The sequence below is a fragment of the Microbacterium sp. CFSPD4_SD4 genome (assembly GCF_057364585.1).
The window spans coordinates 504,277-559,487 of record NZ_JBNFOC010000001.1 but is presented as its reverse complement, the minus strand read 5'-3'; the positions used below and the strand labels follow the sequence as shown (position 1 = coordinate 559,487).

Below are 55,211 nucleotides of genomic sequence, written 5' to 3'. Positions count from 1 at the left end.
CGGTCACGTCGACTTCACGTATGAGGTGTCCCGGTCGCTGGCCGCGTGCGAGGGTGCCATCCTCCTCGTCGACGCCGCGCAGGGCATCGAGGCCCAGACGCTGGCCAACCTCTACCTCGCGCTGGAGAACGACCTCCACATCATCCCTGTCCTCAACAAGATCGACCTCCCCGCCGCAGACCCCGAGAAGTACGCGAAGGAGCTCGCCTCGCTCATCGGCGGCAAGCCGGAGGACGTGCTGCGCGTGTCCGGGAAGACGGGAATGGGGGTCGAGGATCTGCTCGACCGGATCGTCGAGGAGATCCCGGCTCCGGTGGGGGATGCGGACGCACCCGCGCGGGCCATGATCTTCGACTCCGTGTATGACGCCTACCGCGGCGTCGTCACCTACGTGCGGATGGTCGACGGCAGCCTCTCGCCCCGCGAGCGCATCCAGATGATGTCCACCGGCGCGAACCACGAGGCCCTCGAGGTCGGGGTGTCGAGCCCGGAGCCCACCCCGACCAAGGGTCTCGGCGTCGGCGAGGTGGGCTACCTCATCACCGGCGTGAAGGACGTGCGGCAGTCGAAGGTCGGCGACACGATCACGAACGCGCGCAAGCCCGCGGCGGAGGCGCTTCCCGGCTACACGGACCCGAAGCCGATGGTGTTCTCGGGCATCTACCCGATCGACGGCAGCGACTACGCGGAACTGCGCGAGGCGCTGGACAAGCTCAAGCTCTCCGACGCCTCGCTGCAGTACGAGCCGGAGACCTCCGTGGCGCTCGGCTTCGGGTTCCGCTGCGGCTTCCTCGGCCTGCTGCACCTGGAGATCGTGACCGAGCGCCTCTCGCGCGAGTTCGGCCTCGACCTCATCACCACCGCCCCGAGCGTGATCTACGAGGTCGTGACGAGCGACACCGGCGAGACGGTGACCGTGACGAACCCGAGCGAGTACCCGGACGGACGTATCGGCTCGGTGTCGGAGCCGATGGTGAAGGCGGCGATCCTGCTGCCCAAGGACTACGTCGGCACCGTCATGGAGCTGTGCCAGTCGCGGCGCGGCACGCTGCTGGGCATGGAGTACTTCTCCGAGGAGCGCGTCGAGCTGCGCTACAACATGCCCCTCGGCGAGATCGTGTTCGACTTCTTCGACCAGCTCAAATCCAAGACGCAGGGCTACGCCTCCCTGGACTACGAGCCGTCGGGGCAGCAGGAGGCCGACCTGGTCAAGGTCGACATCCTCCTGCAGGGCGAGAAGGTCGACGCGTTCAGCTCGATCGTGCACCGGGACAACGCCTACGCCTACGGCACGATGATGGCGGAGCGGCTGCGCAAGCTCATCCCTCGCCAGCAGTTCGAGGTGCCGATCCAGGCCGCGATCGGTGCGCGCATCATCGCCCGGGAGACGATCCGCGCGATCCGCAAGGACGTGCTCGCCAAGTGCTACGGCGGTGACATCACCCGCAAGCGCAAGCTCCTCGAGAAGCAGAAGGAGGGCAAGAAGCGCATGAAGATGGTGGGCCGCGTCGAGGTGCCGCAGGAGGCGTTCATCGCCGCGCTCTCCGGCGACGTCGAGACCAAGGACAAGAAGTAGCCCGCTGGGTCGCTGAGCCTGTCGGTCCGCGTTGGGTCGCTGAGCTTGTCGAAGCGCGTCAGCCGTCGTTGGGTCGCTGAGCCTGTCGAAGCGCGTCAGTCCGCGTTGGGTCGCTGAGCTTGTCGAAGCGCACCATACGACCTCGACAACGACGGAAGGTCCTCCCACCGACTCTCGATCAACGCAATCTTCTTCCGACGACTCCATCCCTGGATCTGCTTCTCCCGGAAGAAGGCCGCGTCGACGGTGTCGAAGTGCTCCGCGTAGACCAGCGCCGCAGGCCTGCGTCTCCGGGTGAAGTTCGCGGCGAACGCGTCGTCGTGGTTGTGCTCCCAGACGCGGGCTTCGAGGTCGCCGTTCGTGCTGCCGGTGTAGAAGCTGCCGTCACGGCATTCGAGGATGTAGGTCCATGGCATCGGGCCATCCTGGCCGAGGGGTGTGTGGGTTTCCCGGGGCGTGGGGGATCCCTTCGACAAGCTCAGGGACCCAGCGTTGTGGAGGAGCCCTTCGATAGGCTCAGGGCCCCAGCATCAGGGGCCCAGCCCTCCCGGGGATGTGACGGCGTGCGGCGCGGGGGGTGTTCGCTCAGGGAACCCGAAGTAGGCTGGATCTCATGCGGCGCGGGACTTTCCGAGACGACACGGTGGACTATGCGGCCGTGGGTGCGACCCACGCCCCCGATCTGATGCAGTACCCGCCGGAGCGCAGCATCCCGGCGGAGGAATCCTGGCGGATCGGCAGCGGCGAGGAGCGTTTCCAGACGGCCGGCGAAGCCCTGCTGTCGTGGACGGCGCAGCGTGCGGCCGGGCTGTCTGTGGAAGACGTCCGCCCTGCTCCCGGCCCCGCCTATGCGGGCGTGAGCTTCGACGCCGAGGGCAATCCGATCGCGCCGAGCAAGCGGGATGTGGAGCCGCGCTACGACGCCGAGGGGATGCCCTTCGTGGGCGCGGGCATGACGCTCCACCTCCGCGGTCGCGTCGGCGGCATGCGCGCCGACTCCGAGCTCCGTGTGATCTCGGTCACCGAGGAGACCCGGCGGATCGGTTTCGTGCTGGGCACGGTCGGGGGCTCCGTTGTGAGCGGCGAGGAGTCGTTCGACGTGGACTGGCGCGAGGACAACGACGAGGTCTGGTTCACGGTCCGGGCTTTCGACGCCCCGAACACGCTGCTCTATCGGCTCGTCCCGGCCCTGATGAAGCGCCGCCGTCGCGAGCTGTTCGCGCGCTACCTCCGCGCGATCTCCCCGCTCTACGCGACTCCGGTGTGATGGCGGGACCACTTCCGCTCGGGGATCCGGCGCCCGCGGACGGGCGACTCCCCGCCGACCTCCCGATCTCCGCCGAGACGCCGTTCTCCGCCTACCTGCACATCCCGTTCTGCCGCGTGCGCTGCGGCTACTGCGACTTCAACACGTACACGTCCGGTGAGCTCCGCGGGGCGAAGCAGGAGGACTACGCGTCCACCCTCATCGGCGAGATCGCCCTCGCGCGTACGGTGCTGGACGACGCCGGAGCGCTGCGCCCGATGGACACGGTGTTCTTCGGCGGCGGCACGCCCACGCTGCTTCCCGCGGGGGACCTCGCCCGCATGCTGGGAGCGGCCACCGCGGCGTTCGGTCTCGCACCGGGCGCGGAGGTCACCGTCGAGGCCAACCCCGATACCGTGACCCCGGAGGTCGCGCGCATCCTCGCCGAGGCGGGGGTCACGAGGCTGTCCATCGGCATGCAGTCCGCCGTCCCGCACGTCCTCGCCGCGCTCGACCGGACGCACCGCCCCGAGAACGTCCGCACCGCCGTCGCCGCGGCGAAGGAGGCAGGACTCGCGGTCAGCGTCGACCTCATCTACGGCGCACCGGGGGAGAGCCTCACCGACTGGGAGGCCTCGCTCGACGCCGCCCTCGCCCTGGAGTCCGACCACGTCTCCGCGTATGCCCTCATCATCGAGGACGGCACGAAGCTCGCGCGACAGATCCGTCGCGGTGAGGTGCCGACCCCGGACGACGACCTGCAGGCGGACATGTACGAGCTGGCGGACGAGCGCCTCGCCGCCGCCGGGTTCGAGTGGTACGAGGTCAGCAACTGGGCCCGCAGCGAAGGGCAGCGGTCGCGGCACAACCTCGCGTACTGGCGGGGGAGCGACTGGTGGGGCTTCGGTCCCGGCGCCCACAGCCACGTCGCCGGACTCCGGTGGTGGAACGTCAAGCACCCGGCGGCCTACGCGCAGCGGCTGGCCGCCTCGTCCTCGCCGGCGGCCGGGCGCGAACGTCCGGACCCGGAGGCGCAGACCCTGGAGCGCATCCTCCTCCTCAGCCGCATCCGTGAGGGGATCGCGGTGACCGACGTCCCGGAGCAGAACAGGGACCGCATCGCCGGCCTCATCGCCGACGGTCTCATCGATGCGCCGGCGGCGATCCGCGGGCGCGTGCAGCTCACGCTCCGCGGCCGCCTCCTCGCCGACGCCGTCGTGCGCGAACTGACGGATTGAGCGGCTCCACCGGCGCTGCCCCGCCTTCGGAGATCTCCCGGTCGCAGGAGGTAGGATTGGCACTCAGGGCAGCAGAGTGCCAGCATCCGGTCGGCGGGAAGGGTAAGCCATGGTCACAGAGCGAGGGCTGCAGGTCCTCCGCGCGATCGTGCAGGACTACGTCGAGACGCACGAGCCCGTGGGCAGCCGTTCCATCGTCGACCGGCACTCGTTCGGGGTCTCGGCCGCGACCATCCGCAACGACATGGCGCAGCTGGAGGACGAGGAGCTGATCACGGCTCCGCACACGTCGTCCGGGCGCGTCCCCACGGACAAGGGCTACCGGGTGTTCGTCAATCACCTCGCCCAGCTCCGTCCTCTCTCCACCGCTCAGCGTTCCGCCATCGAGTCGTTCCTCGCCGACCCGGCCGACCTCGACGACCTGATGGTCCGGACCGTCCGCGTCCTCACGCAGCTCACCGGCCAGGTCGCGCTGGCGCAGTATCCGTCGTTCGCGCGGGCGCACGTGACCCACGTGGAGCTCGTGACGCTGGCCCCGAACCGGCTCCTCACGGTCCTGGTGACGGACGCCGGTGGGGTGTCGCAGCGGATCACCGCTCTGCCGGACGCGATCGACGAGGCCGACCTCGCCGTGCTGCGCGCGCGGCTGTCCGCCCTCATCACGGGGCAGGCGATCGCGGCGGCCTCCGACCGGCTGCAGGCGCTGCTCGCCACGGAGGAGACGCCGCAGGATCGCGTGCTCCGCACCCTCGCCGGCGTCGTGATCGACGAACTCGGCGGCTTCCGGCAGGAGCGGCTCGTGATGGCCGGAGCGGCGACCCTGGCGCGGCGCGAACAGGACTTCCGCGGCAGCATCCACCCCCTCCTCGAGGCCATCGAGGAGCAGGTCACGCTGCTGCGGCTGATGAGCGAGATGGTGCCGGACGAGCACGGCCTCGCGGCGAGCATCGGCACCGAGAACGCCTCCTTCGGGCTCGGCGAGGCGTCGATCGTCGCCAGCAACTACGCGGCGCCTTCGGGGACCGCGCGGGTCGGCGTCATGGGCCCGACCCGGATGGACTATCCGAGCAACCTCGCGGCAGCGCGGGCGGTCGCCCGCTACCTGTCACGCATGCTCGACGACGACGAGGCCGGCCGCTGACGCGGCCCCACGGAAATCACACGCAGAAAGGCGATTGTGGCGGACCACTACGAGGTTCTCGGGGTGTCCCGGGACGCTTCCACCGACGAGATCAAGAAGGCGTATCGGCGCCTGGCACGGCAGCTCCACCCGGACGTGAATCCGGGGGAGGAGGCTGCGGAGAAGTTCAAGCTCGTCACGCACGCCTACGACGTGCTCAGCGACGAGGAGTCGCGCCGCCGGTACGACATGGGCGGCGGTGACGGCGCGAACAACTTCGGAGGCTTCGGAGGCTTCGGCGACATCTTCGAGACGTTCTTCGGCGCGTCGCAGGGTGGCGGACGCGGCGCCCGTCCGCGATCGCGGCGAGAGCGCGGTCAGGACGCGCTCGTCCGGGTCACCCTCGATCTCGGCGATGTGGTCTTCGGTGCGCACCGCGACATCGAGGTCGACACGGCCGTGCTCTGCGAGACCTGTCAGGGCTCGTGCTGCCAGGAGGGCACGTCGCCCGTCACCTGCGACATCTGCGGCGGCACGGGGCACGTGCAGCGTCAGGTGCGGAGCCTTCTCGGCAACGTCGTCACCTCCCAGCCGTGCGGCACCTGCGAGGGCTACGGCACGACCATCCCGTACCCCTGCGGCACCTGTGGCGGGCAGGGACGCGTCCGCTCGCGCCGCACGGTGTCCCTCGACATCCCGGCGGGCGTCGAGACCGGACTGCGGCTGCAGCTCCCCGGCTCCGGCGAGGTCGGCCGCGCAGGCGGCCCGAACGGCGACCTCTACGTGGAGGTCACGGTCAACCCGCACCCCGCCTTCAGCCGTGACGGCGACGACCTGCTCGCCACGCTCGAGGTGTCCATGACCGACGCCATCCTCGGCACCGAGACCTCGATCGAGGGACTCGACGGGGAGGTCGACCTGGAGATCCGCGCCGGCGTGCAGTCCGGTGACGTGCTGACCATCAAGGGCCGAGGCATCACGCCGCTGCGCGGCACCCAGCGCGGCGACCTCCGCGTCGGCGTGCAGGTGGTCACCCCCACCAAGCTCGACTCCGCGCAGCGCAAGCTCATCGAGGACTTCGCCAAGAAGAACAAGGCGCCGGGCCCGCAGCTCGCGCAGTTCCAGCAGGGCCTGTTCTCCAAGCTGCGCGACCGGTTCCGCGCCCACTGATCGTGGCGCTGCACTTCCTCGTCGAATCCGCGGGTGATGCCGCGGTGGGCGGCCTCGTCTCCCTGACCGGGGCCGAGGCGAAGCATGCGGCCGTCGTCCGGCGGCTGCGCGTCGGCGAGGCCGTCACGGTCGGTGACGGTCGGGGCATCTGGCTGACGGGCGTGGCCGAAGCGGTGTCGCCGTCGCGCGTCGATGTCCGGATCACCGCGCGCGTCGAGCACGAGCCGGCGAGCCCGCGCCTCGTGCTCGTGCAGGCGCTCGCGAAGGGCGACCGCGACGAGCTCGCCGTTCAAGCCGCGTGCGAACTGGGCGTCGACGAGGTCGTGCCGTGGCAGGCGGGCCGCAGCGTGTCGCGCTGGGAGGGGCCGAAGGCGGTGAAGGGACGTGAGCGGTGGGCGACGATCGTCCGCGAGGCCGCGAAGCAGGCGCACCGTGCCTGGGTACCCGAGGTGGCCGCCCCGGAAACGACCGCACAGCTCGCGACCCGCGCGGCGACGCAGCGCGTGCTCCTGCTCGACCCGACCGCGACCGCGCGGCTCTCCGCCCTGGTGCCGGATGACCGTGACCTGGTGCTCGTGGTGGGTCCGGAGGGCGGGATCGCTCCGGAGGAGCTCGAGAAGCTCACCGCCGCGGGCGCCGAACGCGTGCTGCTCGGCGACACCGTGCTGCGCACGTCCACGGCGGGCCCCGCGGCCATCGCCGTGCTGTCCGCGGCCCTCGGGCGCTGGTGACCGGCCGCGCCTCGCGTCCCCCCAGTAAGCTGAGAGCATGAGCGAACCCTCGATCTTCACGCGCATCCTCACCGGGGACATCCCCGGGGAGATCCTGCTCGACACGGGCCGCGTCTTCGCGATCCGCGACATCGATCCGCAGGCGCCGCTCCATGTGCTCGTCATCCCCAAGACCGAGGAGTACCGCGACGTGACCGAGCTCGCGGCCGGGGATCCCGCGCTGCTGGCCGAGATGGTCGCCGCCGCCAAGCGCATCGCGGAGGAACACGCCAACGGCGAGTACCGCCTCATCTTCAACAACGGCGCGAGCGTCGCGCAGTCCGTCTTCCACGTGCACGCCCATGTGCTCGGCAACCTCGAGGAGAACAAGCTCGTTGGCTTCTGACGATCAGGAAAACGTCACCGAACGGCTCTACGCCGACGGCGTCGCGATGGTGCAGCTGCTCGGTCCGCAGGACCGGCTGCTGCGGATGCTCGAGCGCGAGCACCGCGACGTGCAGGTGCTCGTCCGCGGCAACGAGATCACGCTCACGGGCGCGCGCGAGGCCGTCGCCAAGGCTAAGACCCTCGTCGACGAGCTCCTCACGATGACCAAGGCCGGGCACGATCTCGCCCCGAGCGACGTGTCCAGCTCGGCGCGCATGCTGCGTCAGGACGGCGGCCCGCGGCCCAGCGAGGTGCTGGGCGAGGCGATCCTCTCCACGCGGGGCAAGGTGATCCGGCCGAAGACCCTCGGTCAGAAGGAGTACGTCGACGCGATCGAGGAGAACACGATCGTGTTCGGCATCGGTCCGGCCGGAACGGGCAAGACCTACCTGGCGATGGCGAAGGCCGTCCAGGCGCTGCAGCGCAAGGAGGTCACCCGCATCATCCTCACCCGTCCGGCGGTCGAGGCGGGGGAGCGCCTCGGGTTCCTCCCCGGCACGCTCACCGACAAGATCGATCCGTACCTGCGGCCGCTCTACGACGCGCTCAACGAGATGATGGATCCGGAGATCGTGCCGCGCCTGATGGCGACGGGCACCATCGAGGTCGCGCCCCTCGCGTACATGCGCGGACGCACCCTCAACGACTCCTTCGTCGTGCTCGACGAGGCGCAGAACACCACGCCCGAGCAGATGAAGATGTTCCTCACGCGTCTCGGGTTCGGCACGAAGATGGTCGTCACCGGCGACATCACCCAGGTCGACCTTCCGCAGGGCGCCTCCGGCCTCCGCCTGGTCACCCGGGTGCTCGACGGCATCGACGACATCCACTTCTCCCGTCTCACCAGCGACGACGTGGTCCGGCACTCCCTGGTGGGGCGCATCGTCGACGCCTACAGCGAGTACGACGAGCGGCGCGTGGCGCAGCGGGCCGAGCGCGAGCAGGCGCACGAGTTCGCCAACCGCGCCGAGCGCCGCGGCGCCCAGCGACCCGGACCACGCGACCGCATGCCGAAACGAGGGCTCTCATGATCGAGATCAACAACGAGTCGGCCATCGATGTCGACGAGACCGTGCTGCAGCGGCTGACGGACTTCAACCTCGCGCAGCTCCACGTCAGCGCGGACGCCGAGGTGGCCATCGTGCTCGTCGACGAGGGCGCCATGGAGGCGCTGCACGTGCAGTGGATGGACGAGCCGGGGCCGACCGACGTCCTGAGCTTCCCGATGGACGAGCTCCGGCCCGGCACCGAGGACCGTCCGACGCCTCCCGGGCTGCTCGGCGACATCGTCCTCTGCCCGCAGGTCGCGGAGACGCAGGCGCAGGCCGCCGGCCACACCCTCATGGACGAGCTCATCCTGCTCACGACGCACGGACTGCTGCACCTGCTCGGGTTCGACCACGCCGAGCCGGATGAGGAGCGGGAGATGTTCGGGCTGCAGAAGCAGCTCATCCAGGGCTTCGCCGCGTCCGAGCGCCGTCGGCGATGACGGAGCTGCTGCTGCTCGTCGCCGCGGTGCTGCTGGTGGCGTTCGGCGGCCTCATGGCCGCGATCGACGCGGCATACGGCGTGACCTCGCGCGCTGGGCTGGAGGACATGGCCACCGAGGGACGCCGTGCGAAGGCCCTCGGGCGCATCGCCGCCGACCTCGACGCGCACGTCAACGCCGTCGCCTTCATCCGTGTCCTCGCGGAGGTGACGGCCGCCGTGCTCGTCACCGTGGCGTTCACGATCGTCTTCGAGAACATCTGGTGGGCGATGCTCGCCGCCGCCATCCTGATGACCGGCATCACCTTCGTCCTCGTCGGGGCGAGTCCGCGGACGTTCGGTCACCAGCACGCCGAGAGCATGATCCGCGGGAGCGCGGCCATCGTGCGCGGACTCCGGATCATCCTCGGTCCCATCGCCCAGGGGCTCGTCGTCCTCGGCAACCGTGTCACGCCGGGGACCGGACGCAGTTCGTTCTCCAGCGAGGACCAGCTGCTGAGCATGGTCGACGAGGCCGCGTCCAACGACCTCATCGAGGAGGACGACCGCGACCTCATCCACTCGGTGTTCGACTTCACCGACCAGTTCGTCCGGGCGGTGATGGTGCCGCGCACCGAGATGGTCACCGTGGGTGCGGAGGCGACGACTGACGAGGCCATGTCGCTCTTCCTTCATCGCGGGGTGTCCCGCATGCCCGTCGTCGACGATGAGGCCGACGACGTCGTCGGGGTGCTGTACCTCAAGGACCTCGTGCAGTTCGCGTACCGGGACGACAGCGCCTGGCGCGCGGCCTCCATCCGTCCGATCGCCCGGCCGGCCACGTTCGTCCCCGAGTCGATGCGCGCGGAGACGCTGCTGCAGCAGATGAAGCGCGACGCCGTGCACGTCTGCCTCGTGATCGACGAGCATGGCGGGATCTCCGGCCTGGTGACGCTGGAGGACCTCATCGAGGAGCTCGTGGGGGAGATCTCGGACGAGTACGATCAGGTGTCCGCCGAGTTCGTCGACCTGGGCGACGGCCGCTATCGCGTGAGCTCCCGGCTCTCGCTGGAGGACGTGGGCGATCTGTTCGGTCTGGAGCTCGAGGACGAGGACGTCGACTCCATCGGCGGCCTGCTCGGCAAGACGCTCGGCCAGGTCCCGCAGCCCGGTGCGACGGCGACCGTCCACGGGCTCGTGCTCACCGGAGGCGCGTCGCGCGGCCGGGGGCGCGGGATCGCGACGGTGTTCGTGGAAAGGGCAGCAGAGCCCGAAGAAGTGCAGGATGAAGGAGAGCGGCGCGATGACTGAAGACACCCGGAGCGGGTTCGTGACCTTCGTCGGGCGGCCGAACGTGGGCAAGTCCACGCTCACCAACGCCCTGGTCGGCGAGAAGATCGCCATCACCAGCGAGAAGCCGCAGACCACGCGCCGCGCGATCCGCGGCATCCTCAACCGTCCGGACGGGCAGCTCGTCATCGTCGACACCCCCGGTATCCACAAGCCGCGCACACTCCTCGGCGAGCGGCTGAACGATCTTGTCGAGCAGGTCCTGGGCGACGTCGACGTGATCGGCTTCTGCGTGCCCGCCACCGAGAAGGTCGGTCCCGGCGACCGCCGGATCGCCGCCTCGCTGGACGGCTACCCGCGGGCGCAGAAGATCGCCATCGTCACGAAGACCGATGCTGCCGGGCGCGATGAGATCACCGAACGACTCATGGAGGTGGACTCCCTCCGCGAGGACTGGGCGGCGGTGATCCCGCTGTCGGCGCTGACGCGGGATCAGCTCGAGGTACTGGCGGACGAGATCCTGCAGCTCATGCCGGAGGGGCCCGCGCTCTACCCCGAGGGCGTCACCACCGACGAGTCCGCCGAGGACCGGATCGCGGAGATCATCCGCGAGGCCGCCCTCGACGGCGTGCGCGACGAGCTCCCGCACTCGATCGCCGTCGTCGTCGATGACATCGCCCCGCGCGAGGACAGCGACCTCACCGACGTGCATGCCTCCATCGTCGTGGAGCGGGACAGCCAGAAGGCGATCATCATCGGCCACAAGGGCAAGCGCCTCCGCGACGTGGGAGCGCGCGCCCGCGCCGGCATCGAGGAACTGCTCGGGACCCGCGTCTTCCTCGGGCTCCATGTCAAGGTCGCGAAGGAGTGGCAGCGCGATCCGAAGCAGCTCGGGCGGCTCGGGTTCTGACATGCCGGGCAGCAGGACGTCGGAGGCGGCGGGCCGACCGCCGACCCCACCGACATGATCGGCCGCGGCGAAGACCCGAGCTCGCTGCGGAACGAGGTCTTCACACGAGTGTTCGACGAGCACTGGGCGACGGTGCGCCACCACATCGAGGGCGTCGTCCCCGATGACGACGAGGTCAGTGAGATCGTGTCGGAGGTGTTCCTCGTCGCGTGGTCACGACTGCGCCCGACCCGTCCCCCCGGGAAGGTCTGGCTGCTCCGACAGACGGACCGCCACCTTCGTGCCCGCGCTCGGCGTTCTCCCACCGCGCACGGTGCGATCGATGCCGTGCACGCGGGGCTCTCCGGCGACCCGGAGACCCTCGGCGGGTTCGGCCGCAGCGAAGTCCTCCGAGCTTTGGGTGTCCTCACTCCCGGGCAACGGCGTATCATCATGCTCACGTACTGGGATGGACTCGCGGTGGGGGAGATTGCGGAGCTGCTGCGCGCTTCGGAGTCCCGGGTGCGGAAGACGCTGGCGCGGGCCGAGGAACGGCTGCGCGCCACGCTGGGACTGGAGGAGACGGGGAGTGCGTGATGCCTGAGAATGCCCTGCTCGAGCGCGTGCTCGTCGAGGCCGATCCCGCGCGCACGCCGCGCGACGCCGAGCCGGACGCGCGCGCGATCGCCGCGCGCGACCGCATCATCCGGTCCGCTCCCGCGCCGCAGCGCCGCCGGCGGACCCGGACGATCGGCTGGGCCGCAGGGCTGACCGCCGCCGCCGCGGCGGTCGCCATCGCCTTCGCGGCCCTCACTCCGCCGCAGTCCGCCGTCGCGGGTACTCCGTCGCCGCTGGTCTTCGAGAGCACCGGCTCTCTGAGCGACATCGTGGCCGACGCGGAGACCGAGCTGACGGTGTTCGCGCCGCCCGCCGACCCGGAGCGCTCGGTGCGGACCGCGTCCTGGTCGTTCAACGCGGAGATGGACACGGGGCGCACCGAGGTCATGCCGCAGTTCTCGACGTTCACCTGGCGGGAAGACCTCTCCGGGGAAGCCCTCGCCATCAACGGCGTCCCCTACGATCCCGAGGACGCGGTCGCGAACGGCGACTCCGAGATCGTGAGCAGCGGCGAGGTGGCCTCGCGCGTGACCTTCGCCCCCGGCGAGTTCGAGACCCCGGTCGTCGCCGCGCCGGGGGAGTCCGCCGCCGACGTGCGGGCGCTCCTGGAGGCGTTCGGCATGCCGGACGACCCGACGGCCTTCGAGGTGGTGACCGCCCTCACCTCGGTCTTCGGTCAGTGGACGCTCACCAACGCGCAGCACGCCGAGGTGTTGACGCTCATCGAGGCCTCCGGAGGAGCGCAGGCGCTCGGCGAGTCCACCGACCGCCTCGGGCGTCCTGTCGCCGGTATCCGCGTGCTGTCCGCGGACGGCATCGTGAGCGACGACCTTCTGGTGTCCCTCGACACCGGCCGCATCGTCGGCATCGAGCGAACCGTCCTGAAGGACGACGGCGTCTTCCCGGCCGGTGCGGTCGTGGACTACCGGATGTGGGACATCCCTGAGGAGGTCGTGCAATGAAGCACTCGCGCCCGCTGACCGCGGTTCTCGTGGCCCTGGCTCTCGTCGTGACCGGCGGCCCCGCCGTCGCGGCAGCCGAGGAGCCCGTCGATCCCCAGCTCTCCCAGTTGCTCGAAGAGGTTCCCGGCGGTGTGGTGACCGACGGCGGCAGCGCCGTCTGGCCGAAACTCGACATGGAGTATCGACCGGCCCCGGCGTCGTCGCGGGTCGCGGCGCGCTCCGTCGGCTCCTGCGCGACCGGGCGGATCTGCGCGTACAACGCCTCCAACCTCGGCGGTGGCATGCTGAGCTGGGGGAGCTGCACCACCATCACCATCCCGTCGTCGTTCGCCACACGTTCCGCGGCGAACGCGCGGACCTCGGGGTACATGCAGGTGCGTAACGGGGCCTCGGTGCTCGCGACCGTCAACGCCAATGCCTGGGGCAACGTCTCGGGTTCCGCGACCAACATCCGCTGCTTCCTCTGAGAGCCGGGGCGGGCCGGTACAGGAGACGATGAGGGGCGAGGGCATGGCGAAGCACTGGGTGGCGACGACGGCCGGGCCTCCCGATTCGTGGGCTTTCGAGGAGTACGTGCCCGCGCCGCCGCGCCGGGGCGAGGTCACGATCCGGGTGCGCGCCGCCGGGGTGAATCCGGCCGACGCGAAGCATGTGGCGGCCGCTCGGCCGGGGCTCGAGTTCCCGGTCGCCATCGGGTACGAGGTCTCGGGTGAGCTCGTGGCGATCGGCCCCGGGACCCGCATCGGCTCGGGCGACGCCGGGGTCGGCGACGAGGTCGTGGCCTTCCGCGTCCGGGGCGGGTACGCGACGGAGCTCACGGTGCCGGCTGCCACGGTCTTCGCGAAGCCGACGACGCTCGCGCACCCCGAGGCGGCGAACCTCCTGCTCGTCGGCACGACCGCTGCCGAGATGCTCGCCGTCACCGGGGCGGCCCCCGGGGAGACGATCTTGCTGCACGGAGCGTCCGGTGCGGTGGGTGTCAGCGTGCTGCAGCAAGCCCGGCTGCGGGACGTCCGGGTCATCGGCACGGCGAGCCCGGAGCGTTTCGACGAGGTGCGGCGGTTCGGCGGCATCCCCGTGGCCTACGGTGCCGGGCTCGCGGAACGGGTGCGCGCGCTGGCGGACGGTCCGGTCGCCGCGGCTCTCGATGCGGTGGGGACCGACGAAGCCGTCGACGTCTCCCTGAGCCTGGTGGCGGACCGCCGGAGGATCGTCACGATCGCGAACCCGTCGCGGGCGTCCGCCGAGGGTTTCCTCGCGATCGCCGGGTCGATGCCGGAGAGCGCCCGGTTCCGCGACGAGGTGCGCAGCGAACTCCTCGCTCTGGCGCAGAACGGCGACCTCATGGTCCCTGTGGCACGGACTTTCCCGCTGACCGAGGCGCCGGAGGCCCATCGCCTCCTCGCCACCGGGCACCCGGGCGGCAAGCTCGCGCTGATCCCCGAGGGCTAGCCGCTCTCTTGCAATGCCGAGGTCACGATGACGACGCCCTCGCCGTACTCCTCATCCGCGGCGTTCTGCAGGGAACCGTCATCCCAGACGACCTGGAGCCAGACGTAGCCGCGATCGGTGGACAGCGCGAGAGCCTCCGCGCCGAGGCGGCCGGCGATGTCGTTCTGCACGCGGTCGAGCTCCTCCGCCGTGCTGGTGCCGTCCACGCCGCCGGTGGGGTCCTCCGGCGCCATCGGATCGTACAGCGCGAGGAGAGCGGGCGGCGCGGTCACCGTGAATCGCTCGCCGTCCCAGGCACCGGTGACCGCATAGGCCCCCCACTGCGTCTCTCCGGACGTCTCGCGGCCGTCCACGCCGTCCCAGCTCCACCCGTCGAGCGGCACACCGTCGCACTGCGGGGGATACGACTCGCGGATCGCGCCGAGGCACAGCCGGACATCCCCGGACTCGTCGAGAACGGTTCCGGTGCCGACCACGGGGCCTGTCGGTGGCGCGGGCTCCGCCTCCTCCCAGCGCGTGTCTGACGGCACCGTCGTGCTCGTCGGCGGTGCGGACGCTCCCGGGGCGGTGGTGCAGCCGGCCAGGAGCAGCAGAGCCGTCGCGGCGCCGACGGCGAGGGGAAAGCGATCGCGGAAGGACCTCATACCGACCAGTGTCGCGCGTGCACGGATCGTCTCAGGTGCTAGCATGACCACATGCCTTTCGGCGGTCTGCTTCTTCTTAGCTGCCGCGACGAGTCCTAGAGCTAGGGCCTTCCTCGTCGCGGCGCTTGTGTTGGCCCGTTCATTGTGACGAAGAGAAGAAGCCCCATCATGCAGAACACCCAGCGCCCGTCCGCGATGCCGATCCACAAGTACCGGCCCTTCCACGAGCAGATCGCCGTCCACCTGCCTGACCGCACCTGGCCCGACGCCCGCATCACCGAGGCGCCCCGCTGGTGCGCGGTCGATCTCCGCGACGGCAACCAGGCTCTCATCGACCCCATGTCGCCCGAGCGCAAGCGCGTCATGTTCGAGCTGCTCGTCGGCATGGGCTACAAGGAGATCGAGGTCGGCTTCCCCTCGGCGAGCCAGACCGACTTCGACTTCGTGCGTCAGCTGATCGAGGAGAACCTCATCCCGGATGACGTCACGATCCAGGTCCTGACGCAGGCGCGCGAGCACCTGATCGCCCGCACCTACGAGGCCATCGCCGGTGCGAAGCAGGCCATCGTCCATCTCTACAACTCCACGAGCGTTCTGCAGCGCGAGGTCGTCTTCCGTACCGACAAGCAGGGCATCATCGACATCGCGCTCGAGGGCGCCCGGCTGTGCCGCCGGTTCGAGAAGACGATCCCGGACACGCAGGTGTACTACGAGTACTCCCCGGAGAGCTACACCGGCACCGAGCTGGAGTTCGCGGTCGACGTCTGCAACCAGGTCATCGAGATCTTCGAGCCCACGCCGGACCGCAAGGTCATCATCAACCTCCCCGCGACGGTGGAGATGGCGACGCCGAACGTCTACGCCGACTCGATCGAGTGGATGAGCCGTCACCTGAACCACCGGGAGAACGTGATCCTGTCGCTCCACCCGCACAACGACCGCGGTACCGCGATCGCCGCGGCCGAGCTGGGGTACATGGCCGGAGCCGACCGCATCGAGGGGTGCCTGTTCGGCAACGGGGAGCGCACGGGCAACGTCGACCTCGTCGCGCTCGGCATCAACATGTTCACGCAGGGCATCGATCCGCAGATCGACTTCAGCGACATCGACCAGGTCAAGCGCACGGTCGAGTACTGCAACCAGCTGCCGGTGCCCGAGCGCAGCCCGTGGGCCGGTGACCTCGTCTTCACGGCGTTCAGCGGCTCGCACCAGGACGCCATCAAGAAGGGCTTCGAGGCCATGGCCGCCAGGGCCGAGGCGCAGGGCGTGACGGTCGACGAGATCGAATGGGCCGTGCCGTATCTGCCCGTCGACCCGAAGGACCTCGGTCGCTCCTACGAGGCCGTCATCCGCGTGAACTCCCAGTCGGGCAAGGGCGGCGTCGCGTACCTGCTCAAGTCCGACCACGCGATCGACCTGCCGCGCAAGCTCCAGATCGAGTTCTCCGGGGTCGTGCAGGCCAAGACGGATGCCGAGGGCGGCGAGGTCACCAGCGAGCAGATCTGGTCGATCTTCACCGACGAGTACCTGCCCGCCGTGGACACCGAGGCGAAGTGGGGCCGGTTCGAACTGCTCGCCACGCAGACCCGGAGCGACATGTCCGGCGACGTCGTGCTCGACGTCGTGCTGCGGGACGACGACCAGGAGGTCTCCGTGTCGGGCAACGGCAACGGTCCGGTCGCCGCGTTCGTCGAGGTGCTGCGTGGTCAGGGCTTCGACATCACGGTCTACGACTACGTGGAGCACGCTCTCAGTGCCGGTGGGGACGCGCAGGCCGCGGCCTACGTCGAGCTGCAGGTGGGCGATCAGCGCCTGTGGGGCGTCGGCATCGACGGCGACATCTCCACCGCATCGCTCAAGGCGATCGTCTCGGGTGTGAACCGTTCGATCCGCAGCCGTCAGCAGGAGCTGGCCGCCGTCTGATCCTGGTTCGAATCGCGCGATCGGTCGTCTCCGGCCGCCGGATGGGGCCAGTCGCGCGATTCGAAGCGGGGGATCAGTCCACCCACTGCACCAGCTGCCAGATGAGGCCGTTGGGGTCGGCGAACTGGCAGTACCGCTCGCCCCAGGGTTCGGTCTCGGGAGGGGTGACCACGCGAGCGCCCGCGGCGGCGATCCGGGCGAACTCCTGGTCGATCTCGTCGACGACGAAGACGATCAGAGTTCCCTGACCGGCGGATCCGGCGATCTCCTCCGGGCGGAACGTCGACAGCCCCGTCTCGAGGAAGATGACGTTCGGCACCGGCCCCGGGTGCTGCAACGAGACGAAGCCCTCCGCGGACATCGCCTCCTCGAACCCGAAGTGCGTCATGGCGAAGGCGGCGGAGGCGGCGACGTCGGGGACGTTGAGCGAGAGGGCGGTCTGCGTGATGTTCACGGTTCTCCTTATTTAAAGTCTGTACAGCGTATAGTGTTAAGGCGTGAGCGGTCTAGGCTATTCCCGATGACCAAGAACCTCGTCGATCTGCTCTGGCGGCACAGCCCCGTGGCTCCCGCGACCCCACAGCGCGGACCGAAGGCGCGTCATTCGACGGATGACGTGGTCGACCGCGCTGTCGTGTTGGCTGACGCCGACGGGCTCGGCGCGGTGACCATCCGGTCTCTCGCGCAGAGCCTCGACCTGACGCCGATGTCGATCTACACGCACGTCAACAGCCGCGCCGACCTGCTCGTCCTGATGGCGGACGCGATGCACGCCAGGATGCTCGTCGCGTCTGTGCAGGCCTCCGGATGGCGTGCGGCGGTTCGGGCGATCGCCGAGGACAACCTGCGCCTCTTCCGCACCCACCCGTGGCTCATCGATGTCCGGGATCCGCGGGTCGCACTCGGCCCCGGCACCATCGCCAAGTACGACCGGGAGCTCCACGCCTTCGACGGCCTCGGCCTCGGCGCCGTGGAGCGCGACGCGGCGTTGAGCTTCGTGCTGGACTTCACCCTCTCCGCGGCGGCCCGCATGCGGGAGCAGCAGAGTGCCGAGTCGTTCGCGGCTTCCTGGGCGGAGGCGGCACCGCGTCTGGCGGCCTACCTGGGCGACGACCTGCCGCTCGCCCGGTCGGTGGGCCAGGCTGCCGGCGAAGCCATGGGCGCGCCCTACGACGCTCGAACGGCGTGGGAGTTCGGCCTCGCGCGCGTGATCGATGGGCTCGCCGCCACCTGATCGTCGTTCGAATCGCGCGATTGGTCGTATTCAGCGGCGGGATGGAGCCAATCGGGCGATTCGAAGTCAGTCCTGGGGCTTCACGATCGGGATGGCACCGGTCTCGGCGGCGACCTTGCGGCGGTAGAGACGGCGCTGCTCGGGAAGCGAAACATCGAACGTCACGGCGAGGATCCGGATCACGGCGGTCACGACGATGCCGATGACGGCCGCGAGGGGGATGGGCATCCCGACGGCGTTCGCCACGACGATGAACGTGCATCCGGCGGCCGCGGCCACGGCATACAGCGAGCCGACGTGCATGATCGCCGTCGGCAGGCCCATCAGCATGTCGCGGAGCACACTCCCGCCGACTGCGGCGCAGACCCCGATGAACACCGCGGGCACTTCCGGGATGCCGAAGGCGAGCGCCTTGCTCGTCCCGAAGGCGCCGAACATGCCGATCACGACGGCGTCCAGCACCACGATCGCGGTGTTGAGCCGCGTGAAGAGTCCGGCCAGCAGCATGCCGAGCAGGGCGGCACCCGCGGCCGTGACCAGGTACCACTGGTTCTGCAGGGTGGCGGGCGTCTGTCCGAGCAGGATGTCGCGGATGAGACCGCCGCCCATGCCGATCATGATCCCGATGATCGCGACGCCCAGCCAGTCGAGCCGGCGCTGGCCCTGGAATCCGGCGGCGAACATCGCGCCCTGCACTCCGCCGAGGCCGACGCCGAGGAGGTCCGCCCACAGCGGAATGGTGAAGAGCGGTTCGGTCACGCGTCCATTGTCGCGCACGGAGGATAATCGAAGGGTGCCCACCTACCGAGACGAAGCGGTGATCCTGCGCACCCACAAGCTGGGCGAGGCGGATCGCATCGTCACGATGCTGTCCCGGCGGCACGGCAAGGTGCGCGCGGTGGCCAAGGGCGTGCGGCGCACCTCGTCGAAGTTCGGCTCCCGCCTCGAGCCGTTCATGGTCGCCGACGTGCAGCTCTACGAAGGCCGCTCGCTCGACATCGTGCAGCAGGCTGAGTCGCTCGGAGCCTACGGCACGGACATCGCCGCACACTACGACCGGTTCACCGCCGCGAACGCCATGGTCGAGACGGCGGATCGGCTCAGCGACGCCGAGGCCACCCCGGAGCAGTACCTCCTGCTCGTCGGAGGGTTGCGGGCGCTGTCCCGCGGCGAGCACGCCCCGCGCAGCATCCTCGATTCGTACCTGCTGCGGGTCATGTCCCTCTCGGGGTGGGCGCCGTCCCTCGAGGACTGCGCGCGCTGCGGAGCTCCGGGGCCGCACTCCGTCTTCGTCGCGCAGCTGGGCGGCCTGGTCTGCCACGCCGATGCACCCGCCGGGAGCCCGCGGATCGCCGAGAAGACCCTGACACTGCTGCGCGCGCTGATCCGCGGCGACTGGGACCTCATCGACGCGGCCCCGCACGCCGACACCGCCGCCGCCTCGGGTCTCGTCGCGGCGTACGCCCAGTGGCACCTGGAGCGGGGCATCCGCTCGCTCGCGCACGTGTCGTCCACCCCCGGAGAAGGAGCACGGTGAGCCCGAAGCCCTACACGCACAAGGACGCCGTGCCGTATCGGCCGATCGACTGGACCGGCGTGTACCCGCCCGCGTTCCCGGCCGTCCCGGAGCACGTCGCCATCGTCATGGACGGCAACGGGCGCTGGGCGAACCGCCGGGGCCTCAACCGCATCGAGGGCCACAAGGCCGGGGAGGAGGTGCTGCTCGACGTCGTCGCCGGCGCGATCCAGGCGGGCGTGAAGCACCTCTCCGTCTATGCGTTCTCCACCGAGAACTGGGCCCGTTCCCCCGAGGAGGTCCGCTTCCTCATGGGGTACAACCGCGATGTGCTGCACCGGCGCCGCGATCAGCTCAACGAGTGGGGTGTGCGTGTGCGGTGGGCGGGGCGCAAGCCGCGCCTGTGGGGCAGCGTCATCAAGGAGCTGCAGTACGCCGAGCAGCTCACCCGCGACAACGACGTGCTCACCCTCACCATGTGCGTGAACTACGGCGGTCGGGTCGAGCTCGTCGACGCGATGCGGGCCATCGCGGCCGATGTCGCGGCCGGGCGGGTGAAGCCCAACGCGATCAGCGAGAAGACGATCCGTCGTCACCTCTACATCCCCGACATGCCGGACGTGGACCTCTTCCTGCGCAGCTCGGGGGAGCAGCGCACCTCCAACTTCCTGCTGTGGCAGTCGGCCTACGCCGAGATGGTGTTCCTCGACACGCTGTGGCCGGACTTCTCGCGCGAGGAGCTCTGGCGCGCGATCGGGGTCTACCTCTCCCGCGACCGACGCTTCGGCGGCGCCGTGGACACCCCGACCTCGGCCTGAGCCCGCAGCCAGCGCTCCGTCTCGCGCGGATGCGTCAGCCGCACGATCGTGAGGTGGGGGAAGCGCTCCTGCACCGCGGGAAAGCGCTCGGACCAGGTTCGCAGCGTCTTCGTCTGCCAGGCCAGGATGCTCTCCTCCGGCGGGGCCCCCAGCATCCGCCAGATCGGCTTCTCGACGTTGCCGTTCCACATCCGGGTGCGGAGGATGCTGCGGCTGAGGGTGCGCCGGAGCAGACGCGACCGCACCACGTGGTACGGGTAGTCGAGCCAGAGCGCGAGCTCCGCCCTCGGGGTGAGGATCTCGTCGGTGCCCTTGCTCGTGTACTGCCATTCGGTCACCCAGCGCTCCTCCGCCGCGAAGGCGCGCACATCGTCGAGGAACTCCGCCCGCGGGGTCCAGTCCGGGCCGTGGAACAGGCCGTCGATCTCCACGTGACGGAGGTCCCAGAGGGCGGCGAGCCGTCGGGACAGAGTCGTCTTCCCCGACCCGGTGACGCCCGCGACGAGCACCCGTGCGGGCCGGAAGGGCAGGGGATCGTCGGCGGAGAGCATCCGAGGATTCTACTGACGGAATACGCCGGACGCCCGAGCGGTTGTCCCCGGTGTGACTGAACCCATCGCCATCGACATCTGGTCCGACATCGCCTGCCCCTGGTGCTACATCGGCAAGCGCAACCTCGAGAAGGGTCTCGAAGCGGTCGCAGCCGACGAGGACGCTCCGCAGGTCACGGTCACCTTCCACTCCTTCGAGCTCTCCCCGGACACCCCGGTCGACTTCGACGGTGACGAGATCGACTTCCTCTCCGGGCACAAGGGGATGCCGCGGACGCAGGTCGAGCAGATGCTGGCCAACGTCACGAACGTCGCCGCGAACGCAGGCCTGCAGTACCGGTTCGACCTGCTGCAGCACACGAACACCGTGAAGGCGCACGAGCTGCTGCACTTCGCGAAGGCCGAGGGCCGCCAGCACGAGATGGAGGAGCGGCTCATGTCCGCCTACTTCACCGAGGGCAAGCACGTCGGACGCATCGGCGACCTCGTCGCCCTCGCCGCCGAGGTGGGCCTCGATGCCGATCGCGCCCGCGCCGCACTCGAGAGCGAGCAGTACCTCGCCGACGTCCGCCAGGACCAGGCGCAGGCTCGCGCCTACGGGATCCAGGGGGTGCCGTTCTTCGTGGTCGACGGTCAGTACGGCATCAGTGGCGCGCAGCCGCCGGCGGCGTTCGAGAACGTGATCCGCGACCTCTGGGCGCAGCGCAGCGCGGCCGTCGAGGCCTGACCCGCATCGACAGACGACGGCGGGGACCCCGGGTCGGGGGTCCCCGCCGTTCTGCTGCCCGGGCTCAGAGGCGCTGCTGGCGCGGCCCGAGGGGGAGCGGCTCCATCGGCTGATCGTTCGCCGTCAGGTCGATGCCGAGGTCCCGCGCATAGACGACGCGCGTGGCGATCGTGACCTCCTCGCCGGCCTCCGTCAGCTCGAACACCCGGCCGCCCCGGAGGCGATTGCGCTCCGCGCCGGCCAGACCGTAGGCGCCGAAGCCGGTGCCGGGAGCGTATCCGAGCATCACGCCGTAGTAGTCGCCCATGTAGTCGTTGACATGGTCGTGGCCGACGAACACGCCCTTCACGTCGCCGCGCTCGAGGATCGCGTTGAACATCCCCGAGTTGAACGGCCCGGGGCACTCGTCCTCGTTGCGCTCCCCGACGATGCCGTGGCGGGCCCTGCCGCGGGCGGCGTCGGCCGCCGTGCGGGTGTCCACACCGCCCCACCACATGAAGCGGTGCTCCCACAGGGCGATGTGGAGGAACATCAGGCCCGGGACCTTGCGCCCTCGGCGCTGCTCCAGCCGCTGCGACTGGTCGCGGTACCAGGCGACCTGGTCCATGCGCAGCCAATCCCATGCCGGATAGCCGGCGAAGTCCTGGCCGTCGATGGCGTCCGGCGCGTAGCGGCCCGAGTCCATCAGCCAGAGCGCGAAGGCCTCCCGGTTCTTCTTCGCGGCGGAGCCGATCGTCACGATCGTGTTGCTCGTGCCCGTCACGCCGCGCGTGTTGTCGGCGTTCACGTTGTACTCGTACGACCGGTAGATCTGCAGCATCCCTGCCTCATCGACGCCGGACTGCGGCAGCGAGTCCTCGTCGTGGTTGCCGTAGGTGACCGCCCACGGGATGCGACGGGACTCCATCGGCATGACGACGTTGTTGATCGCCTGCTTCACCGCCAGCCGCGTCTCGCACCCGCCCGTGATCACATCGCCGTTGATGACCACGAAGTCCGGCTTCTCCTGGTCGAGCACCTTCTCCATCAGCTCGACGGTGCGGCGGTCGGTGAGCTCGTCGTCCTGCGTGTCGTTGAACTGCACGACCTTGAAGGTGCCGTCCGCGCGGAAGCGCAGGTTGCGCGCCTGGGCCGCGCCGGGCGATGCCGGGACGGTCACCGCGGCGGCGGGAGCGGCTCCGAGGGGGAGGGCGGTGCCGAGCGCGCCGAGCGCTCCGGCCGTGAGGACAGTTCGCCGGCTGAGGGGCAGTCGGTCGGGCATTCGTGGTCTCCTTCGTCGTCGGCGCGTGTCGCCGCGGTGAGACTAGGGACGCCAGATGTCCGCGGAGAGACCGGACGGTGAACGAGGGCGGCCTCGTCGAGCGCCGGGACGCGGTGCGCGCGTGACGCGGAGGTGAACGACGCTCAGCGGGGGAGCGCCGCCTCGATCGCCTGGACGATCTCCGGCGCATCGGGCTTCTGCTTCGGGCGGAAGCGCAGCACATCCCCGTCCGGGAGCACCAGGAACTTTTCGAAGTTCCACTCGACGCGGCCGGCCTTGCCGCCGGCATCCGGCGTCTCCTTGAGAGCCTTGTACAGCTCGGCGGCGTTCTTGCCGTTGACCTTGACCTTATCGTTCACCGGGAAGGAGACGCCGTACGTCGTGGAGCAGAACTCGAGGATCTCGTCGACCGAACCGGGCTCCTGGCCGAAGAACTGGTTGCAGGGGAAGCCGACAACGGTGAAGCCGCGGTCGCCGAACCGGCGCTGCAGCTCCTCCAGCTGCTCGTACTGCGGGGTGAGCCCGCACTTCGAGGCGACGTTCACCACGAGCACCACGTCGGCGCCGAGATCGTCCAGAGTCTTCTGCTGGCCCTGGGCGTCGGTGAAGGGGATGGAACGGAGGGCGGGATCGGTCATATGCACAGCTTAGGTCGCCGCATCCCCACCGGCTCCGGGTCTGGGAGAATGGACACGCCATGACTGTCGCCACCGCCCCCGCCCGCCCCCTCCGCATCGGCCCGATCGACCTCGACGTGCCGGTCGTCCTCGCGCCGATGGCCGGGATCACGAACACGGCTTTCCGACGCCTGTGCCGGGAGTACGGGGCCGGCCTCTACGTGAGCGAGATGATCACCTCGCGCGCGCTGGTCGAACGCAACGAGACCACGATGCGTCTCATCCGGCACCATGAGTCCGAGACGCCGCGCTCCATCCAGCTCTACGGCGTCGATCCGAAGACCATCGCCGAGGCCGTCCGCATCATCGTCGCGGAAGACCACGCCGATCACATCGACCTCAACTTCGGCTGCCCGGTCCCCAAGGTCACGCGCAAGGGCGGCGGTGCGGCGCTGCCGTGGAAGTCGAAGCTCTTCGCCGACATCGTCGATCAGGCCGTCGAGGCCGCCGGCGACATCCCGCTCACCGTCAAGATGCGCAAGGGCATCGACCGGGACCACCTCACCTTCCTCGACGCCGGACGTGCCGCGGAGGATGCCGGAGCCGCCGCCGTGGCGCTGCACGCCCGGACCGCGAGCGAGTTCTACTCCGGTCACGCCGACTGGAGTGCGATCGGCGAGCTCAAGCAGGCCGTGACCAGCATTCCCGTGCTGGGCAACGGCGACATCTGGTCGGCCGACGACGCCGTGCGCATGATGGCGGAGACCGACTGCGACGGGGTCGTCGTCGGCCGCGGGTGCCTGGGCCGCCCGTGGCTGTTCGGACAGCTGGCTCTCGCCTTCGGGGGCGAGGGCAAGACGGTCGACGCGACCCTCGGTTTCGTCGCCGACGCCTTCCGCCGGCACGCGGAGCTGCTCGTCGAGTTCTTCGAGGACGAGGACCGCGGCTGCCGCGACATCCGCAAGCACGTGTCTTGGTACTTCAAGGGCTACCCGGTGGGCGGCGACATCCGCACGGGCCTCGCCACCGCGTCGAGCCTGCAGGAGATCGACGACCTGCTGGGCCGACTCGACCGTGCGGCTCCGTACCCCGGCGCGGACGCCGAAGGGCAGCGCGGCCGCGCGGGACACCCGAAGAAGACGGCCCTTCCGGAGAAGTGGCTGGAGTCGCGCGAGCTCGCCTCGTCGGCGTCGGAGATGATGCGTGGAGCGGAGATCGAGAACAGTGGCGGATGACCCCCGGGTCGGCGCGCGCGCCGACGGCTATGACCCGCGCGACGCGGAGCGCTTCATCGCGGAGACCCATCGTTCCGAGCGGGACGACTTCGCCCGCGACCGCGCGCGCGTGCTGCACTCGGCGGCTCTGCGGCGGCTCGCCGCGAAGACGCAGGTGCTCAGCCCCGCCAGCACGGCCGACTTCGCCCGCAACCGTCTGACCCACTCGCTCGAGGTCGCGCAGGTCGGCCGGGAGCTCGCCGCGGCGCTCGGGGTCTCCGCGGACGTGGTGGACACCGCGTGTCTGAGCCATGACCTCGGCCACCCGCCGTTCGGTCACAACGGCGAGCGGGCGCTGAACGAGTGGGCGGCGGCCATCGGCGGCTTCGAGGGCAACGCCCAGTCGCTGCGCATCCTCACCCGGCTGGAGGCGAAGGTGCTCGACGCCGAAGGCTCCTCCGTCGGCCTGAACCTCACGCGGGCGAGTCTCGACGCGACCTGCAAGTATCCGTGGACCGTCGACAGCCCCGTCCCCGACCCGGGGGGTCGGCTCAAGTTCGGCGTGTACCCGGAGGACGAGGCCGTGTTCCGCTGGATGCGCGACGGAGCACCGGGGCGGCTGCGTTGCATCGAGGCCGAGATCATGGACCTCTCCGACGACATCGCCTACTCGGTGCACGACTTCGAGGACGCGATCGTCAACGGCTACGTCGACGTCGCGCAGCTCGCCGACCCGGCGGCGCACGAGGCCCTGCTCAGCCGGATCCAGCAGTGGGTCGGCTACGACTTCACGCGCGACGAACTCGCCGACGCCCTCTACCGGCTCGCCTCGCAGCCGATGTGGCTCGCGTCCTTCGATCGTTCCCGACAGGATCTCGCCCGGCTCAAGAACCTCACCAGCGACCTCATCGGCCGGTTCGCGCGCGCGGCGGTCTCGGCCACCCGGGAGGCCTTCGGGGGCACGCGCCTGGTCCGCTACAACGCGCACGTGATCGTGCCCCGCGTCGTCGAGGTCGAGATCGCGGTTCTCAAGGGGATCATGGGTCAGGCGATCGTCACGATCGATGCCAGGAAGGGCGTCTACAAGGAGCAGCGCCGAGTGCTGAAGCGCTTGGCCGACGCCCTGTGGTCGACCGACACCCTGTGGTCGGCCGGCGCGGATGTGCTGGAGCCCGCGTTCGCCGCCGACTTCGTCGCCGCCGAGAGCGACGCGGAGCGGGCGCGGGTCGTCGTGGATCAGATCGCGAGCCTGACCGATCAGAGTGCGATCGACTGGCACAACCGCCTGGTCGGGGAGATCGACCCGGCGGAGGTCGGCATCTGGACGCCGCGTCATGCGCGCCCCGGCGCGCGCACGCCTGTCGAGAGGCGGCCCGTCGCAGAAGGCGCCCGCTGATGCCCCGCATCCGGCAGGCCGACGTCGACGAGGTCAAGGCCCGCACCAACATCGCGGACATCGTGGGGGAGCGCGTCGCCCTCAAATCGGCGGGGGTCGGGTCCCTCAAGGGACTGTGCCCGTTCCACGACGAGAAGAGCCCCAGCTTCCACGTGCGTCAGCAGGTCGGCTACTACCACTGCTTCGGCTGCGGGGAGTCGGGCGACGTGTACTCCTTCCTCCGCGCGATGGACCACGTGAGCTTCACGGAGGCGGTCGAGCGTCTCGCGGGCCGCATCGGCTACACCCTGCATTACGAGGACGGAGGTGCGGCGCCGGAGACCAGTGGCCGCAGCCGGCTGTACGCGGCGAACACGGCCGCGGCGGAGTTCTTCCGGTCCCAGCTCCTGTCGCCGGATGCGGAGGCGGCCCGCCGGTTCCTCGGGGAGCGCGGCTTCGACGCCGGGGCGGCTGCGCACTTCGGCGTCGGCTTCGCCCCTCGGGGATGGGACGGCATGCTCAAGGCGCTGACCGCCCAGGGCTTCACGCGCGAGGAGCTGAGCACCGCAGGACTCGTCTCCACGGGCCAGCGCGGTGTGTACGACCGGTTCCGCGGCCGCCTCGTCTGGCCGATCCGCGACGTGTCGGGGCAGACCATCGGCTTCGGCGCCCGCAAGCTGTTCGATGACGACCAGGGCCCCAAGTACCTCAACACCCCCGAGACCCCGATCTACAAGAAGGCCCAGGTGCTCTACGGGCTCGACCTCGCCAAGCGCGACATCGCCCGCGGCGACCCGCGCCGGGTCGTGGTCGTCGAGGGCTACACCGATGTGATGGCCTGCCACCTCGCCGGGCTCACGACCGCGGTCGCGACCTGCGGCACCGCGTTCGGCGCCGAGCACATCAAGGTGCTCCGCCGGGTCATGGGCGACGACAACGCGTCCGGTGAGGTGGTGTTCACCTTCGACGGCGACGAGGCGGGACAGAAGGCCGCGCTGCGGGCGTTCACGGAGGACGACCGGTTCAACGCACAGACCTTCGTCGCGGTCGCCCCGGACGGCCTCGACCCGTGCGACCTCCGGCTGCAGCGCGGGGACGCGGCGGTGCGCGGCCTCATGGACGCGAAGCAGCCGATGTTCGAGTTCGCCATCGACCGCAAGCTCGCGGGTTTCGACCTCTCCACGGTCGAGGGCCGGGTCGGCGCCCTCCGTGCCGCGGCCCCGATCGTGGCGGAGATCCGTGACCGCCTGCTGCGCCCCGGCTACGAGCGGGTACTCGCACGCCGACTCGGCATGGACCCGACCGAGGTGCATGGGGAGGTCGAGCGCGCCGCGCGCGGTGCGCAGGCGGCCGCTCCTCAGGCCCGTCGGGAGGCCGCGCCGCGGGTCGATCCCGCCACGGGCGGGCCGGTCGTCGCGGCCGTGACGCTCGCCAGCCTGCCCCGTTCGCCCGACGTCGCCGTGGAGCGCGATGCGCTCATGGGCGCCCTGCAGTACGGTCACCAGATCGATGCGGCGCTGCTGACGCGAGCGCTCGCGGAGCCGTTCCGCACGCCCGGCCTCGATGCCGTGCGCGAGGCGGTCGCCGCCGCCCCCGATCGCAGCCGTCCCGGCTGGGTGACGGACGCGGTGAACAGCGTGCGCGAGCCGTACCGCTCGCTTGCGGGCGAGCTGCTGATGACGCCGTTCCCGGCGCGGGACGAGGCCGGCGCGGTGGCGTCGGCGACGGATCTCGCCCGACGGCTGGTGGTGCGGCAGCTCGAGCACGAGAAGCAGGAGCTGCTGGGCGCGGTCCAGCGCGTCCCTGCGGACTCCGACGGCGGCGCGCGCTGCGGGTACGACTGCGGGACATCGACGTGGAGCGGCAGCGGTTCTTCGCCGAGTCGTAACCGGAACGGTCCCGGACGAGACGGCAGGATGGATACATGCCCCGCACGCCCGAATCCTCGAATGCGATCGAGTGCTCCGATCTGGTCATCGACCGGATCGGCCACGGCACGCCCAATCGCGCGGTCGACGGCGTGACGTTCTCGCTCGCCCCCGGCGGGCTCATCTGCGTCGCGGGGCCGACCGGCTCGGGCAAGTCGACCCTCGTCGCCGCGCTCGCGGGTTCCACCGATCCCTCGGTGCGCGTCGTCGGCGGCCGGGCGCAGGTCTGCGGCATCGACATCCGTCGTCTGGGTCGTAAGCACCGCATCCTCACCTACCGCACGGGCTTCGTGCCGCAGGGTGCCGGGGCGGACCTGCCGCCGCAGCTGACGGTCAACGAGGTGATCGCGGAGCCGATCCTCATCCGGGAGAAGCGCGTCAACACCCGGGCGCTCTCCATCCGGGTGGCGACGCTCCTCGACGAGCTCCACCTGCCGCTCGGGACCGCCGCGAAGTTCCCCTACGAGCTCAGCGCGGGCATGCGACAGCGCGTCGCGATCGCCCGTTCCTTCGTGCTGGAGCCGCGGGTGCTCATCGCCGACGAGATCCTCGCGAACCTCGATCTGGAGGTGCGACCTGTCGTCTTCGACGCCATCACCCGGCGCCGCAAGGAGGAGGGGATGGCGGCACTCCTCGTCACCAACGACGCGGACTTCATCCGCGAGCTGAACGCGGAGACGCTCATGCTGCGCGGGGGCCACGTCGTCGCGCGGGGCGTCGGCAAGGACCTGCTCTGGGTGCCGAATGCGGAGTCGGATTCCCGCCGCTGAGCGCGACACGCCCGAGGGTCGCGGAAGGGGCCCCGGTGTCACGAACAGCGTCTCGAGTTTGCTAAGCTTGACGAGTTGCCCGCTCCGCGGCGCACATTCCTCGGTAGCTCAATTGGCAGAGCAGCCGGCTGTTAACCGGCAGGTTCTTGGTTCGAGTCCAAGCCGGGGAGCCAACGAGAGAAGCCCCCTCCACGGAGGGGGCTTCTCTCGTTCCCGGACCGCTCGTCTGCGCCCCGGGAAACAGGAAGAGCCCCTCCTCGCGGAGGGGCTCTTCCTGTCGGGGAGGATGGTTCAGCCGACGCCCTCCATCGCGCTCGTCTCGGTGTTGCCGATCCGGGCGATGACGTGAGGGCGACGACGGGCGAGGTAGGCGTACCGGGTGAGCGCGAGAGCGACGGTCACCAGGAACACGTACGGGATCACGTTGTAGGGGAAGGCAGGAACGGGCCACACGTTCGCGAAGAAGACGTACGCCATCGTCACGACCGCGACCGTGGCGCACACCTTCACGAGGCCGTTCCGCATCTTCGCCCGCTGCGTGTAGACCACGCAGGCGATGGCGACGAGGGCGTAGGCGACCATGTAGCCGTAGGTGCCCCAGGTGTTGACCCAGACGAGGATGTCGCCCGTCGCCGCCCCCGCCACCAGCAGCACGATGTCGACCGTGATCGCCGCGGCGCCGGCGAGGATGAGCACGCGGTGCGGCGTGAGGTGCTGCTCGTGCGTGCGGCCGAAGCGCTCCGCGACGACGCCTTCCTTGCCCATCACGTAGACGATGCGGCCGATCACGTTGAGCGGCGCGACGACGACCGCGAAGAACGACGCCGAGACGCCGAACGTGAGCACGGCCGCGAACCAGCCCGGCATGCCGATGAGGGCGGACATGCTCTCCAGTGGGCTCGCGGCGGTGGCGAGGTCGTCGCCGAGGACCGCGATCTGCGTGTAGGCGGCGAAGACGTAGAGCACGCCGACGCCGAGGGCGCTCCACATGATGGCGCGGGGGATCGCCTTGTACGGCTCCTTGGCCTCGCGCCCGAGGGCGTCTGCAGAGGAGAAGCCGACGAAGCCCAGGATGCCCAGGACCATGCCGGACGCGATGCCCTGGAACGACGAGCCGGTCGCGAGCACCTGCGCGGGGTCCCACGCAGAGGGGCCCGCCCACGCGAGCGCCGCGATCAGGAGCACGAGGATGATGCCGACGGAGAGCAGCTCGAGGACGAGCGAGACCCGGGCGGAGAGCCGGATGCCGCGGATGGTGAACAGCGTCGCCAGCCCGCCGAGCACGATCGCCAGGCCGATGTCCCAGCCGAGCCCCTGGGCGGGGAGGCCCAGCATGCTCAGGAACTGCCCCATGTAGCTGACCGAGCCGCTGAGGGAGGCCGCTGCGATGCCGAAGCAGCCGATCAGCAGGGTGACCCCGGTGAGGAAGGCGCCGAACGGGCCGAGTCCCTTCGACACGTAGGTGTACAGCGAGCCTGCCGAGGCGTGCTTGCGAGCGAACACCACCACGCAATAGCCGACGCACAGGATCACGATGGTGGCCAGTGCGAAGGCGTAGATGGTGCCGTTCCCGGCGCCGAGGAAGATGGCGGCGGCCGTGAAGGCGATGACGGCGCTGGGGGCGATGTTGGCGATGGCCTGGGCGGCGAGCTCGGGTCCGCTCATGACGCCGGTGCGGAGACCGGCATCCTGAGGGGCGCCGGGCGGGGCGACGACGGTGTCTGACATGGTTCTCCTGGATTCGGGTTTCAGGGATGGGGGCGCGCGCGGCGGTCAGGGGATGAGGAGGGTGCGCAGTGCCGAGCCGCCGTCGAGGTCGTCCAGGGCGGCGGCGGCCTCGGAGAGCGGACGGCGACCGGAGATCAGCGGATCGATCTTCAGCTGCCCGTCCATGTAGCGGTCCACGAGCGCGGGGACGTCGATCGACGGCCGCACCGAGCCGTAGTTCGAGCCGAGGATGCGCTGGTCGGCCTCGGCGAGGACGAGCGGCTCGAACGAGGCGCGTGCTCCCGTGGGCGGCAGCCCGACGATGACGGCGGCGCCGCCGAGTCCGAGCATCTGGATGGACTGCTCGGTCGTGGAGGTGCGTCCGATCGCGTCGAAGGCGTAGTCGACGCCGTCGGGGATGAGTTCGCGCAGCTGGGCCACGGCATCGCCCTGGGAGGCGTCGATGCGGTCCGTGGCCCCGAACTGCAAGGCCATCTGCGTCTTCTCCGGCCGCACGTCGATCGCGACGATGCGCTCGGCCCCGGCGAGTCGGCGCCCTGGACGACGTTGAGCCCGACGCCGCCGCAGCCGATGACGGCGACGGTCGACCCCGGTTCCACGGCGGCGGTGTTCAGGACGGCGCCGACACCGGTCGCGACCGCGCAGCCGACCACGGCGATGACGTCGAGGGGCGCGTCGTCGCGAACCTTCACGGCTCCGGATGCGGGGACGACGACCTCCTCCGCGAAAGACGAGACGCCCAGGTAGTGGTGCAGCTGCTCGCCGTCGCGGCTCAGCCGTGACGTGCCGTCGAAGAGCACGCCGAGGGGAGCGACCACGGTGGCGACCTTCTGACAGCGCGCCTCGTGACCGGCGCGGCAGTAGCGGCACTCGCCGCACGGCGGCACCCAACTCAGCACGACGTGGTCGCCGACAGCGAGCGTGGTGACGCCCTCGCCCAGCTCGGTGACGACGCCGGAGCCCTCGTGGCCCATGACCAGGGGAGCGGCGGCATCCCACTCGCCGCGCTTGACGTGCAGGTCGGAGTGGCAGACACCGGCGGCGGCGATGCGCACGCGCACCTCACCGGCGCGGGGCGGAGCGAGGTCGACGTCGACGAACTCGATGGGCGACTGGGGGTCGCGGAAGACAACAGCTTTCATGACATCCTTCGGGAAGTGGGGATGCGCACGATGCTAGGAGAGAGCGGAAGGCCTCGGCATCCGACAGAAGCGTGAACGGAATGGCTGCTCTTCGACAACTTGTATGATCGGAAGGTGGCTCGTGACATCGCCTCCGTGGCCAGGTATCTCCGTGCGGAGCTGCTGCCGGGCGCTGTCCCCGGAGCGCGGTCGGTCAACGCGGTCCTTCCCCTCGACGACTTCGGTCCGCCGGTGGATCCGCTCCATGCGACGCTCGTCGTGGCCGAGGAGGCCGCGCTCCTCGGCGTCGCCGGCGACCGCCGTGCCGCGCTGGGCGAGACCGTGGTGGTCACGAGCGCCGACAGCCCCCGCCTTCGCGAAGCCGTGCGGGACGCGGGGATCACGGCGATCGTCGGGGCGCCGATGCCGCCGTCGCTGCTCGTCCCGACGCTGACCTCGCTCCTCGCGGTCGATCAGGCGGCGGAGGCCCGCGCGATCACCTCGGCGATGAGGGTGCTCACCCTGGCGGCGCGGCGCAGCGGCATCACCGGCGTCATCGCGGAGCTGGCGCACCGCATCGACGGGTGGGCGGTGCTGCTGGATCGGCATGGCGAGGTCATCACCACGGCCGGTGCCGGAAGCCTGCACATCGACGACGCGATCGCCGTCGCCGTCGGCCGCCCGGTGCGGGTGCGGCATCGCGCTCTGCAGGTGCACCCGGTCGGTCCGGGCCAGGACATCACCGCGCAGCTCGTGACCGCTCCGCGCAACGACAGCTCCGGCCGTGGTCGGGAACTGAGCTCGCAGGCCGCGGCGCTGCTCGATCTCCTGATGCGCACCCGGGACAGCAGTCAGCTGGAGCGCCTCGGCCGCTCCATGATGTTCGAGACCGTGCGCGAGGGAGGGGAGGAGGCCGCTCGTCTGCTCCGCCGCTGGGGCGTGCACGAGCGCGTGCTGGTGGGCTTCGCCCTCGCCTCCCGCACCAGCGGTGTCGACGTCGAGCATCTGCTCGGCCTCTGGCTCGACGAGCTCGGTGCGGAGCACGTCTTCACGTCACAACGGGGAATCGTCCAGGGTGTCGTTCGCGAAGACCACGCCGAGCAGATCGCGCATCGCGCCCGGGCGTTCGCATCGACGCTCTATCTCGGTCTCGGCCGACCGGCGGGCACGGATGCCCTCGCCCGCAGCATCGACGAGGCGCGGCACGCCTGCGAGGCCGCGCGCACCGGCGGCGAACGCGTGGTCCGCTACGAGGCCATTCCGACGGTGTCGTTCGTGCTCGGGGCGCTGGACCCGGATCAGACCACTCGCCTCGCGCGTCTGCTCGACCCCCTGCGCGCGGCCGAGCGGCCCGCCGAGCTCCTCGACACCCTCCGGGTGTTCCTCGCGTGCAATGGGGCGTGGAGCGAGAGCGCGGCGCGGCTGCGCATCCACCGACAGACGCTGACGACCCGCGTCCGACGGATCGAGGATCTCACCGGGCTCTCCCTCTCCGATCCGGACGACCGCGTCGCCGCGTGGCTCGCCCTCCGCGCCTCCGACGGCTGACGAGCCACCGGGACGACGAAGGGCCCCGCCTTGCGGCGGAGCCCTTCGTGGAGACGCGGTCGGATCAGCGCGCGGCGCCCTTGAGCGATCCCTCGACCTGGCGGCCGGGTCGACGATGATGCACTGGATCACGCGGTCGTTGGCCTGCTCCCACGAGTCCTGGCTGGGGGTGAGCGTGGTCACGTCCAGAGCGGAGTCCTGGTACGAGACGCCGACGAAGGACGTGTACGCGTCGCCGATGCACTCCTCGGACGCGGCGCTGATGGCGTCCTCCGAGTACTCGCCGTCGTCCATCTTGATCTCGTAGAAGACCTCTTCGTCGTGCGGCTCGGAGCACGGCACGACGTTCGCGTCGGTGAGCATCCCGGAGCCGGTCTCGAGCATGCAGTCGCCGAGCTTCACGGAGAAGACGTCGATGTTCGCGCTCTCGGTGACCTGGCCGGTCTCCTCGTCGCGGTCGGCGTCGGCGCGACCGCCGCCGAGAATGCTGTTGATCGCGCTGCAACCGGTGAGAGCGAGCGAGACGGCGACGGCCGAACCGGTGAGCACGAGTGCGCGACGGGTGCGCGACTTCATCATGGATTTCCCCTTCAGAGCGTGACGCGGGGCATGCTGAATATCCCCGCCGCGAACACGCTATAGTGCCCGGAGTCTATGATGCAACTTGAAGGATGCTGTGCGCCGGCTGAACGCGATCAGCCTTCGAGGTCGTCGACGCCGGGCAGCCAGCTGGCCCCCGGGCGCCCCCAGCCCCGCTTGCGGGCGATCTTCTGCGTGGTCTTCCAGTCGGAGTCCGAGAGGCGATCGATGTAGAGCACGCCGTCGAGGTGGTCGAACTCGTGCTGCATGATGCGAGCGCGCCAGCCGTCCACCTCCAGCGTGACCGGGCCGCCGTCCAGATCGGTCGCCGTCACGCGGACGCGATCGGAGCGACGCAACGGGAACCGTTCGCCCGGGAAGGACAGGCAGCCCTCCGACTCCAGCTCGGGGTCGGCGCGCCCGGCTCCGGGGGCGTCATCCACAGCTCCGGATTGATGAGCACACCGCGCCAGGGCTGGTCGTCGTCGTCGACGTAGGAGTACGTGTAGATCCGCAGCGGCACGCCGACCTGAGGGGCGGCGAGGCCGACGCCGGGCGCGGCATCCATGGTCTCGAACATGTCGGCGACGAGGGTGCGGATCTCGTCGGTGATCGCCTCGACGGGGGAGGCGGGGGAGTGCAGGACGGGATCGCCCATGATGCGAATCGGAAGGACAGCCACGTCACAACCCTAGTCGGCGGCACTCTCCGGGTAGGGTCGTACTGTGAGCGCAGGGGTGTGGATGGGGACGGTCGAGGACGTCGGCGACCAGCTGGTCGGAGCGTTCCAGAACCCCGGCCTCCTCCTGGGGATCCCGCTGGCCCTCGCCGGTGCGGTGTTCATGTCGCTCGGCGCGCAGTACCAGCACCGGGGCGTGGAGAAGGTCGAGCGGCTCAGCGGCTCCGACGGCGCGGCCGGTCTCAGCCTCGATCAGCTCAAGCGCCTGTTCACGCGACCGTCCTGGGTGATCGGGACGCTCATGCTGGGCCTCGCGATCGTCTGCCAGCTCGCAGCGCTCGTCAAGGCGCCGCTGATCGTGGTGCAGCCGCTCGGTGCCATCGCCCTGGTCATCACTACGCTCCTCAACGCCCGCATCTCCGGCCACGCCCCCACGAGGCAGTCCCTCACCGCGATCATCGCCTGCGTCGGCGGCATCTTCCTCTTCGTGTTCTTCGCTGCGATCTACGCCACGGAGAAGGAGGTCACGGACCGCGAGCTGTTCGTCATCCTCGCGATCCTGCTCGTCGTGATCATCGTGCTCGGGGCGTGCTGGCTCATCCTCCGGCATCGGATGCGCGCGCTGTTCTACATCATCGGCGCCGGCATCCTCTACGGCTTCGTCGCCACCCTCGCGAAGGTCATCATCAAGCGCATCGAGGCCGGCCAGTTCGAGTGGATCACCGCGGTCTGCCTGCTCGCGCTGCTCTCGGCGGGTGCCGTCGGCGCTTACTTCGTGCAGACCGCCTACAGCTCCGGTCCGCCCGACCTCGTCATCGCGGGCCTGACGGTGGTCGACCCCATGGTGGCCGTTCTCATCGGCATGCTCGTGCTCGGTGAGGCCGCCGCGGCGCCCTGGTGGGTCTTCATCATCTTCGGCGTCGCCGGCGGCATCGCGGTCTGGGGTGTGGTCGGACTCGCCCGCTTCCATCCGCAGGTCCTCAGCGAGAGCCAGGACCTCGGGATCACCCGGGGCAGCGACCCGGTGGCCCCTCCGACCTCGCCGGCGCCGAGCGCGCCGGAGCACCCGGACACGCCCGAGAGGCGCGACCCCGACGCTCAGTAGGCCTGGTCGATGAGGTCGGGGGAGACCTCGGATGCCGCGGCCTCGTCGACGAAGAAGACCGTCCGCTTGCGCCCCTTGGCGCCGGCCGCGGGAACGCTCGTGTAGCTGGCACCGGCGAGGGCGAGGCCCAGCGCCGACGCCTTGTCGGCGCCCGTGAGCACGAGCCAGACCCGCTTGGAGGCGTTCAGCACCGGGCGGGTGAGGGTCACCCGCTCGGGCGGGGGCTTGGGGGAGTCCCGCACCGGGAGCGCCGCGGCATCGGTCACGGTGACCTCCTCGCGGTCCGGGAAGAGCGAGGCGATGTGGCCGTCCGGTCCGACGCCGAGGAAGCACACGGCGAAGGACGGCCAGGGGTGGTCGTCAGTGCCGAAACGGGCGAGCTCGGCGGCGTACGCGGCGGCGGCCTCATCGAGCTCGAGACCGCTGTCGGAGCCGGCGATCTCGTGCACGTTCTCCGCGGGGACGTCGATGTGGTCAAGCAGTGCCTCCCGGGACTGGAGGGCGTTGCGGTCCGCGTCGTTCCGCGGCACGTACCGCTCGTCCCCCCACCAGAAGTGCACGAGGGACCAGTCGATCTCGGCGGACCGCGGGTTGTCCCGGACGGCGCGCAGGACGGCACCGCCCATCGACCCGCCCGTCAGCGCGACGTGGGCCAACCGCCCGTTGCGCGTGCGCGCGCGGACGCGGGTGAGGAAGCGATCGGCGACCCGGAGGGCGAGGGCGGTCGGGGTGGCCTCGACCACGACCCGCTTCTCTGCGGACGATCCCGGCATCGAGGTCACTCTCCTGTCTCGGGCGGACCGAGCTTCTCCCAGCCCTCCGTGATCACTCGACCGTACAGGACGTCGGGGTCGAGCCGGCGCAGCTCCTCCGCGAGGCACTCGCGCAGCGTCCGCCGCGGCAGGTGCAGGTCATGGTCGGGCTGGTTCGGCTGGGTGAGCACGGCGACGCCGGGCGACGGGCGCTCGAGGAGGATGTCGCCGGACTCCCGGGTGAGGCGCACCGACTTGATGCCCTCCTGCCAGTGCTCCGGGTCCTCGTACGACCACCGCACCGGGACGTCCAGTGCCATCTGCAGCCACGCGGCGAGCAGCGCGGTGGAGGGCGAGGCGCTCCCGCCCCGGACCTCGACGGCGGTGATGGTCTCGTACGGCGGCTGGTCCAGCACCGCGGCGAGCTGCTCGCGCCAGTGCGTCAGGCGCGTCCAGGCGAGATCGGTGTCACCAGGGGCGTGCGTGCGCCCGAGGAGGGCGAGCCGGTCGCGGACGTCGGGCGAGGTGGCGGCATCGGTGATCCGGCGCTGGGCGATGCGGCCGAGCGGGGAGGTCGCGGGAGAGGTGGGGGCCTCGTCCGGCCACCAGGCCACGACCGGGGCGTCGGGGAGGAGCAGGCCGGTCAGCAGGCTCTCCTCGTTGCTCGCGGCGTCGCCGTGCGCGTGCAGCACGACGACCTCGCTGGCTCCGGCGTCTCCGCCCACGCGGATCTGCGCGTCGAGACGGGACTCGCCGTCGCCGGTGGTCAGCACGATCACGCGCATCGGGTGCTCGCGCGACGCATCGTTCGCGGCGTCGATCGCGGCCTCCGCGACGCCCTTGCGGGCGGCGATGACCAGGGTGAGGACGCGGCCGAGGGCGACGGCGCCGCCCTCCTCGCGCACCTTGACGAGCTGCTTGGCGACCTGGCTGACGGTCGTGTCGGGAAGGTCGATGATCACGGGCGTCTCCAGACTCGTCCGTCGCGGGCCAGCAGGTCGTCGGCCGAGGCCGGTCCCCACGAGCCGGGCGCGTACTGCTCCACCGGACCGCCCTGGGCGGCCCAGTACTTCTCCACCGGGTCGAGGATCTTCCAGGAGAGCTCGACCTCCTCATGCCGCGGGAACAGCGGCGGGTCGCCCAGGAGGACGTCGAGGATCAGACGCTCGTACGCCTCCGGGCTCGCCTCCGTGAACGCGTGGCCGTAGCCGAAGTCCATCGTCACGTCGCGGACGTTCGTGCCGTTGCCCGGCACCTTCGAGCCGAAGCGGATCGTGACGCCCTCGTCGGGCTGGACGCGGATCACGAGGGCGTTCTGCCCGAGCTCCGAGGCGTTGCCGCGGCCGAACAGGTGCTGCGGCGCACGGTTGAACACCACCGCGATCTCCGTCACGCGACGGCCGAGGCGCTTGCCCGTCCGCAGGTAGAACGGCACGCCCGCCCAGCGACGGGTGTCGATCTCCAGCTTGATGGCCGCGTAGGTCTCCGTCGTCGACTCGGGGTTCATCCCCTCCTCGTCGAGGAAGCCGGTGACCTTCTCACCGCCCTGCCAGCCGCCGGCGTACTGTCCGCGCGCCGTGGCGAGGGAGAGATCCTCCGGCACGTGCACCGCGGCGAGGACCTTCTCCTTCTCGGCCCGCAGATGCTCGGCGGAGAGGCTGATGGGCTCCTCCATCGCCGTGAGCGCGAGGAGCTGGAGCAGGTGGTTCTGGATGACGTCGCGTGCGGCGCCGATCCCGTCGTAGTACCCGGCACGACCGCCGACGCCGATGTCCTCGGCCATCGTGATCTGCACGTGGTCGACGTAGTTGCGGTTCCAGATCGGCTCGTACAGCTCGTTCGCGAAGCGCAGCGCGAGGATGTTCTGCACCGTCTCCTTGCCGAGGTAGTGGTCGATGCGGAAGATCGAGTCGGCGGGGAACGCCACTTCGAGGGCCGCGTTGAGAGCGCGCGCCGACTCGAGGTCGTGCCCGAACGGCTTCTCGATCACGACGCGCCGCCAGCGCTCGTCGTCGTCCGCGTCCTCGCCCACGAGCCCCGAGTCCTTGAGCTGCTTCGCGACGAGCGGGAAGTCCTTCGGCGGGATCGAGAGGTAGTAGGCGTGGTTGCCCATGGTCCCGCGTTCCACGTCGAGCTTCTCGACGGTCTCCCGCAGCTTGCGGAAGGAGTCGGGGTTGTCGAACTCGCCGGAGACGAACCGGATGCCCTGGAGCAGCTGTGTCCAGGTCTCCTCGCGGAACGGCGTGCGGGCATGCTGCTTCACCGCGTCGTAGACGACCTGGGCGAAGTCCTGGTCCTCCCAGTCGCGGCGGGCGAAGCCCACGAGCGCGAACCCCGGAGGCAGGAGCCCCCGGTTCGCGAGGTCGTAGACCGCCGGCATGAGCTTCTTGCGGGACAGATCACCCGTCACGCCGAAGATCACGAGGGCGCTGGGCCCCGCGATCCTGTTGAGACGACGATCGTCGGGGTCGCGCAGCGGGTTGTGCCCGCGCGAGATGGGTACAGACATCGGTGGGGGCTCTCCTGCGGTTACTTCTGTGCGGCTTCGAAGAGGGTGAGCACGTCGTCCGAGGACTCGGTGATCGTCAGCGAGACGACGGGCCGTCCGTGCTCCGCGAGCACACCCGCGTCACCGGCCGCCTGCGCCTGGATGAGCTGCCCGAACGTGAACGGGCGGTCGGGGATCTCGAGATCCACGTCCGTGCGCTCCAGGATCTGCAGGAACACGCCCTGGGCGGGGCCGCCCTTGTGGTACTGGCCCGTGGAGTGCAGGAAGCGCGGTCCCCATCCGAACGTGGTCGGACGCCCCGAGTCGGCGGCGACCAGCTCGCGCAGGCCCTGGAGCTGCGGCACCTCGAGGCGGTTGACGTAGGCCTGGATGGACACGTAGCCGTCGGTGGGGAGCTGGGCCCACAGGGCGTCCAGCACGCCTTCGACGGTGCCCGACACGGCGAGGGCGGGATCGGAGACCCGCACCTCGACGCCGTTCTCGACGAACGCGGGCGCCGTCGGCTCCGGGCGGGCGTCGAGCAGGCCCCGGGCGGCGACCTTGGCCGACTCGACGTCGGGCTGGTCGAACGGGTTGATGCCGAGGAGGTGCCCGGCGATGGCCGTCGCGTACTCCCAGACGATGAACTGCGCGCCGAGCGTGCCGCTGACGAGGATCTCGCCCTCGTGCCGCTCGTGCAGGTGGAACTCGTTGGCGTCGTCGACGAGGCGCACGATCTGGAGGTCGGCGGGGACCGGGTCGAGCTCCGGCGAGACCGGGAGCAGGACGACCGGGAGGATGCCGGTGCCCTCCTTGCCCGTGGACTCGGCGATCAGCTGCTCGATCCAGTCCGGCAGCCCCTTGATGTGCGTGCCGTCGGTGATCAGGCCCAGCTTGTCGCGGCGGGGGCTCGTGGCGGCGATCGCGGCCCCGAGACGAAGCGCGGGGTTGTCGGCGGAGTCCACGGCCACCTCGAGCAGGGAGGCCTCGGCCTCGTCGAGGAGCTCGTCGATGTCGACGCCGGCGAGTCCCGACGGCACGAGGCCGAAGGCGGTCAGCGCCGAGTAGCGGCCGCCCACGTTCGGGTCGGCGTTGAAGACCCGGTAGCCGGCCTCGCGCGCGGAGGCGTCGAGCGGCGAACCGGGATCGGTGACCACGACGATCCGCTCGGTGGGGTCGATGCCGAGGTCGCGGAAGGCGGCCTCGAAGGTGCGGCGCTGCGAGTCGGTCTCGACCGTGGAGCCCGACTTCGAGGACACGACGAGGACCGTCTCGGCGAGACCCTCGTCGAGCGCGGCGAGCACCTGTCCCGGGGCGGTGGAGTCGAGGATCGTGAGCGGGACGCCGGACGTCTGCGCGATCACCTCGGGAGCGAGCGAGGAGCCGCCCATCCCGGCGAGGACCACGCGGGTGACGCCCTTCGCCGCGAGCTCCTCGCGCAGTGCGACGATCTCCGCGACCAGCGGGCGGGAGACCGAGACGGCCTGGACCCAGCCGAGCCGGACCGACGCCTCGGCCTCGGCGGCCGGACCCCAGAGCGTGGCGTCGCCACCGGTAATGCGGGAGGCGACGAGGTCGTGGACCAGGGCCGGCACGGTCTCCTCGATGGCGACGCGCGCCGCGCCCGATGCGTGGATGGCGAAGGTCATCGCTGTGCCTCCAGAGCCTCGGTGACCTGCGCGAGCAGGTCGTGCCAGGAGTCGATGAACTTCGCGACCCCCTCCTCCTCGAGCACCTCGGTCACCGCGTCGAAGTCGACGCCCACCTCGGCGAGCCCGGCGAAGACCTCGCGGGCCTCCTCGTAGCCGCCGGTGATGGTGTCTCCGGTGACGACGGCGTGGTCGAACGTCGCCTCGAGGGTCTTCTCCGGCATCGTGTTCACGACGCCGTCCGCGACCAGTTCGGTCACGTACAGCGTGTCGGGGAGGTTCGGGTCCTTGACGCCGGTGGACGCCCACAGCGGGCGCTGGACGTTGGCGCCGGCGGCGAGGAGATCCTGCGCGCGCTTCTCGGCGAACGTCTTCTCGAAGAGCTCGTAAGCCAGTCGGGCGTTCGCGAGGCCCGCCTTGCTCTTCAGTGCGGCGGCCGCGTCCGTTCCGATCGCGCTCAGGCGCTTGTCCGTCTCCGTGTCGACCCGGGAGACGAAGAACGAGGCCACGGAGTGGATGGTGGACAGATCGATGCCCGCCTCCTTGGCGCGCTCGAGTCCCGTGAGGTACGCCTCGATGACCTCGGCGTAGCGCTCCAGGCTGAAGATGAGGGTCACGTTGACGCTGATGCCGTTCGCGATCGCCTCGGTGATGGCCGGGAGCCCCGCCTTGGTCGCCGGGATCTTCACGAGGAGGTTGGGGCGGTCGATCCGGTCCCAGAGCTCCTTGGCCTGCGCCACGGTGCCGTCGGTGTCGTGGGCGAGGTCGGGGGAGACCTCGATCGACACGCGTCCGTCGACGTGGCCGGACTCCTCCCACACCGGGCGGAAGACGTCGAGCGCGGCACGGACGTCCTGGGTCGTCGCGGCGAACACCGCGTCCTCGGCCGAGGCTCCGGACGCGGCGAGCTCGGTGACCTGCGCGTCGTAGGACGTGTCGTTCTTGTCCGTGATCGCGTTCGCGAAGATGGTCGGGTTCGTGGTGACGCCCACGACGTTGCGCGACGCGATCAGCTCGGCGAGGTTGCCGGAGGAGATCCGGGTGCGCGAGAGGTCGTCGAGCCAGATGCTGACGCCGGCGGCGGCGAGCTGGGCGGTGGGGGTGCTCATGCGTTCTCCTTGATGGTCTCGCGGGCGGCCGCGACGACGGCCTCGGTGGTGATGCCGAACTTCTCGAAGAGGGTCTTGTAGTCGGCGGAGGCGCCGAAGTGGTCGATGCCGACCGACCGGCCGCGGTCGCCGACGATGCCGCGCCACGTGAGCACGGAACCGGCCTCGACCGAGACGCGGGCGGTGACGGACGACGGCAGCACGCTCTCGCGGTAGGCCTCGTCCTGCTCCGCGAACCACTCCAGCGAGGGGGCGGAGACCACGCGGACGTTCACGCCCTCGCCGGCGAGCACCTCGCGGGCGTTCACCGCGAGCTGCACCTCGGAGCCGGTGGCCACGATGATGACGTCCGGAGTGCCGTTCGGCGCCTCGGCCAGGACGTAGGCGCCCTTGGCGGCCTGGGCGGCGGAGGCGAAGGTGTCGCCCGAGGCCTCGCCCTCGCCGCGCGGGAACACCGGGATGTTCTGGCGGGTCAGCGCGATGCCGGCCGGGCCCTCGTGGCGCCGGAGGATCTCGAGCCACACGGCGGCGGTCTCGTTGGCGTCCGCCGGGCGGACGACGGCCAGGTTCGGGATCGCGCGCAGCGTCGCGAGCTGCTCGATCGGCTGGTGCGTCGGGCCGTCCTCGCCGAGGGCGACGGAGTCGTGCGTCCAGACGAAGACGCTCGGCACGTTCATCAGCGCGGCCAGGCGCACGGCCGGACGCATGTAGTCGCTGAAGATGAGGAACGTGCCCCCGAAGGCGCGCGTGGGCCCGTGCAGCACGATGCCGTTGACGATCGCGCCCATGGCGTGCTCACGGATGCCGAAGTGCAGCACCCGGCCGTACGGGGTGCCCGACCACTCGTGGGTCGACCACTCGGCGGGGATGAACGACGGCGCGTCCTTGATCGTCGTGAGGTTCGACTCGGCGAGGTCGGCGGAGCCGCCCCAGAGCTCGGGGAGCTGCGCGGCCAGCGCGTTGATGACCTGGCCGGACGCGGCGCGGGTCGAGACGTCCTTGCCGGCCTCGAAGACGGGGAGCGCGTCGGCGATGTCGGCGGGGAGCTCGTGGGCCTCGACACGGTCGAGCAGGGCCTTGCGCTCGGGGTTGGCGGCCGCCCAGGCATCGAACGACTCCTGCCAGGCGGCGCGGGCCTCGGCGGCGCGCTCCGCGAGGCCGCGCGTGCGCTCCAGCACCTCGTCGGCGACGACGAAGGTCTGCTCCGGGTCGAACCCGAGGACCTTCTTGGTGGCGGCGAGCTCGTCGGCTCCGAGCGCCGATCCGTGGATCTTCCCGGTGTTCTGCTTGCCGGGAGCCGGCCAGCCGATGATGGTCTTGAGGATGATGAGCGACGGCTTGTCGGTCTCGCCCTTGGCCGCCTCGATCGCGGCGTGGAGCTCGGCGACGTCCTCCACGTACTCGCCGGTCTTCTTCCAGTCCACGGTCTGCACATGCCAGCCGTAGGCCTCGTAGCGAGCGGCGACGTCCTCGGTGAAGGCGACGTTCGTGTCGTCCTCGATGGAGATCTGGTTCGAGTCGTAGATCGCGATGAGGTTGCCGAGCTGCTGGTGGCCGGCGAGCGAGGAGGCCTCGCTGGTGACGCCCTCCTGCAGGTCGCCGTCGCCCGCGATCACGTAGACGAAGTGGTCGAACGGGCTCGTGCCCGCTGCGGCCTCGGGGTCGAAGAGGCCGCGCTCGTACCGGGCGGCGTACGCGAAGCCGACCGCCGAGGCGAGGCCCTGGCCCAGCGGGCCCGTGGTGATCTCGACGCCCTTGGTGTGGCCGTACTCGGGGTGGCCGGGGGTCTTCGAGCCCCAGGTGCGGAGTGCCTTGAGGTCGTCGAGCTCGAGCCCGAAACCGCCCAGGTAGAGCTGCACGTACTGCGTCAGCGACGAGTGGCCGACCGACAGGATGAAGCGGTCGCGGCCGAGCCAGTCGGTGTCGGTCGGGTCATGCCGCAGCACCCGCTGGTAGAGCAGATAGGCGGCGGGAGCCAGACTCATCGCCGTGCCGGGATGACCGTTGCCGACCTTTTCGACCGCATCGGCCGCCAGGATCCGGGCGGTGTCCACCGCGCGTCGATCGATCTCGTCCCACTGCAATTCCGACACGTTCATGCCCTTTCCGACAGTTTCGAGGGCGCCGGTATTCCCTGGCGCATCCGCAACTTCCCTGGCGCATCCCGCATCGTCCGGGAGACGGGCGGGGTTGTGCGCAGCACCGGGCGCGCGAGTGCTCTCAGCATAGCGGGGACGGTCCCGGCGACTGAGGGGTGGAAGGCGCGGAACGCGTCACGGCGTGTCATACACTGGAGAGGTTGTCCGGTAACGCGCGCGGAGGAGGCGATCGAGATCTCGACGATGTCTGATCAGACCGTACGGAAGTCGTCCATCGGTCGCACGGTGAGCGCCTACGTCACTCTGACGAAGCCCCGGGTCCTCGAACTCCTCCTCGTCTCGACCGTTCCGGTCATGTTCCTCGCGCAGGGCGGACTGCCCGATCTCTGGCTGGTCCTCGCGACGGTCATCGGCGGATCGATGAGCGCCGGTTCGGCGGGCGCGTTCAACATGTACCTCGACCGCGACATCGACGCGCACATGCACCGCACGGAGAACCGGCCGCTCGTGACCGGCGAGGTCAGCCCGCGTGGCGCCCTGATCTTCTCGTGGACGCTCGCGATCGTGTCGACCGTGTGGCTCTGGTTCACCACGAACCCGCTCACGGCGATCCTGTCGGCCTCCGCGATCTTCTTCTACGTCGTGATCTACACGATGATCCTCAAGCGCCGCACCGAGCAGAACATCATCTGGGGCGGAATCGCGGGGTGCTTCCCGGTCCTCATCGGCTGGTCCGCCGTCACCGGTTCGCTCGACTGGCCGGCCTTCATCCTCTTCCTGCTCGTCTTCCTCTGGACGCCGCCGCACTACTGGCCGCTGTCCATGAAGTACAAGGACGACTACGACGATGTCGACGTGCCCATGCTCGGCGTCACCCGCAACGCGTCGCAGGTCGGCCTGCAGGTCATCCTGTACGCGTGGGCCACGGTCGCCTGCTCGCTGCTGCTCGTGCCGATCGCCGGCATGGGCCTCGTCTACACCGTCTCCGCCCTGGTGTTCGGCGGCTGGTTCATCTATGAGTCGCACCGCCTGTATAACCAGGCAGTGCGGGGGACCGAGGCGCGGCCGATGCGAGTCTTCCACGCCTCGATCACTTACCTGACGCTGCTGTTCGTCGCCGTGGCGATCGACCCGCTGCTGCCCTTCTGATCCTCGTCGGCCTGGGGCTCGTCAGCCTGAGGCTCCGCATCGACCTGCGGCTCTGCGAACTCGGCATCGGCGGTCCGGAGAGCGGGCTCGTCGCGCGGGACTGAGACCGTCTCGATCGTCTCGTCCTGGATGCTCGGCGCCTCGTGCTCGACGACCGGCGCGGCGGTGACGGGGGTGGCGACGAGCGTGCGCGCGGCGACGAGGCCGAGCGACAGGAGCAGGCCCACCAGGCCCGCGCCGAGGACGACCGCGCCGACGACGACGAGCGACTGACCGACGTACACCTCGACACCGGTGGCGGTGCCGTCCATCAGGGTCGTGGTCATCGTGCCGACCTGTCCGGCGATCATCCAGCCGCCGACCCCGACCGCGGCGAGGGAGACGACGATGAGGAGCCAGAACCCGGCGCTGCGGGTGAGTGTCTTGTTCATGTCGACCACGATGGTCGATGCGGTGATGAGCGCCCGGTGCGCGCGCTATGGATCGTCTGTGCGGCAGGTCAATCGACGGGGGCGGGTACGACGGACGCGGTGCGCTTGAGGTGCAGCACGACGACCGTGTAGGTCGCGGCCGACAGCGATGCAAGGACCATGTGGATGCCCACGAGCACGGGCGGCAGCCCCTCCCGCGCCTGCCAGACGCCGACGGCCACCTGCACGAGGATCGCGATGACGAGCACGAGCAGCCACCGCCGGGGCTCGAGGCGCAGGACCCAGGCGGACACCGTCAGGAAGAGCACGAGGGCGGCCAGGATGTAGCCCGGCCAGGAGTGGACGTGGGCGAGGACCGTGGCGTCGAAGCCGCGGCGAAGCACGTCGGCGTCGCCCGAGTGCGGGCCCGATCCGGTCGTCAGCACGCCGAACAGGATGGTCACGGCGAGGGCGAGGCCGGTGACGTGCGTCACGATCGCGAACCAGGTGGGGACGGCCCGCTCGCGCGGTCCTTCCGGAGTCGCCAGCCGCACGAGGAACGCGGCGGTGATGCAGACGAGCAGGAGCGACGACGTGTAGTGGAACCCGACGATGAAGGGGTTCAGGCCGGTGAGCACGGTGATGCCGCCGACCAGGGCCTGTGCGACGACGCCGATCAGCACGAGCCAGGCGAGGAGGACGAGATCCCGCCGGGCGGGCGTCGTGCGCACCGAGTGGACCGCCGCCGCGATCACCGCGACCAGGAGGACGGCGGACGCGACGGGGAACGCCGGGAAGTCGGTGAGCGAGACCAGGGCGAAGGCGACGGCCGCGCCGGCGAGACCGCCGACGGCGAACCACAGGGCGTCGATGAGCGCCCGGCGGCCGCTGATGGTGTGCAGGACGAGCAGGACGACGGCGATCGCGATGATCCCGACGACGCCGGTCATCAGCCGGTTGCCGAACTCGATCATCCCGTGGATGCCCTGCACCTCGACGATCGGGACGAGCGACTCGGGCGTGCACAGCGGCCACTCGGTGCAGCCGAGGCCGGATCCAGTCAGCCGCACGGCGCCGCCGGTGCCGATGATGATCGTCTCGCTGAGGAACGACAGCCACGCGAAGACGGTGAGCGCACGACCCCACACCGCGGAGCGGGGGGAGGCGGTCGCCCCGGTCGTCGAGGGGGCGGGGATGGTCGTCTCGGGCATAAGTCCTCCGGCCCGTCGAAGACGTGGCGCACGGCCCGTCCGTCAGGCGGAACCTGTAGAATCGGATTGTTGCGATGAGCGCTGACAGCGCTGAAGCATCGTCAACAGTTTAGGCGCGATGGAAGCGCCCGTGATGAGGGCCCCACCAACGGCACCCGCTCCCGCAGACTCGACGGGGATCAGGTGTGTCGGGGCGGATGACACCGTTTGGGACCTGTGAGGAGAGTGTTGCATGTCGGATGTGCTGATCGACCGCCCGGAGCTCGATGGTCTGGGGGTGTACGAATTCGGCTGGCACGATGAGGATGCCGCGGGTGCCGTCGCGAAACGCGGGATCTCGGAAGAGGTCGTCCGCGGGATCTCGGCCCTCAAGAACGAGCCGGAATGGATGCTGAAGACCCGTCTCAAGGGCTATCAGCTCTTCGGCCGCAAGCCGATGCCGACCTGGGGTGCCGACCTCAGCGACATCGACTTCGACAACATCAAGTACTTCGTCCGCTCCACCGAGAAGCAGGCGCAGAGCTGGGAAGACCTCCCCGAGGAGATCCGCGAGACGTACGAGCGCCTGGGCATCCCCGAGGCCGAGCGTCAGCGCCTCGTCGCCGGCGTCGCCGCGCAGTACGAGTCCGAGGTCGTGTACCACCAGATCCGCGAGGACCTGGAGGCCCAGGGCGTCATTTTCATGGACACCGACACCGCCCTGCGCGAGCACCCCGAGTTCTTCGAGGAGTACTTCGGCACGGTCATCCCCGCGGGCGACAACAAATTCGCCGCGCTGAACACCGCCGTCTGGTCGGGCGGCTCGTTCGTCTACGTCCCCAAGGGCGTGCACGTCGAGATCCCGCTGCAGGCCTACTTCCGGATCAACACCGAGAACATGGGCCAGTTCGAGCGGACCCTGATCATCGCCGACGAGGACAGCTACGTCCACTACATCGAGGGCTGCACGGCCCCGATCTACAAGTCGGACTCCCTGCACTCGGCCGTCGTCGAGATCATCGTGAAGAAGAACGCCCGCGTGCGCTACACGACGATCCAGAACTGGTCGAACAACGTCTACAACCTGGTCACCAAGCGCGCCGTGGCGCACGAGGGCGCGACCATGGAGTGGGTCGACGGCAACATCGGCTCCAAGGTGACGATGAAGTACCCGTCGATCTACCTGATGGGTGAGCACGCCAAGGGCGAGACCCTCTCCGTCGCCTTCGCCGGCCCCGGCCAGCACCAGGACGCCGGCGCGAAGATGATCCACATGGCGCCGTACACGCAGTCGTCGATCGTCTCGAAGTCGATCGCCCGCGGCGGTGGCCGTGCCGGCTACCGCGGCGAGGTCCGTGTCGACGCCGCCGCCCATCACTCGGCGAACACCGTCCGCTGCGACGCGCTGCTCGTCGACACCAAGTCCCGGTCCGACACCTACCCGGCGATCGACATCCGTGTCGACGACGTGCAGCTCGGCCACGAGGCCACGGTCTCCAAGGTCAGCGAGGAGCAGCTCTTCTACCTGCAGTCCCGCGGCATGCCCGAGGACGAGGCGATGGCGATGATCGTGCGCGGCTTCATCGAGCCGATCGCGCGCGAGCTGCCGATGGAGTACGCGATGGAACTGAACAAGCTCATCGAGATGGGCATGGAAGGATCGGTCGGCTAAATGGCGGCCTCGACGACAGCGCCCAGCGAGGCGCAGCACACGAACGCGCACATCGACCCGGCCGCCCAGGTGGCGGACGCCGGATTCGTCCCGGTGCAGACCCGCTCCGAGCGTCCGCACTCGTTCGACCCGGACGACTTCGGCACGCCGACCGGTCGCGAGGTGAACTGGAAGCACACGCCGGTGGCCGCGCTCACGCCGCTGTTCCGCACCGCGGAGGGCGAGGACGGCGTGCAGTACTCCTTCACGTCCGGCGAGCAGTACGTGGCCGCACCGCTCACGGCGGGCACCGCTCCGCGCGGTGAGGTCTTCCTCGCCGAGGACATCACCGCCGCCGTCGCGTGGCAGGGCGCCTCCGAGGCCCTGCACATCCGCATCCCGCGCGAGGAGGAGGTCGCGGCGCCGATCTTCCTGTCGCTCACGGGCGCCGGTGCCGACCGTCGGGCGGACGCCCACATCGTGATCGAGGCCCTCGAGCACAGCGCCGCCACGGTGGTGCTGCAGCACAAGGGCTCGGCGCAGTACGCCCAGAACGTCGAGATCATCGTCCGCGACGGGGCGAAGCTCACCGTCGTCTCCGTGCAGCAGTGGGACGACGACGCCGTGCACGCGGCCGCCCACCAGGCGCGGGTCGCGGCCGACGCCACCCTCAAGCACTTCGTCGTGAGCTTCGGCGGCGGCGTGGTGCGCGTGAACCCGAGCGTCGAGCTCGCCGGCGCCGGCTCCGAGGGCTACCTCTACGGGCTTTCCTACGCCGACTCCGGTCAGCACCTGGAGAGCCAGGTGTACCTGCACCACAAGGGCCCGCACACGACCGGCGACGTGCTCTACAAGGGCGCGCTGCAGGGCGAGAGCGCCCACAGCGTGTGGATCGGCGACGTGCTGATCGGGGCGGAGGCCACCGGCACCGACTCCTACGAGGCCAACCGCAACCTGGTGCTCACGGAGGGCGCACGCGCCGACTCCATCCCGAACCTCGAGATCGAGACGGGCGACATCGTCGGCGCCGGGCACGCGAGTGCCACCGGCCGCTTCGACGACGAGCAGCTCTTCTATCTCCAGGCCCGCGGCATCCCGGAGGACGAGGCCCGCCGACTGGTGGTGCTCGGCTTCCTCACCGACATCGTGCTGCGCCTCGGCATCCCCGACCTGGAGTCGGAGCTGCTGGCCGCCATCGAGGCCGAGCTCGCCGAGGTGGACGCGTGACCGCGCAGCGCGTCTGCGGCGTCTCCGAGCTGGAGCAGGACACGCCGCTGCGCGTCGAGCCGGACGGTGTGCCGATCACGGTCATCAAGGACGGCGAGGGCGTCATCCACGCCATCGGCGACACCTGCACCCACGGCGACATCTCGCTGTCCGAGGGCTTCGTGGAAGGTGACACGGTGGAGTGCTGGGCCCATGGCTCGGCCTTCTCCCTGATCACCGGCAAGCCCCAGAATCTCCCCGCATATGAGCCCGTCCCGGTCTACGTCGTCGAGATCGACGGCGACGACGTGCTCATCGATCCCGCTGTGACGAAGGAAGTCTGAAGAATGTCTGTTCTCGAGATCCGCGACCTGCATGTGACGGTCGAGACCGAGGCGGGGACCACCCCGATCCTCAACGGAATCACCCTCACCATGAACACCGGTGAGACCCACGCCATCATGGGCCCCAACGGCTCCGGCAAGTCCACCCTGGCCTACACGATCGCCGGCCACCCGAAGTACACGGTCACCTCCGGCTCCATCACCTTCGACGGTGAGGACGTCCTGGCGATGAGCGTCGACGAGCGCGCCCGCGCCGGTCTGTTCCTCGCCATGCAGTACCCGGTCGAGATCCCCGGCGTGACCGTGACGAACTTCCTGCGCACCGCGAAGACCGCGCTCGACGGCGAGGCGCCCTCGATCCGGCAGTGGACCAAGGACGTCAAGGAGTCCATGGCCAACCTCCGCATGGACCCGAAGTTCGCGCAGCGCAACGTCAACGAGGGCTTCTCGGGCGGCGAGAAGAAGCGCCACGAGATCCTCCAACTCGAGGTGCTCAAGCCGAAGTTCGCCGTGCTCGACGAGACCGACTCCGGCCTCGACGTGGACGCGCTGAAGATCGTCTCCGAGGGTGTCAACCGCGCGAAGGAGTCCACCGGCCTCGGTGTGCTGCTCATCACGCACTACACCCGGATCCTCCGCTACATCCGCCCCGACTACGTGCACGTGGTCGTCGCGGGCAAGATCGTCGAGGAGGGCGGCCCCGAGCTCGCCGACCGTCTGGAGAACGAGGGCTACGACCGATTCCTCGACCCCTCCGCTCCCATCGAGGCGTAGGCTGATCGCATGACAGCGACCCTGACGGACGAGAAGTACGACGCGGTCACCGAGGCTCTCAAGGACGTGATGGATCCTGAGCTCGGGATCAACGTCGTCGACCTCGGACTCATCTACGACCTGGCCTGGGATGACGAGAACGACGCTCTCGTCATCCACATGACGCTGACCAGCGCGGGTTGCCCGCTCACGGATGTCCTCGAAGACCAGACGGCGCAGGCCCTCGACAACGTCGTGGACCGCTTCCGCATCAACTGGGTGTGGATGCCGCCGTGGGGACCCGAGCGGATCACGGACGACGGGCGCGACATGATGCGTGCGCTCGGTTTCGCGATCTGAGCGTTCCGGTCACCTGACCACCAGACGAAGCGGGCGTGCCGGGCACGCCCGCTTCGACGTCTCCGCATCGACGCGGGGAGAATCGGAGGACGAATGCTGTCGGTGAAGGCCCTGCCGCTGTCGGAGCTGCGTGAGCGCACCAGCGAGAAGTGGCGGGAGTATCCCGAGGACGTGCTGCCCCTCTTCGTCGCGGAGATGGACTTCCCGCTCGCCCCGGCGATCACCGCCGCACTGCAGCGGGCGCTGGATCTCGGGGACACCGGGTACATCGCCTCGCGGACACCGCTGGCGGAGGCGTATGCGGGTTTCGCGGAGCGTCGCTTCGGCTGGCGCCCCGACCCGGCGCGGATGCGCAGCACGGCGGACGTGAGCATGGGCATCGTCGAGATCCTCCGTCGCGTCACGCAGCCGGGGGAGCGCGTCGTCGTCACGCCGCCGGTCTACCCGCCCTTCTACGACCTCGTCGCCGAGGCCGGTGCCGAGGTGCAGCGCGTCCCGCTGCGCGACACGGGGACCGGCTGGGAGCTCGACCTCGACGGGATCCGCGCCGCCTTCGAGGACGGCGCGACGGCCATGCTCCTCTGCAACCCGCACAACCCGACCGGCACCGTGCACGATCGGGAGACGCTGTCCGCGCTGGCCGAACTGGCCGAGGAGTACGGCGCGACGATCGTCTCCGACGAGATCCATGCGCCGCTCGCCCAGCCGGGCGCGGGATTCACGCCGTTCCTCGCCGTGAGCGACGCGGCGGCCCGCATCGGCTATGCGGTCGTCAGCGCGAGCAAGGCGTTCAACCTCGCGGGGCTGAAGTGCGCGCTCATGGTCACCGCCGCGGAGGAGACGTCCGCGGTCGTGCGCGACCTGCCGGTCGAGGTGGAGTGGCGGACGGGGCAGTTCGGTCTGCTCGCCGCCGTCGCCGCGTTCTCGGAGGAGAGCGACGCGTGGCTCGACGGCCTCCTGCGCACGCTCGACGAGAACCGTGTCCTGCTGGAGGACCTGCTCGCCCGTCACCTCCCCGCCGCCCGCTATCGCCTTCCGGACGCGGGATACCTCGCGTGGATCGACCTCTCCGCCCTCGGCTGGGGAGACAACCCCGCCCGGAAGATCCTCCGCGAGGCGAAGGTGGCGTTGCACTTCGGCCCGGCCTTCGGCGAAGAAGGGGCCGGGCACGTGCGACTCAACTTCGGCACGAGCCCGGAGGTCCTCACCGAGGCGATCGAGCGCATCGCCGCGCTCGTCGAGCGATGACGGCGGCGGATCCCACCGCCACGATCTGGGACCGCAGCCGGTTCTGGGTGACCCTGGGTGCCGTCGCCCTGATCTTCCTCGCCGCGATCGAGGCCCTGGCGGTGACCACGGTCATGCCGATCGTCAGCGACGCCTTGGACGGGGAGTCGCTGTATGCGGTCGCCTTCGCCGGCACGCTCGCGACCAGCGTGATCGGGATGGTCGCGGCGGGGTCCTGGTCGGACACGCGTGGTCCGCGCGGCGCGCTGTACGCCGCCGTCGCCCTCTTCATCCTGGGGCTGCTGATCTCCGGGTTCGCGACGACGATGCCCCAGTTCCTGATCGGACGACTGGTGCAGGGGCTGGGCGCGGGTGGGCAGACGGTGGCCCTGTACGTCGTGGTCGCGCGGCTGTATCCGCCGCACCTGCACGGCCGGGTGTTCGCGGCGTTCGCGGCCGCCTGGGTGGTCCCGTCGATGATCGGACCCTTCCTCGCGGGAGCGGTGGCGGAGTACCTCGATTGGCGCTGGGCGTTCCTGGGCGTGGCGGTCCTGACCGCGATCGCGTTCTCGATGATCGCGATCCGTCTGCGGGGTGTCGATCTCGGCCGCGGGGAGCCGCAAGACCGCCGGGCCTTGCTCACCCGTCTGCTGCTGGCCGTCGTCGTGGCGGTGCTCGCGGTGGTGATCGGACTGTCCGCCGAGCTGGATCCGGCGATCGGGTGGCCGGTGGCACTGGGGGCCGTGCTCGCGATCGGCGTCGTCGTGCTGCCGCTCCTGCCACGACGGACGCTGCGCGCGGGTGCCGGGCTCCCCAGCGTCGTGCTCATGCGCGGGATCGCAGCCGGGGCGTTCTTCGCCGCCGAGGCCTACATCCCGTACCTGCTGATGCGGAAGTTCGACTTCTCCGCGACCTGGGCCGGAGTCGCCCTGATGCTCGCGGCCTTCGCCTGGGCCGGGGCGTCGGCTGCGCAGGGCCGCTACGGTGAGCGGCTGGGCAATCACCGCATCACGGCGCTCAGCCTCGGCGCACTGCTCGTGGCGATGCTCTGCGTCCTGGCCGCAGCGGCGTTCGATGCCTCCCCGGTCTTCGTGATCGTCGGGTGGGCGTTCGCCGGGGGCGGCATGGGGCTGCTGTATCCGCGGCTCACCGTGCTGACGCTGGCCTACTCAGACGAGACGAACCAGGGATTCAACTCCTCGGCGCTGTCGATCTCGGATGCCACGGGTTCGGCGGTGGCCATCGCGCTGGCGGGGCTCGCCGTCGCCACCCTCGGCGGCGGCGCGGACGCGTTCGCCGTCGTGTTCGTCCTCGGTGTCGGGCTGGTGCTGCTCGCGGTGATCCCCGGGCTCAGGCTCGGGCACGCCGCGGAGTCATCGGTGCGCTGAGCTCGCCGGCCAGGGCGAGGACGCCGAGGTCGAACACCCGGTCCAGGCCCGCGGTGACGTCGACCTCGCCGGAGGCCGGGAGTGCGCCATGGCTGTCGGCGTGCATCCGCTGCTGGACGAGGGTGGCATGGCCGAGCACGAAGTGCAGGATCGCCGCCCCGCGATCCTCGGCGTGAGTGGCGCCCTCGGCGTGGAGGGCGGCGACCAGGGCGTCGCGGGCATGCGCGGAGCCGAGCTGGAGCGCGTACGTGCTGAGGACGAGCTCGGCGCCGTCCCGGTAGGCGAAGAGGGCGTCGCGGAGCGCGCGGGCGGTCGCGAGGACGCCCTCCGCTCCGTCTGGGACGGTCGCCGTGATCCGATCGGCGAGGCCGGCAAGGAGCTCCTGCTTGTTCGCGACGTGCCAGTAGAGAGCGCTCGGCTGCACGTCGAGCCGGGCCGCGATCCGGCGCATGGAGAGATCGGCCAGCCCCACCTCGTCGAGAAGGGCGAGGGCGGTCCGTGCGACGCTCTCCCGATCGTGACGGGCGGGATTCGTCTCGGGACTCATGCCCCCACTATAGTGAACGGCGTTCAGGTGAACGGTGTTCAGGAGGATGCATGCGCTGGCGGGAGCGGGACGCGACGACGATCGCGGAGCCGGGGACGCTGCGTCTCGACGGCGTGGGCGTGACCGTCGACGACCGCGTGCTGCTCGACGACGTGACGCTGGAGCTCACCGCACCGCGCATCGCCGTGATCGGAGCGAACGGCTCGGGGAAGTCGACGTTCGCCCGGCTGCTGAACGGCCTCATGACGCCGACCACGGGAACGGTCACCGTCCACGGCCTCGACACGCTCCGGGAGCGGACCGCCGTGCGCCGTCGGGTGGGCTTCGTCTTCACCGATCCGGATGCCCAGATCCTGATGCCGACTCCAACCGAGGATCTCGCGCTGTCGCTCCGAGGGCGGCCCCGTGACGAGATCGCCGCCCGCGTGCAGGAGACCCTGGAGCGGCACGGTCTCGGTGCCCACGCCGACATCCCGGCGTCGTCGCTCTCGGGAGGACAGAAGCAGATGCTGGCCCTCGCCGCGGTGCTCCTCGCCGAGCCGGCGCTGATCGTGGCGGACGAGCCGACGACACTCCTCGACCTGCGCAACGCGCGGCGGATCGGAGACCTCCTTCTGTCGCAGGAGGCGCAGGTGCTGATCGTCACCCACGATCTCGAGCTCGCGGCCCGCTGCGACACGGCCGTCCTGTTCGACGGCGGGCGCGTCGTCGAACAGGGAGAGCCCGAGGCGGTCATCGCACGCTACCGCCGGTTGTGCGCATGATCCTGCCGTCCCCGGTCGGTGCGGGACTGATGCATCGGGTGCCGGCCGGTCCGAAGCTCGCCGGGCTCGCCGTCGCGGCGCTCGCGTTGACGCTGTTCCCGCACGGGCCGCTCAGCATCGCGGTCTGCCTCGCGACCGTGCTCGCGCTCTACCCGATCGCGGGGGTGCCGCTCTCCGCCGCGGTGACGGAGCTGTGGCGGCTGCGTGCGGTCCTGCTCGTGCTCGCGATCGCCCTCGCCGTCTTCGTGTCTCCCGTCGCCGCCTGGGTGAGCACCGGGCGGGTCGCCGTGCTGCTGCTGCTCGCCGCCCTCCTCACCCTGACCACGCGCATGTCCGATCTCCTGGCCGTGCTGCAGCGCCTCCTGTGTCCGCTGCGGCGCGTCGGGGTCGATCCGGAGGCGGTGTCGATGGCGGTGTCGCTCACGCTGACCATGGTTCCCGTCGTGGCCGGACTCGCGCAGCGGGTGCGGGACGCGGAGCGCGCACGAGGAGTCCGCCTGGGCGTGCGCGGCGTGGTGCCGCTGCTCGTGCTGACGCTGCGCCACGCGGATCAGGTCGGCGATGCCCTCGCGGCCCGCGGGGTCGGCTGACGGTCACACCAG

The 55,211-nt window shown here is 70.3% G+C and carries 55 protein-coding genes, 1 tRNA gene and 4 pseudogenes (2 of these 60 only partly in view); 38 read left to right on the top strand and 22 right to left on the bottom strand.

The window, feature by feature from the left end:
* On the top strand, nt 1–1,576 hold the 3' portion of the coding sequence (gene lepA, locus AC2W7E_RS02820; protein WP_485988490.1) for a translation elongation factor 4. 323 nt of this gene lie to the left of the window's left edge; 1,576 of the gene's 1,899 nt are visible here — the last part of the coding sequence; the start codon falls outside the window, past its left edge; it ends in the stop codon at nt 1,574–1,576.
* Between the two features lie 95 nt (nt 1,577–1,671).
* On the opposite strand, the gene AC2W7E_RS02815 is transcribed toward lepA, so the two are convergent.
* Nucleotides 1,672–1,992, bottom strand: coding sequence for a GIY-YIG nuclease family protein (locus AC2W7E_RS02815; RefSeq protein WP_315107333.1), 321 nt, complete (start codon nt 1,990–1,992; stop codon nt 1,672–1,674).
* A gap of 197 nt (nt 1,993–2,189) precedes the next feature.
* Between AC2W7E_RS02815 and AC2W7E_RS02810 the strand changes: the two genes are divergently transcribed.
* The 14 genes from AC2W7E_RS02810 (at nt 2,190) to AC2W7E_RS02745 (ending at nt 14,185) form a co-directional block, all read left to right on the top strand.
* Nucleotides 2,190–2,843 carry a DUF1990 domain-containing protein gene (locus AC2W7E_RS02810; RefSeq protein WP_025103695.1) on the top strand — a complete coding sequence of 218 codons (654 nt, stop codon included), beginning with the start codon at nt 2,190–2,192 and terminating at the stop codon, nt 2,841–2,843.
* On the top strand, nt 2,843–4,060 hold the full coding sequence (gene hemW / locus AC2W7E_RS02805; RefSeq protein ID WP_485988489.1) for a radical SAM family heme chaperone HemW: 1,218 nt from the start codon (nt 2,843–2,845) through the stop codon (nt 4,058–4,060). The genes AC2W7E_RS02810 and hemW overlap by 1 nt, the downstream gene beginning before the upstream one ends.
* Nucleotides 4,061–4,169: 109 nt before the next feature.
* Nucleotides 4,170–5,201 carry a heat-inducible transcriptional repressor HrcA gene (hrcA, locus tag AC2W7E_RS02800; RefSeq protein WP_025103693.1) on the top strand — a complete coding sequence of 344 codons (1,032 nt, stop codon included), beginning with the start codon at nt 4,170–4,172 and terminating at the stop codon, nt 5,199–5,201.
* Between the two features lie 36 nt (nt 5,202–5,237).
* Nucleotides 5,238–6,350 carry a molecular chaperone DnaJ gene (gene dnaJ / locus AC2W7E_RS02795; RefSeq protein WP_025103692.1) on the top strand — a complete coding sequence of 371 codons (1,113 nt, stop codon included), beginning with the start codon at nt 5,238–5,240 and terminating at the stop codon, nt 6,348–6,350.
* Between the two features lie 2 nt (nt 6,351–6,352).
* The gene (locus AC2W7E_RS02790; RefSeq protein WP_126892961.1) at nt 6,353–7,081 is read left to right on the top strand and encodes a 16S rRNA (uracil(1498)-N(3))-methyltransferase; all 729 of its coding nucleotides are present in this window, start codon (nt 6,353–6,355) and stop codon (nt 7,079–7,081) included.
* Nucleotides 7,082–7,118: 37 nt separating this feature from the next.
* A complete protein-coding gene (locus AC2W7E_RS02785; protein ID WP_060922187.1) occupies nt 7,119–7,466 on the top strand; it encodes an HIT domain-containing protein in 348 nt (115 codons plus the stop codon).
* 46 nt (nt 7,467–7,512) lie between these two features.
* The gene (locus AC2W7E_RS02780) at nt 7,513–8,538 is read left to right on the top strand and encodes a PhoH family protein (protein WP_231919667.1); all 1,026 of its coding nucleotides are present in this window, start codon (nt 7,513–7,515) and stop codon (nt 8,536–8,538) included.
* Nucleotides 8,535–8,996, top strand: a complete 462-nt coding sequence (gene ybeY, locus AC2W7E_RS02775) for an rRNA maturation RNase YbeY (protein ID WP_025103688.1) — start codon at nt 8,535–8,537, stop codon at nt 8,994–8,996. The genes AC2W7E_RS02780 and ybeY overlap by 4 nt, the downstream gene beginning before the upstream one ends.
* Nucleotides 8,993–10,285 carry a hemolysin family protein gene (locus tag AC2W7E_RS02770; RefSeq protein ID WP_025103687.1) on the top strand — a complete coding sequence of 431 codons (1,293 nt, stop codon included), beginning with the start codon at nt 8,993–8,995 and terminating at the stop codon, nt 10,283–10,285. Before ybeY ends, AC2W7E_RS02770 begins: the two co-directional genes overlap by 4 nt.
* Nucleotides 10,278–11,174, top strand: a complete 897-nt coding sequence (gene era / locus AC2W7E_RS02765; protein ID WP_062635160.1) for a GTPase Era — start codon at nt 10,278–10,280, stop codon at nt 11,172–11,174. Before AC2W7E_RS02770 ends, era begins: the two co-directional genes overlap by 8 nt.
* 54 nt (nt 11,175–11,228) lie before the next feature.
* The gene (locus AC2W7E_RS02760; protein WP_025103685.1) at nt 11,229–11,750 is read left to right on the top strand and encodes an RNA polymerase sigma factor; all 522 of its coding nucleotides are present in this window, start codon (nt 11,229–11,231) and stop codon (nt 11,748–11,750) included.
* On the top strand, nt 11,750–12,733 hold the full coding sequence (locus tag AC2W7E_RS02755; protein ID WP_485988488.1) for a hypothetical protein: 984 nt from the start codon (nt 11,750–11,752) through the stop codon (nt 12,731–12,733). The genes AC2W7E_RS02760 and AC2W7E_RS02755 overlap by 1 nt, the downstream gene beginning before the upstream one ends.
* A complete protein-coding gene (locus tag AC2W7E_RS02750; RefSeq protein ID WP_485988487.1) occupies nt 12,730–13,200 on the top strand; it encodes a hypothetical protein in 471 nt (156 codons plus the stop codon). The genes AC2W7E_RS02755 and AC2W7E_RS02750 overlap by 4 nt, the downstream gene beginning before the upstream one ends.
* A 43-nt stretch (nt 13,201–13,243) precedes the next feature.
* Nucleotides 13,244–14,185 carry a quinone oxidoreductase family protein gene (locus AC2W7E_RS02745; RefSeq protein ID WP_485988486.1) on the top strand — a complete coding sequence of 314 codons (942 nt, stop codon included), beginning with the start codon at nt 13,244–13,246 and terminating at the stop codon, nt 14,183–14,185.
* Here the strand turns inward: AC2W7E_RS02745 and AC2W7E_RS02740 are convergent.
* Nucleotides 14,182–14,829: a hypothetical protein gene (locus AC2W7E_RS02740; protein WP_485988485.1), complete on the bottom strand. Its 648-nt coding sequence runs from the start codon at nt 14,827–14,829 to the stop codon at nt 14,182–14,184. The two genes, AC2W7E_RS02745 and AC2W7E_RS02740, sit on opposite strands and share 4 nt — an antisense overlap.
* A 168-nt stretch (nt 14,830–14,997) precedes the next feature.
* Between AC2W7E_RS02740 and leuA the strand changes: the two genes are divergently transcribed.
* A complete protein-coding gene (gene leuA / locus AC2W7E_RS02735; RefSeq protein WP_025103680.1) occupies nt 14,998–16,752 on the top strand; it encodes a 2-isopropylmalate synthase in 1,755 nt (584 codons plus the stop codon).
* Between the two features lie 73 nt (nt 16,753–16,825).
* Here leuA and AC2W7E_RS02730 read toward each other — a convergent pair whose 3' ends face one another.
* Nucleotides 16,826–17,206: a VOC family protein gene (locus tag AC2W7E_RS02730; RefSeq protein ID WP_126893065.1), complete on the bottom strand. Its 381-nt coding sequence runs from the start codon at nt 17,204–17,206 to the stop codon at nt 16,826–16,828.
* 66 nt (nt 17,207–17,272) lie between these two features.
* Here AC2W7E_RS02730 and AC2W7E_RS02725 point away from each other — a divergent pair, with 66 nt between their 5' ends.
* A complete protein-coding gene (locus tag AC2W7E_RS02725; RefSeq protein WP_485988484.1) occupies nt 17,273–17,986 on the top strand; it encodes a TetR/AcrR family transcriptional regulator in 714 nt (237 codons plus the stop codon).
* 66 nt (nt 17,987–18,052) lie between these two features.
* Here the strand turns inward: AC2W7E_RS02725 and AC2W7E_RS02720 are convergent, their stop codons facing one another.
* Nucleotides 18,053–18,745, bottom strand: a complete 693-nt coding sequence (locus tag AC2W7E_RS02720; protein ID WP_025103677.1) for a trimeric intracellular cation channel family protein — start codon at nt 18,743–18,745, stop codon at nt 18,053–18,055.
* Between the two features lie 34 nt (nt 18,746–18,779).
* On the opposite strand from AC2W7E_RS02720, the gene recO reads away from it, so the two are divergent.
* Complete coding sequence (gene recO / locus AC2W7E_RS02715) at nt 18,780–19,523, top strand: DNA repair protein RecO (protein ID WP_025103676.1); 744 nt, start codon at nt 18,780–18,782, stop codon at nt 19,521–19,523.
* Nucleotides 19,520–20,320, top strand: coding sequence for an isoprenyl transferase (locus AC2W7E_RS02710; protein ID WP_303708712.1), 801 nt, complete (start codon nt 19,520–19,522; stop codon nt 20,318–20,320). The genes recO and AC2W7E_RS02710 overlap by 4 nt, the downstream gene beginning before the upstream one ends.
* Here AC2W7E_RS02710 and AC2W7E_RS02705 read toward each other — a convergent pair.
* Nucleotides 20,263–20,871 carry a P-loop NTPase family protein gene (locus tag AC2W7E_RS02705; protein ID WP_485988483.1) on the bottom strand — a complete coding sequence of 203 codons (609 nt, stop codon included), beginning with the start codon at nt 20,869–20,871 and terminating at the stop codon, nt 20,263–20,265. The genes AC2W7E_RS02710 and AC2W7E_RS02705 overlap by 58 nt on opposite strands.
* 52 nt (nt 20,872–20,923) lie before the next feature.
* On the opposite strand from AC2W7E_RS02705, the gene AC2W7E_RS02700 reads away from it, so the two are divergent.
* Nucleotides 20,924–21,598, top strand: a complete 675-nt coding sequence (locus tag AC2W7E_RS02700) for a DsbA family oxidoreductase (protein WP_485988482.1) — start codon at nt 20,924–20,926, stop codon at nt 21,596–21,598.
* 64 nt (nt 21,599–21,662) lie between these two features.
* Here the strand turns inward: AC2W7E_RS02700 and AC2W7E_RS02695 are convergent, their stop codons facing one another.
* Together AC2W7E_RS02695 and AC2W7E_RS02690 are read right to left on the bottom strand one after the other, a co-directional pair.
* Complete coding sequence (locus AC2W7E_RS02695) at nt 21,663–22,859, bottom strand: metallophosphoesterase family protein (RefSeq protein ID WP_485988481.1); 1,197 nt, start codon at nt 22,857–22,859, stop codon at nt 21,663–21,665.
* A gap of 143 nt (nt 22,860–23,002) precedes the next feature.
* The gene (locus AC2W7E_RS02690; protein WP_025103671.1) at nt 23,003–23,497 is read right to left on the bottom strand and encodes a glutathione peroxidase; all 495 of its coding nucleotides are present in this window, start codon (nt 23,495–23,497) and stop codon (nt 23,003–23,005) included.
* A gap of 59 nt (nt 23,498–23,556) precedes the next feature.
* Between AC2W7E_RS02690 and dusB the strand changes: the two genes are divergently transcribed.
* The 5 genes and pseudogenes from dusB to AC2W7E_RS02665 all read left to right on the top strand — a co-directional run bounded on the left by dusB (nt 23,557) and on the right by AC2W7E_RS02665 (nt 28,936).
* Nucleotides 23,557–24,711 (top strand): tRNA dihydrouridine synthase DusB, encoded by a 1,155-nt coding sequence (gene dusB, locus AC2W7E_RS02685; RefSeq protein WP_485988480.1) that lies wholly within the window; start codon nt 23,557–23,559, stop codon nt 24,709–24,711.
* Nucleotides 24,701–26,086, top strand: coding sequence for a deoxyguanosinetriphosphate triphosphohydrolase (locus tag AC2W7E_RS02680; protein ID WP_338566211.1), 1,386 nt, complete (start codon nt 24,701–24,703; stop codon nt 26,084–26,086). The genes dusB and AC2W7E_RS02680 overlap by 11 nt, the downstream gene beginning before the upstream one ends.
* A pseudogene (gene dnaG, locus AC2W7E_RS02675) lies at nt 26,086–27,953 on the top strand (DNA primase). Before AC2W7E_RS02680 ends, dnaG begins: the two are co-directional and overlap by 1 nt.
* Nucleotides 27,954–27,989: 36 nt before the next feature.
* A complete protein-coding gene (locus tag AC2W7E_RS02670; RefSeq protein ID WP_485988479.1) occupies nt 27,990–28,763 on the top strand; it encodes an ATP-binding cassette domain-containing protein in 774 nt (257 codons plus the stop codon).
* A gap of 97 nt (nt 28,764–28,860) precedes the next feature.
* A tRNA-Asn gene (locus AC2W7E_RS02665) sits at nt 28,861–28,936 on the top strand.
* A 118-nt stretch (nt 28,937–29,054) separates the two neighbouring features.
* On the opposite strand, the gene AC2W7E_RS02660 is transcribed toward AC2W7E_RS02665, so the two are convergent.
* The 3 genes and pseudogenes from AC2W7E_RS02660 to AC2W7E_RS02650 form a co-directional block, all read right to left on the bottom strand.
* Nucleotides 29,055–30,491 (bottom strand): APC family permease, encoded by a 1,437-nt coding sequence (locus tag AC2W7E_RS02660; RefSeq protein ID WP_338566209.1) that lies wholly within the window; start codon nt 30,489–30,491, stop codon nt 29,055–29,057.
* Between the two features lie 45 nt (nt 30,492–30,536).
* Nucleotides 30,537–30,965, bottom strand: a complete 429-nt coding sequence (locus tag AC2W7E_RS02655) for a zinc-binding dehydrogenase (RefSeq protein ID WP_485988478.1) — start codon at nt 30,963–30,965, stop codon at nt 30,537–30,539.
* A gap of 266 nt (nt 30,966–31,231) precedes the next feature.
* Nucleotides 31,232–31,633: pseudogene (locus tag AC2W7E_RS02650) on the bottom strand (alcohol dehydrogenase catalytic domain-containing protein); the annotation flags it as partial.
* A 114-nt stretch (nt 31,634–31,747) separates the two neighbouring features.
* Between AC2W7E_RS02650 and AC2W7E_RS02645 the strand changes: the two are divergent.
* The gene (locus tag AC2W7E_RS02645; protein WP_485988477.1) at nt 31,748–33,160 is read left to right on the top strand and encodes a PucR family transcriptional regulator; all 1,413 of its coding nucleotides are present in this window, start codon (nt 31,748–31,750) and stop codon (nt 33,158–33,160) included.
* 153 nt (nt 33,161–33,313) lie between these two features.
* Here the strand turns inward: AC2W7E_RS02645 and AC2W7E_RS02640 are convergent.
* Nucleotides 33,314–33,523, bottom strand: a pseudogene (locus AC2W7E_RS02640) (hypothetical protein); the annotation flags it as partial.
* On the opposite strand from AC2W7E_RS02640, the gene AC2W7E_RS02635 reads away from it, so the two are divergent.
* The gene (locus tag AC2W7E_RS02635; protein WP_485988476.1) at nt 33,516–33,761 is read left to right on the top strand and encodes a hypothetical protein; all 246 of its coding nucleotides are present in this window, start codon (nt 33,516–33,518) and stop codon (nt 33,759–33,761) included. The pseudogene AC2W7E_RS02640 and the gene AC2W7E_RS02635 overlap by 8 nt on opposite strands.
* A gap of 94 nt (nt 33,762–33,855) precedes the next feature.
* Here the strand turns inward: AC2W7E_RS02635 and def are convergent.
* A pseudogene (gene def, locus AC2W7E_RS02630) lies at nt 33,856–34,421 on the bottom strand (peptide deformylase).
* A 61-nt stretch (nt 34,422–34,482) separates the two neighbouring features.
* Here def and AC2W7E_RS02625 point away from each other — a divergent pair.
* Nucleotides 34,483–35,523, top strand: a complete 1,041-nt coding sequence (locus AC2W7E_RS02625; RefSeq protein WP_051582195.1) for a DMT family transporter — start codon at nt 34,483–34,485, stop codon at nt 35,521–35,523.
* On the opposite strand, the gene pgl is transcribed toward AC2W7E_RS02625, so the two are convergent.
* From pgl to tkt, 6 genes are read right to left on the bottom strand one after another with little or no spacing between them, the layout of a single operon-like run.
* Nucleotides 35,517–36,296 (bottom strand): 6-phosphogluconolactonase, encoded by a 780-nt coding sequence (gene pgl, locus AC2W7E_RS02620; protein ID WP_174235366.1) that lies wholly within the window; start codon nt 36,294–36,296, stop codon nt 35,517–35,519. The two genes, AC2W7E_RS02625 and pgl, sit on opposite strands and share 7 nt — an antisense overlap.
* A 5-nt stretch (nt 36,297–36,301) precedes the next feature.
* Nucleotides 36,302–37,237 carry a glucose-6-phosphate dehydrogenase assembly protein OpcA gene (locus AC2W7E_RS02615; protein ID WP_025103659.1) on the bottom strand — a complete coding sequence of 312 codons (936 nt, stop codon included), beginning with the start codon at nt 37,235–37,237 and terminating at the stop codon, nt 36,302–36,304.
* Complete coding sequence (gene zwf, locus AC2W7E_RS02610) at nt 37,234–38,784, bottom strand: glucose-6-phosphate dehydrogenase (protein WP_025103658.1); 1,551 nt, start codon at nt 38,782–38,784, stop codon at nt 37,234–37,236. The genes AC2W7E_RS02615 and zwf overlap by 4 nt, the downstream gene beginning before the upstream one ends.
* Nucleotides 38,785–38,804: 20 nt before the next feature.
* Nucleotides 38,805–40,412 (bottom strand): glucose-6-phosphate isomerase, encoded by a 1,608-nt coding sequence (locus tag AC2W7E_RS02605; RefSeq protein ID WP_085607711.1) that lies wholly within the window; start codon nt 40,410–40,412, stop codon nt 38,805–38,807.
* On the bottom strand, nt 40,409–41,521 hold the full coding sequence (tal, locus tag AC2W7E_RS02600) for a transaldolase (protein WP_062634304.1): 1,113 nt from the start codon (nt 41,519–41,521) through the stop codon (nt 40,409–40,411). The genes AC2W7E_RS02605 and tal overlap by 4 nt, the downstream gene beginning before the upstream one ends.
* A complete protein-coding gene (gene tkt / locus AC2W7E_RS02595; protein WP_025103655.1) occupies nt 41,518–43,614 on the bottom strand; it encodes a transketolase in 2,097 nt (698 codons plus the stop codon). Before tkt ends, tal begins: the two co-directional genes overlap by 4 nt.
* 249 nt (nt 43,615–43,863) lie before the next feature.
* Between tkt and AC2W7E_RS02590 the strand changes: the two genes are divergently transcribed.
* A complete protein-coding gene (locus AC2W7E_RS02590) occupies nt 43,864–44,769 on the top strand; it encodes a heme o synthase (protein ID WP_029989291.1) in 906 nt (301 codons plus the stop codon).
* On the opposite strand, the gene AC2W7E_RS02585 is transcribed toward AC2W7E_RS02590, so the two are convergent.
* Both AC2W7E_RS02585 and AC2W7E_RS02580 read right to left on the bottom strand, forming a co-directional pair.
* On the bottom strand, nt 44,715–45,200 hold the full coding sequence (locus AC2W7E_RS02585; protein WP_025103653.1) for a hypothetical protein: 486 nt from the start codon (nt 45,198–45,200) through the stop codon (nt 44,715–44,717). The genes AC2W7E_RS02590 and AC2W7E_RS02585 overlap by 55 nt on opposite strands.
* 68 nt (nt 45,201–45,268) lie before the next feature.
* Nucleotides 45,269–46,390: a COX15/CtaA family protein gene (locus AC2W7E_RS02580; protein ID WP_025103652.1), complete on the bottom strand. Its 1,122-nt coding sequence runs from the start codon at nt 46,388–46,390 to the stop codon at nt 45,269–45,271.
* A 232-nt stretch (nt 46,391–46,622) separates the two neighbouring features.
* Here AC2W7E_RS02580 and sufB point away from each other — a divergent pair, with 232 nt between their 5' ends.
* The 7 genes from sufB (at nt 46,623) to AC2W7E_RS02545 (ending at nt 53,298) form a co-directional block, all read left to right on the top strand.
* Nucleotides 46,623–48,041, top strand: coding sequence for a Fe-S cluster assembly protein SufB (gene sufB, locus AC2W7E_RS02575; protein ID WP_025103651.1), 1,419 nt, complete (start codon nt 46,623–46,625; stop codon nt 48,039–48,041).
* A complete protein-coding gene (sufD, locus tag AC2W7E_RS02570) occupies nt 48,042–49,247 on the top strand; it encodes a Fe-S cluster assembly protein SufD (RefSeq protein WP_062634313.1) in 1,206 nt (401 codons plus the stop codon).
* Complete coding sequence (locus AC2W7E_RS02565) at nt 49,244–49,570, top strand: non-heme iron oxygenase ferredoxin subunit (protein WP_025103649.1); 327 nt, start codon at nt 49,244–49,246, stop codon at nt 49,568–49,570. The genes sufD and AC2W7E_RS02565 overlap by 4 nt, the downstream gene beginning before the upstream one ends.
* 3 nt (nt 49,571–49,573) lie before the next feature.
* Nucleotides 49,574–50,344 (top strand): Fe-S cluster assembly ATPase SufC, encoded by a 771-nt coding sequence (sufC, locus tag AC2W7E_RS02560; protein ID WP_025103648.1) that lies wholly within the window; start codon nt 49,574–49,576, stop codon nt 50,342–50,344.
* A gap of 9 nt (nt 50,345–50,353) precedes the next feature.
* On the top strand, nt 50,354–50,683 hold the full coding sequence (locus AC2W7E_RS02555) for a metal-sulfur cluster assembly factor (RefSeq protein WP_017202280.1): 330 nt from the start codon (nt 50,354–50,356) through the stop codon (nt 50,681–50,683).
* Nucleotides 50,684–50,776: 93 nt separating this feature from the next.
* Nucleotides 50,777–51,931, top strand: a complete 1,155-nt coding sequence (locus AC2W7E_RS02550) for a MalY/PatB family protein (protein WP_085607705.1) — start codon at nt 50,777–50,779, stop codon at nt 51,929–51,931.
* Nucleotides 51,928–53,298, top strand: coding sequence for an MFS transporter (locus AC2W7E_RS02545; protein WP_485988475.1), 1,371 nt, complete (start codon nt 51,928–51,930; stop codon nt 53,296–53,298). Before AC2W7E_RS02550 ends, AC2W7E_RS02545 begins: the two co-directional genes overlap by 4 nt.
* On the opposite strand, the gene AC2W7E_RS02540 is transcribed toward AC2W7E_RS02545, so the two are convergent.
* Nucleotides 53,261–53,845 (bottom strand): TetR family transcriptional regulator, encoded by a 585-nt coding sequence (locus AC2W7E_RS02540; RefSeq protein WP_485988474.1) that lies wholly within the window; start codon nt 53,843–53,845, stop codon nt 53,261–53,263. The two genes, AC2W7E_RS02545 and AC2W7E_RS02540, sit on opposite strands and share 38 nt — an antisense overlap.
* Before the next feature lie 50 nt (nt 53,846–53,895).
* On the opposite strand from AC2W7E_RS02540, the gene AC2W7E_RS02535 reads away from it, so the two are divergent.
* Together AC2W7E_RS02535 and AC2W7E_RS02530 are read left to right on the top strand one after the other, a co-directional pair.
* The gene (locus AC2W7E_RS02535) at nt 53,896–54,609 is read left to right on the top strand and encodes an energy-coupling factor ABC transporter ATP-binding protein (protein WP_485988473.1); all 714 of its coding nucleotides are present in this window, start codon (nt 53,896–53,898) and stop codon (nt 54,607–54,609) included.
* The gene (locus AC2W7E_RS02530) at nt 54,606–55,199 is read left to right on the top strand and encodes a CbiQ family ECF transporter T component (RefSeq protein WP_366215543.1); all 594 of its coding nucleotides are present in this window, start codon (nt 54,606–54,608) and stop codon (nt 55,197–55,199) included. The genes AC2W7E_RS02535 and AC2W7E_RS02530 overlap by 4 nt, the downstream gene beginning before the upstream one ends.
* A gap of 3 nt (nt 55,200–55,202) precedes the next feature.
* On the opposite strand, the gene AC2W7E_RS02525 is transcribed toward AC2W7E_RS02530, so the two are convergent.
* Nucleotides 55,203–55,211, bottom strand: partial view of an acyltransferase family protein gene (locus AC2W7E_RS02525; RefSeq protein ID WP_485988472.1) — the final stretch only. Its footprint extends 1,299 nt past the window's final position; only the last 9 of its 1,308 coding nucleotides appear in the window; the start codon falls outside the window, past its right edge; its stop codon occupies nt 55,203–55,205.

Coding starts and splice junctions, on each gene's coding strand:
- AC2W7E_RS02815 (WP_315107333.1), bottom strand. CDS start 1,992: ATGCCATGGACCTACATCCTCGAATGCCGTGACGGCAGCTTCTACACC.
- AC2W7E_RS02810 (WP_025103695.1), top strand. CDS start 2,190: ATGCGGCGCGGGACTTTCCGAGACGACACGGTGGACTATGCGGCCGTG.
- hemW (WP_485988489.1), top strand. CDS start 2,843: ATGGCGGGACCACTTCCGCTCGGGGATCCGGCGCCCGCGGACGGGCGA.
- hrcA (WP_025103693.1), top strand. CDS start 4,170: ATGGTCACAGAGCGAGGGCTGCAGGTCCTCCGCGCGATCGTGCAGGAC.
- AC2W7E_RS02785 (WP_060922187.1), top strand. CDS start 7,119: ATGAGCGAACCCTCGATCTTCACGCGCATCCTCACCGGGGACATCCCC.
- AC2W7E_RS02780 (WP_231919667.1), top strand. CDS start 7,513: ATGGTGCAGCTGCTCGGTCCGCAGGACCGGCTGCTGCGGATGCTCGAG.
- ybeY (WP_025103688.1), top strand. CDS start 8,535: ATGATCGAGATCAACAACGAGTCGGCCATCGATGTCGACGAGACCGTG.
- AC2W7E_RS02770 (WP_025103687.1), top strand. CDS start 8,993: ATGACGGAGCTGCTGCTGCTCGTCGCCGCGGTGCTGCTGGTGGCGTTC.
- era (WP_062635160.1), top strand. CDS start 10,278: ATGACTGAAGACACCCGGAGCGGGTTCGTGACCTTCGTCGGGCGGCCG.
- AC2W7E_RS02760 (WP_025103685.1), top strand. CDS start 11,229: ATGATCGGCCGCGGCGAAGACCCGAGCTCGCTGCGGAACGAGGTCTTC.
- AC2W7E_RS02755 (WP_485988488.1), top strand. CDS start 11,750: ATGCCTGAGAATGCCCTGCTCGAGCGCGTGCTCGTCGAGGCCGATCCC.
- AC2W7E_RS02750 (WP_485988487.1), top strand. CDS start 12,730: ATGAAGCACTCGCGCCCGCTGACCGCGGTTCTCGTGGCCCTGGCTCTC.
- AC2W7E_RS02745 (WP_485988486.1), top strand. CDS start 13,244: ATGGCGAAGCACTGGGTGGCGACGACGGCCGGGCCTCCCGATTCGTGG.
- AC2W7E_RS02740 (WP_485988485.1), bottom strand. CDS start 14,829: ATGAGGTCCTTCCGCGATCGCTTTCCCCTCGCCGTCGGCGCCGCGACG.
- leuA (WP_025103680.1), top strand. CDS start 14,998: ATGCAGAACACCCAGCGCCCGTCCGCGATGCCGATCCACAAGTACCGG.
- AC2W7E_RS02725 (WP_485988484.1), top strand. CDS start 17,273: ATGACCAAGAACCTCGTCGATCTGCTCTGGCGGCACAGCCCCGTGGCT.
- AC2W7E_RS02705 (WP_485988483.1), bottom strand. CDS start 20,871: ATGCTCTCCGCCGACGATCCCCTGCCCTTCCGGCCCGCACGGGTGCTC.
- AC2W7E_RS02695 (WP_485988481.1), bottom strand. CDS start 22,859: ATGCCCGACCGACTGCCCCTCAGCCGGCGAACTGTCCTCACGGCCGGA.
- AC2W7E_RS02690 (WP_025103671.1), bottom strand. CDS start 23,497: ATGACCGATCCCGCCCTCCGTTCCATCCCCTTCACCGACGCCCAGGGC.
- dusB (WP_485988480.1), top strand. CDS start 23,557: ATGACTGTCGCCACCGCCCCCGCCCGCCCCCTCCGCATCGGCCCGATC.
- AC2W7E_RS02670 (WP_485988479.1), top strand. CDS start 27,990: ATGCCCCGCACGCCCGAATCCTCGAATGCGATCGAGTGCTCCGATCTG.
- AC2W7E_RS02660 (WP_338566209.1), bottom strand. CDS start 30,491: ATGTCAGACACCGTCGTCGCCCCGCCCGGCGCCCCTCAGGATGCCGGT.
- AC2W7E_RS02655 (WP_485988478.1), bottom strand. CDS start 30,965: ATGGCCTTGCAGTTCGGGGCCACGGACCGCATCGACGCCTCCCAGGGC.
- AC2W7E_RS02625 (WP_051582195.1), top strand. CDS start 34,483: ATGGGGACGGTCGAGGACGTCGGCGACCAGCTGGTCGGAGCGTTCCAG.
- pgl (WP_174235366.1), bottom strand. CDS start 36,296: ATGCCGGGATCGTCCGCAGAGAAGCGGGTCGTGGTCGAGGCCACCCCG.
- zwf (WP_025103658.1), bottom strand. CDS start 38,784: ATGTCTGTACCCATCTCGCGCGGGCACAACCCGCTGCGCGACCCCGAC.
- AC2W7E_RS02605 (WP_085607711.1), bottom strand. CDS start 40,412: ATGACCTTCGCCATCCACGCATCGGGCGCGGCGCGCGTCGCCATCGAG.
- tal (WP_062634304.1), bottom strand. CDS start 41,521: ATGAGCACCCCCACCGCCCAGCTCGCCGCCGCCGGCGTCAGCATCTGG.
- AC2W7E_RS02590 (WP_029989291.1), top strand. CDS start 43,864: ATGTCTGATCAGACCGTACGGAAGTCGTCCATCGGTCGCACGGTGAGC.
- AC2W7E_RS02585 (WP_025103653.1), bottom strand. CDS start 45,200: ATGAACAAGACACTCACCCGCAGCGCCGGGTTCTGGCTCCTCATCGTC.
- AC2W7E_RS02580 (WP_025103652.1), bottom strand. CDS start 46,390: ATGCCCGAGACGACCATCCCCGCCCCCTCGACGACCGGGGCGACCGCC.
- sufB (WP_025103651.1), top strand. CDS start 46,623: ATGTCGGATGTGCTGATCGACCGCCCGGAGCTCGATGGTCTGGGGGTG.
- sufD (WP_062634313.1), top strand. CDS start 48,042: ATGGCGGCCTCGACGACAGCGCCCAGCGAGGCGCAGCACACGAACGCG.
- sufC (WP_025103648.1), top strand. CDS start 49,574: ATGTCTGTTCTCGAGATCCGCGACCTGCATGTGACGGTCGAGACCGAG.
- AC2W7E_RS02555 (WP_017202280.1), top strand. CDS start 50,354: ATGACAGCGACCCTGACGGACGAGAAGTACGACGCGGTCACCGAGGCT.
- AC2W7E_RS02550 (WP_085607705.1), top strand. CDS start 50,777: ATGCTGTCGGTGAAGGCCCTGCCGCTGTCGGAGCTGCGTGAGCGCACC.
- AC2W7E_RS02545 (WP_485988475.1), top strand. CDS start 51,928: ATGACGGCGGCGGATCCCACCGCCACGATCTGGGACCGCAGCCGGTTC.
- AC2W7E_RS02540 (WP_485988474.1), bottom strand. CDS start 53,845: ATGAGTCCCGAGACGAATCCCGCCCGTCACGATCGGGAGAGCGTCGCA.
- AC2W7E_RS02535 (WP_485988473.1), top strand. CDS start 53,896: ATGCGCTGGCGGGAGCGGGACGCGACGACGATCGCGGAGCCGGGGACG.
- AC2W7E_RS02530 (WP_366215543.1), top strand. CDS start 54,606: ATGATCCTGCCGTCCCCGGTCGGTGCGGGACTGATGCATCGGGTGCCG.